The organism is Streptomyces sp. NPDC043996, assembly GCF_056435225.1.
Genome location: NZ_JBWKEY010000010.1, coordinates 106,143 through 162,516, shown reverse-complemented (window position 1 = coordinate 162,516; position 56,374 = coordinate 106,143). Strand labels below are relative to the sequence as shown.

Below are 56,374 nucleotides of genomic sequence, written 5' to 3'. Positions count from 1 at the left end.
TGCGGACGTAATGCGAGCCGATGAAGCCCGCTCCGCCGGTGACCAGGATCTTCGTCATGCCGCGACCTCCACGCGGGTGTGGTCGCCGACCACCAGGCGGTGGTGGCGGTGGGCGAGGTGGACGCCCGTGACGGCGGCGTTGCGGCCGAGCAGCGAGCCGTGCAGGCCGCGCACTCCGGTGACCGTCGCGCCGTCCAGGGCGATGGAGTGGTCGAGGTGGGTGCCGGACAGGACGCAGTCCTTGCCGATCGCGGTGTACGGGCCGACGTGGCAGTCCTCGAGGACCGTGCCCGCGCCGATCACCGCGGGGCCCACCACCATGGAGCGGACGACGCGCGCGCCCGGCTCGACGACGACGTTGCCGAGGATCGCCGACTCGTCGTCGACCGCGCCGTCCACGCGGCGCTCCAGGGCGTCGAGGAGCATCTCGTTGCACTCCAGGACGTCCTCGACCTTGCCGGTGTCCTTCCAGTAGCCGGTGTACTCCTGGGCCCGCACGGTCTGGCCTTCGGTCACCAGCCACTGGATGGCGTCGGTGATCTCCAGTTCGCCGCGCGCGCTCGGCTCGATCCGGTCGACCGCCTCGTGGATGGCCGGGGTGAAGAAGTACACGCCGATCAGGGCCAGGTTGGAGCGCGGCACCGGCGGCTTCTCCACCAGGCGTTCCACCACGCCGCGCGCGTCGACCTCGGCGACGCCGAACGCGCGCGGGTCCTCGACCCGCGCGACCAGGATCTGCGCGGCGGGGCGCAGCGCGTGGAACTCGGCGGCGGCCTCCTGGATGCCCTGCGGCAGCATGTTGTCGCCGAGGTACATCACGAAGTCGTCGTCGCCGAGGAAGTCCTTGGCCAGTTGCACGCACTGGGCGAGCCCGGCCGGGCTCTCCTGGGGGATGTAGGTGATCCGCATGCCCAGGTCCGAGCCGTCGCCGAGGGCGTCGGCGATCTCCGAGACGTGGTTGCCGACGATCACGCCGACCTCCGTGACCCCGATGTCGCGGATGTTGTCCAACACCCGGACGAGGACCGGCTTGTTGGCGATCGGGATGAGCTGCTTGGGCATGGAGTAGCTGAACGGGCGCAGCCGGCTTCCCGTTCCGCCGGCCAGAACCAGAGCCTTCATGAGGTCCTCTTCCGTGGTGTCCGTGTTGTCGGTGGGGTTGGTGGGGCCGCTCTTCAGGCGGCGGGGGCCAGGTCCTGGGCGGGGTGGTGCAGCGCCTCCACGAGGTCGGCGAAGCGTGCGGTGGCCGTGTCCAGGCGGGCGGCGGCCTCGGGTTCGAGGCCGCCCGCGCGGACCCGCTCGGCGTGCACGAAGAAGCTCTCGGCCACCGCCGTGGGCTTCATCGACATCAGGACGGGGCGGAGCCCGTAGTCCAGGGCGAGCAGATGGGCGGGGGAGCCGCCGGTGGCCAGCGGGAGCACCACCTTGCCCGCGAGGCCGGACTGCGGCAGCACGTCCAGGAACGCCTTCAGGAGCCCCGAGCAGCCCGCCTTGTAGACGGGGGTGGCCAGGACGATGGCGTCGGCTTCGGCGAACCGCCGGGTGGCGGCGGCGAGTTCGGGGTCATCGGTGTCGGCGGAGAGCAGCGCGGCCGCGGGCAGCCGCCGCACGGACAGGGTCTCCACCTGGTGGCCGCGCCGACCGAGCCGCTCGGCCGCGAGGGCGAGCACCCGGTGGGTGAGGGACACCGGCGAGGGGCTGCCGGAGACGGCGAGGACGGTCGGCATGGACGGCCTCCTTGAGGTCGGCGAGTCGGCGAGTCGGCGAGTCGGCGGGGGGGGGGCGGGGCGGCGGGTCAGTGGGTCGGCGCGAGCTCGCCGGACCGGGCCGCCTCGTGGCGTACGGAGTCGTGGCCCGAGTCGTGGCGTGCGGACTCGCGGCGTACGGCGTCGAGGAGTTCGAGGGAGCCGAGCACCCGCTCCCGGTCCGGCACGAAGTCGACCAGGCAGGCGATCTCGTCGACCCCGGCCTCGCGCACCCGCCGTGCGGTGGCCGCGCACTCCTCGACCGTGCCGATCAGCGCGTTGCCGGACAGGTACCGGTTGACCGCGAGGCCGGCGAGCCTGCGCTGGGCGCGCTCCTCGGCGAGGACGTCCCGGCCCTCCTTGTTCCCGCTCATCCGGCCGCCCGCCGCCACGGCGCCCGCCTCCAGGTCGATCGCGGAGAGCAGGTAGTCGCGCAGCGCGCCGCCGCCCACCTCGCGCGCGAGCTCGGGGGTCTTCGCGACGTAGGTGTGCATCATGACGGTGACCTTGCCCGGCCCCTCCCAGCCCGCGTCGGCGCGGGCCCGCCGGTACAGGGCGGCCTTCGTGGCGAGCGACGCCACGTCCTGGTTCTCCAGGTGGGTGAGGACGTTGCAGCCGAGCCGCCCCGCCTCGCGGAACGTCTCCTCGCTGCGCGAGGCGGTCACCCACACCGGGAGTTCGTCCCGCACCGGGCGCGGATAGACCGGCAGCGTGGCCTCGGCGCCCAGCGGATTGGTGCCGGTCCAGCGGCCGGTGCGCCAGGCCTCCCGGATGTCGTCAAGGTCCTGGAGCATCTGCGCGCGGCGCGTGTCGTACTTCTCGGGGGCGAGCACGAAATCGTTGACGTTCCAGCCGGAGCCCACCGAGATCGCGACGCGGCCGCCGGAGATGCCGTCCACCATCGCGAAGTCCTCCACGACGCGGGCCGCCGGGTGCAGCGGCGTGACCACGCTGCCCGCGCGGATCTGGATCCGGCGGGTCACGGCGGCGATGGCGGCCGACGTGACGGCGGGGTTGGGGAAGGCGCCGCCGAAGCGGTGGAAGTGGCGCTCGGGCGTCGACACGAAGCCGAAGCCGAGCTCGTCGGCGCGCCGCGCCGAGTCCAGCATCAGCCGGTATGTCTCCTGCGCCTGGTCGCCGACCGCGGCGAAGAAGAAGACGCCGAAGTCCAGCGGCTGCCCACCGGGTTCAGCGCTGCCGGTCTGCCGGGAATCCGCGTTCATCCTGTGCTGCCTCCTTCAGGGACGGGCGGGGCTTGCTGCCCGCGGTCACCCTCCGGCCGCCGCCTCGCAGCCCGCTTGAGTCCGGGCAGGCCGCCGGGGGCCGAGAACCGCTCCACCGGGGTTCGAGCGCGCGGGGGAAACCTGGGCCGGGACCGACTCCGTTCCGATGGACCCGCTGGACCCGAGAGGTTGCTGGATGACGACACAGACACTGCTGGCCGCCGACACCGTCGACGGCCTGCTCGCCGCGGCGGTCGCCGCCCGGCCCGACGCACCCGCGGTCACGGACGGCTCGGGCACCTGGACTTACGCGGACCTCGACGCCTGGTCACAGGCGTACGCCGACTGGCTCACCGCCCGGGGCGCGCGCCGCGGCGACCGGGTCCTGGCCCGGGTCGGCAACGTCCGCGAGTTCACCGCCCTGCTCTTCGGCGCGCTGCGCCGCGGCCTCGTCTTCGTGCCGGTCAACCCGGCGATGAAGCGCTTCCACCTGAACACCGTGGTGCCCGACTGCGAGCCTGCCCTCCTGATCGGGCAGACCGCCGAGGACGTCGCGGTCCTGCGCGAGGTGACGGACCGGCCGGTGTTCGGCCTCGACGAGGTGACGTCCGGCGCCGAGCGGCTTCTTGGCGCCGCCCCCGGCCCGGCCGACGCGGACCCGGTGCGCCCCGACGACCTCGGCCTGCTCATCTACACGTCGGGCTCCACGTCGGCGCCCAAGGCCGTCGTCAGCACCCACGCCCCGGTCGTCTTCGCGGCCCGCGCCATCCAGGCCCGGCTCGGGTACCGCGCGGACGACGTCGTGCTCGCCGCCGTACCGCTCTCCTTCGACTACGGCCTCTACCAGGTCTTCCTGTCCGTGATCGCCGGAGCGCGGCTCGTGCTCAGCGAGCCCGACCGGCACGTGGGCCTGCTCGGCACGCTCCACGACCACGGGGTGACCGTGGTGCCGCTGGTGCCGTCGCTCGGCGAGATGCTCCTCGCCCTGGCCCGCAGGGACCGCCGCGAGCCGCCGCCGGTGCGTCTGTTCACCAACACCGGCGCCGCCCTCACCGCTCCCGTCATCGCCCAGTTGCGCGCCGCCTTCCCGCACGCCCAGGTGTCGCCCATGTACGGCACCACCGAGTGCAAGCGGGTCACCGTGCTCGAACCGGACGGCGACCTGGCCAAGCCAGGCTCGGTCGGCCGCGCCCTCGACGGCACCCAGGTGCTGATCCTCGACGACGACGGGCGGCCCCTGCCGCCGGGCACCGTCGGTGAGATCACCGCGCGCGGACCGCACGTCATGTCGGGCTACTGGCGCGCCCCCGAACAGACCGCGCCGCGCTTCCGCCCCGACCCGGTCACCGGCGAGATCACCCTGCACACCGGCGACTACGGGTACCTGGACGCCGACGGCCACCTCTACTTCGCGGGCCGCCGCGACGACCTGTTCAAGCGCAAGGGCGTCCGCATGGGCACCCTGGAGATCGAGACGGCCGCCCTCGACATCCCGGGCGTCACGGCCGCCGCCGTGCTCGCGCCCGCCGACGGCCACGACCTCACCCTGTACGCCGTCGCCGAGCTGGCCGAGAACGCGGTCCTCGACGAGCTCGCCGAGCGCCTGGAGGCCGCGAAGGTCCCGGCCGTGTGCCACCTCGTCGACGAGCTGCCGCTCACCCCCAATGGCAAGACCGACAAGCTTCGGCTGCGCGACGCGCGCGGCGCGTCTTAAGGAGTACGGACCATGACCACGATGGACGCGCGGCTGGACGCGGAGTTCGAGCGGCTGCTCACCTCGGTGCTGCCCCGGCATGCCGGGGCCCTTGATCCGGGGCTTGATCTCAAGGCCGCGGGCCTTGATTCCATGGCCACGATTGAGCTTCTTGTGCGGGTGGAGGACGCCTATGGCGTCGAGTTCCCTGAGGCGAGCCTCAACTCCGCCACCTTTGCCACGCCTTCGGCGCTGTGGGGGGTTCTCAGCTCTCTACGGGGCGCGTAGTCGCTTCTTGCGGATGGATTTGCCACGCCATGTTGTCTCCGGTCTGCGGGATTGATGTGGCTGGTCGCGCAGTTCCCCGCGCCCCTTTGGGGCGCTTTACCTCCCCCCAAGTAAAGGAGTCCCCCCATGTCCCATCTCTTCATCGGGATCGGCATTACCGTCGTTGTCTGTCTCGTCTTCAAGTTCGGTGGTGACGCGCTGAAGAAGCGGCGTGACTGACGCGTACGAAGCGAAGAGGCCCCCGACCGGGATCCGGTCGGGGGCCTCTTGCTTGGTGGCTCAGGTGGTGGTGAGTCGCTCCAGGTCCGTCACCACGCGGGCCGGGGTCGGCATGGCGGCCATGTCGTCGCGTAGGCCCTTGGCGGCCTTCCAGTAGCGGTCGTCGGTGAGGATGTCGGTGAGGGCCTCGCGGATCTGGGCCGGGTCGTTCTGCGGGGCCGCTTCAGGGAGTACGCGGGCCGCTCCGGCCGCGGCGAGCAGTTCGGCCGATGCGAACTGGTCCACCAGCTGGGGCAGGACGACCTGCGGGAGGCCGAACGAGCTTGCCGTCATCGTGGTGTTGGCGCCGCCGTGGTGCACGACGGCGGCGCAGTCCCGCAGGAACAGGTTGAGCGGTACGGGATCCACCACGCGGACGTTGTCCGGCAGCGCGCCGAAGCCCTCGTGGAACGCCGGGTCCGCGGTCACCACGGCCTCGACGTCCGTGAGCCCCGCGAAGGACTCGATGATCGTGCGGAACAACCCGGTGCCGTTGAGCTCCAGGGTCTGGCGGCCCAGGCAGACCACCACCCGGCGCACCCCTTCGGGGGCCGGTGTCCGCAGCCACGCGGGCACGGTGCCGACGCCGTTGAAGGGCACGTAGCCGATCGGTTCGCCCGGCGCGGCGCTCGGGTGGCGGAGGGCAGGGGGGCAGGGGTCGAGGATCAGGTCGGGGTCGGGGAGGCCGTCGAGGCCGAGCCGGTGGGCCGCTCCGTACAGGAAGTCGCGGGCCGAGGCGCGGGACGGGCCGCTGAGCGGGTCGACGCCCCAGCGGTGCTGCACCGACGGCACCCCGAGGACCTTGGCGACGATCGGTCCGGTGAGCTCCATCTGCTCGGACACGATCAGGTCGGGGCGCAGGTCGCGGGCGAACTCCAGGTAGGCGCCGAGCAGATAGCGGGCGTGGGTCTCCCACAGCTTGGTGGTGCCCGCCATCTTCTCCGGCGGCGTCGGGCCCATCAGCTCCAACGGCCGTACCCCGGGCGGCAGATGGCGCTTCAGTACGTCCAGGCCGTGGAAGCGGTCGCCGACGTCGACGGCGGATATCCCGGCCGCCCGGGCCGCGTCCGTGACGTCAGGCTGCGCGGCGACCGTCACCTCGTGCCCGGCCCCCTTCAGCGCCCAGGCCAGCGGCACCATCGGGGTGAAGTGGGTGGGGAAGGGGGTGCTCAGCATCAGTACGCGCATGGTCCGGTGTCTCCTGTGCGGTGGGGGTGTCGTTGACGTTCACGTCGTTCATCAGCAGTGCGGTGATCAGGGCGAGAAGGAGCAGCCCGGCGGCGGTCAGCAGGACCGTGCCGGTGGCGTCGGCGAACGCCCGCGTGACCAGGTGGCGGCGGGCCGGGTCGAGTCCGGCGAGGCGGGCCGCGGCGGAGTCCGGGTCCTTGATGCCGGACGCCCCGGCCGCCGCGGCGAACCGGGTGCTCAGGACCGCGCCGAGCACGGTGCCGCCGATCGTGGTGCCCAGCATGGTGGCGAACCGCGAGGTGGTGGTGACCACGCCCAACTGGTCGGGCGGCGCGGCCGACTGGGCCATGAACAGGGCGATCTGGGTGACCCCGCCGAGGCCCGCGCCGAGCAGCAGGAGCAGCGCGTCGAGCTGCCACAGGGAGGCGTCGGCGACGGTCAGGCCGAGCCCGGCGACGGCGATGACGGAGGTCGCCGTGGTGACGGTCAGGGCGGCCTTGCAGCGTCCGGTGCGGGCGACCCAGCGGCCCCAGCCGAGGAACACCAGGACGACGCCGGCCGCCAGCGGGAGCAGATGCAGACCGACCACGTCCAGGTCCACGCCCCGCACGATGTTCAGGTAGTTGATCAGGAAGACCGGCAGCGAGAGCAGGGCGAACCCGCCCACGAACTGCAGCACGGCGGCCGGGCGGAACACCCGGTCCTTGAAGAGCGTGAGCGGCATCAGCGGGTCCGCCGCCTTCCGCTGGCGCACCACGAAGGCCACGCCGAGGGCGAGCGCGCCGTAGGCGTACGACACCCAGGGCCCGGAGTGGCCGTGGTCTCCGTACGCCTTGACACCCAGCAGCAGCGAGCAGGTGGCGCCCGCGATGAGCACCGAGCCGACGACGTCGACCTTCTGCCGGGTGCCCGTGCCCGGCAGCTTCAGCGTCCACGCGACGCCGGCCAGGGCGAGGCCCACGACCGGCACGTTGACCAGGAAGATCCAGCGCCAGGACAGCTCCTGGCTGAGCGGGCCGCCGATCAGCGGGCCCGCGATGATGCCCGCCGCGATGAGCGCGCCGCCCGCGTTGGAGCGCTGGGCGCGGGACTTCGGCGGGTACAGGGTGGCGATCACGATGAGGGTCATGCTGATCAGACCGCCGCCGCCCAGGCCCTGGACCGCCCGGAACACGATCAGCTGGGTGAGGGACGTGGCGCTCGCGCAGAGCGCCGAACCGGCCAGGAAGGTGACGAGCGCGGTGAGGTAGACGCGGCGTGGCCCGTAACTGTCGCTGAGCCTGCCGTACAGCGGCTGGGAGGCCGCAGCGGCGAGCAGGTACGCGGTGATCAGCCAGGGGAAGCGGGCGATGCCGTGGGCCGGGTCGAGGTCGCGGACGATCGGCAGGATCGCCGAGGAGACGACCGACCCGTCGAGCAGGGCGACGGCCATGGTCGCCATCGCGCACACCATGAAGACGAGGACCTGGATGTCGCTCATGCCGTGTGGATTGGGCGCCTTCTCCTTGGCTTTCGCCCCCTCCTTGGCATTCGACCCCTCCTCGGCATTCGCCTTTTCGTCCGCCTTCTCCGGCTTCGTCTCCGTGGTGCTCACGCCCGCACCGCCTGACGGGCGGCCAGGTCCTCCAGGACGCCGACCGTCTCCGACGCGGCGGGCAGCTCCTCGACCTGGTGCCGCAACAGGGCCGCGTCCCGCCGGTAGTCCGGGTCGGTGAGCAGCGCGCGGACGGCGTCGGTGAGGTGGCTGTCGCCGTTCTGGAGCTCCGCCGAGTCGAGGCTGATCCCGGCGCCCGCGTCGGCGACCCGGTCGCCCGCCACGAACTGGTCGCCCACCTGCGGCAGGACCAGCTGCGGCACGCCGAGCGCGGCCGCGCCGAGCGTGCTGCCCGGGCCGCCGTGGTGGACCACCAGGTCGGCGCCGGGGAACAGGACGCCGGGAGCGGTCTCCTCGGTGTACGTCATCGTCCCCGGCAGCGCCCCGACCGCCGCGCGGAACCGGGCCGGGGCCGACACGACCGCCTCGACGCCGTCGGTGCGCCCGAGCGCGGCGACGACGCGGCGCAGCAGCGGGGCGCCGCCCAGGTCGAGGGTGTGCCCGCCGAGCGCCACCGCGACCCGGCGGCCCGGTGGCGCGGTGTACGCCCAGGGGGCGCGGCCGCCGGTGTGGGGGACGGGGCGGATCGGGTGGCCCGGCGGGGCGTCGGTGGAGCGGAGCGCGGGCGGCGCCGGGTCGAGGAACAGGTCCGGGCCCGGCACCGCGGCGAGGCCGAGGCGCTCGCACAGCGGCCCGAGCCACATCAGGGTCAGCTTGAGCATGGCGGTGCTGGTGGGGCTGACGCCCCAGCGGTGTTCGACGCTCGGGACGCCGAGCACCGAGGCGACGATGGGCGCCGCGAAGTCCATGTGGTCGCCGACGACCAGGTCGGGCTTCCAGTCGCGGGCGAGCTCCAGGTAGTCGTGGAGGTGGTACGGGGTGTGGTTGCGCCACATCTGGGCGGCGCCGTCGATCTGCCGCGCGGGCGGGCGGCCCACGGCCTCGATGGGGCGCGGGCCGCGCGGGCCCTTGCCGCCGCGCAGGTCCTCGTGGTGGAAGGCGTCCCCGTACGTGGCGGTCGCGAGGCCCGCGGCCGCGGCGGGGCCCGTCACATCGGGCTGGCCGGTGACGAGGACCTCGTGGCCGGCCGTCTGGAGCGCCCTGACCAGCGGCAGCATGGGCAGGAAGTGGGTGGCGGCGGGGGAGCTGACGAACAGGACGCGCATCACAGGTTCTCCAGGTCACGGACGACGGCGGCGGGGCTCGGCATGGCGGCCATGGTGGCGGCGAGCTGTCCCGCGCCCTGGGCGAAGCGCTCCTCGGCGAGCAGGGTGCGCACGGCCGCCGCGATGGCCGCCGGGTCGTTCTGCTCGTCGGCGGTGGCGAGGGTGAGCCCGGCGTCCGCGGCGGCCAGCAGCTCACCGCCCTGGAACTGGTCCACCAGCTGGGGCAGGATCAGCTGCGGCACGCCGAGACCGGCCACGGTGAGCAGGGTGTTGGCGCCGCCGTGCGTGACGACCGCGTCGGTGTGGCCGACGAAGCCGTTCAGCGGCGTCGGCGGGATGAGCCGCACATTGGCCGGGACGGTGCCGAGCCGGTCGAGGAACTCCTCCTGGACCGTCATCACGGCCTCGGCCTCGGGGATGTCCCCGAAGGCCTCGATGATGCCGCGGAACATCGGGACGCCGCCGAGCGCGAGGGTCTGCCGCCCCATCGTCACGCACACCCGGGGCCGCTCGCCGCGCGTCCGCAGCCAGCCGGGCACCTCGCCGGTGCCGTTGAAGGGGATGTGCCGGATCGGGGTGGCCGCCGGGGTCCCGGGGCACAGGAGCTGCGGCGGCGCCGGGTCGAGCACCAGGTCGGGCCGCGGCAGTCCGCCCTCGATGCCGAGCCGCTCGCAGGCGCCCGCGAGCAGGTCCTCGGCGGTGCCGCGCATCAGATGGCTCATCGGGTCGACGCCCCAGCGGTGCGACACCACTGGGATGCCCAGGGCGCCGCCGACGAGCAGCGCCGACCAGTCGAAGATCTCCGAGACGACCAGGTCGGGCCGGTACTGGCGGGCCACCTCCAGATAGCGCGGCGCCAGGTAGCGGGAGTGCAGGACCCAGACCCGGGAGCCGATGAGGGTCATCTTCGGGGTGAGCGGGCCCACGATCTCGATGGGCCGCTTGTCCGGCGGCAGCGGCGGGGACAGCAGGTCCTTGCCGAAGAACTGACGGCCCACGGTGACGGTGGAAAGGCCCGCGGAGCGGGCCATCGGGACGATGTCGGGCTGCCCGGCGACCAGCACCTCGTGCCCGGCGCCGCGCAGTGCCCAGGCCAGCGGCACCGTGCAGGAGAAGTGGGTGGACTCGGGGCTGCTCAGGATCAGTACGCGCATGAAGGGTCCTCTGCGGGCTCGTTGGGTTCCCCGGGCTCGTCGGAAGCGGAGTCGGCGGCCTTGGGCCCGTGCTCTGGGCCGTGCTCCGGCCCGTGCTCCGGGCCGCGGCGCACGGCCTCGGCGAACGCGGTCACGACGGTGTCGGCGAACGCGGCGGGCAGCCGGTCGGCGCGCACGGTCGCGGTGGCCAGGGCGCCGTCCGGGGTGATCCGGACGTCGAACTCCAGCTCGGTGAACATGGTGGGCTCCCCGATCCGCCCCAACTCGACGGCGCATCCTTCGAGTGCGAGCACGGGGTCGGGGTCGTCCTGCATCAGGAAGCTGGGCATGGGCCCCAGGGCCGCGCCGCCGCCGGTCAGGACGATCGTGCGGGCGAGCCGCGCGCCGCCCAGCTCCTGGGCGCCGAGCGCGTCGTCCACGTTCGCGGCCGCCTGCCGCAGCGGGTCGGCGCCGCCCGTCTGGTGGGGCGGCCAGAACCGCAGGTAGAGCAGGTCGACGCGGCAGCTCACGGCGGTCGCGAGGACTCCGCTGCCGCGGCGGGCCACCGGCACCTTGACGGTGATGTCCGGCTCGCCGGTCAGTTCGCGCAGGACGAGCCCGAACCGGGCGGCGAGCACCGCGAACCGGGTGGTGCCGAGCTCGCGCGCGTACCGCTCCCAGGCGCCGAGGTCGGCCCGGCTCAGGCGGCGCGAACGGGAGTGCCCGGGGGCGGCGGTGGCGGAGCCGTCGGTACGGCCGGGGACGCGCAGCTCCGTGAGCTCCTCCAGGTGCTCCTCCCAGTAGTCCCGCTGGGCGTCCAGGTCGACCCGTGACACCACCCCGTGGTGGTCGGCGGCGACCTCGGCGAGGGTGGCGGCGGGCCCGGCGAACTCCGGTTCCCGGCCCGCGGCCCGCGCCGCGTAGGCCAGGCCGAGGTCGGCGGCGAGCACCGCCTCGGACGCCCCGTCGAAGGCCACGTGGTGGACGACCAGGCCGAACAGGGTGCGTCCGGTGTCCCGGCCGCGCACCACGCCGCACCGCCACACCGTGCCGTTCGTGAGGTCGAGCGGGGTGAAGACGGCCGCGAGCCAGTCGGCGACGGCCGCCGTCTCGTCGGGCGCGTCGGGCAGGCGCAGCGCCGTCACCCCGGCGGGCCGGTCCGGCACCACCGCGTAGCCGGTCTCGTTGTCCCGGATCAAGTACCGGGCGTGCAGGGCCTGGTGGCGCAGGTGGACGTCCTGGGCGGCGCGGGTCAGCGCGGCCACGTCGACGGGGCCCTCGATCCACCAGGCGAGGCGGCACAGGCCGCCCATGCGGTCCTTGTCGTGGGCGCCCGCGAACAGGAAGCCGGACTGCTGCGGCGGAAGGGGGATCTCGCCGGGGCCGAGCCGGGACCAGGCGGACCAGGCGGACCCGGCGGCCGTGGCGGCCGTGGCGGTGGCGGTGGCGGTGGCGGTGGCGAGCCAGGCGGCGAGCTCCCGCACGGTCGGGGTGCGGAAGAGCTGCGAGGGCGGCACGGGCACGCCGAAGGCGGCGTCGAGCCGCTGGCAGAGCTGGGCCGCGTCGAGCGAGCTGCCGCCGAGGTGGAAGAAGGAGTCATCGGCCGCCACCGGGCCGCGGCCGAGCACCTCGCGGTAGGCCTCGGCGACCAGCGCCCGCGTGCCGGTCAGCTCTTCGGCGGGCGCGGCGTCGGCGTCCGGCCCCGCGGGGGCGGTGAGCGCGCGCCGGTCCAGCTTGCCGTTGGCGAGCAGCGGGAACCGGTCCAGGAGGTGGACCCGGCGCGGCACCAGGTACTCGGGAAGCGATCCGGTGAGGTGCTCGCGCAGCGCGTCGGGACCGATCCCGTCACCGGCGCGCGTGTAGAACAGGGCCAAACCGTGGTACGAGCCGTCCGGCTTGGGCAGCGGGACGACCGCCGCGCCGGTCACCGTGGGGATGCGCTCCACCGCGCGCTCGACCTCGGCGGGCTCGATCCGGTGCCCCCGGACCTTGATCTGCCGGTCGTCGCGCCCCTGGTAGTACAGCACCCCCTCGGCGGTCCGGTGCCCCAAGTCGCCGGTCCGGTAGAGGCGTTGGCGGCGTCCGTCGACCTCGGTGTCGACGAAGGCGGCGGCCGTCAGGGCCGGGTCGCCGAGGTAGCCGTGGGCGAGCGCGGGCCCGCCGAGGCACAGCTCGCCCCTCTCGCCCGGCGCGCACGGGCGGGCGCCGTCGAGGACCAGGACGTCGGTGTGGGGCAGGGCGGCGCCGAGCGGGATGCCCGCCGGGTCGTCGCAGTCGGTGTCCCGTACCTCGTGGGCCGTGACGATCGCCCCGGCCTCGACGGGCCCGTACACGTTGAGCAGCCGGATGCCGGGGTGGGCGGCGAGGAACTGGCGGACGCGCGGCGGGGCGGCCCGTTCGCCGCCGACCGCCAGCCACTTCATGCCGGTGAAGGCGGCGACGTCGGCGGTGACCAGCATGTTGAAGAGCTGCGTGGTCAGGAACGCGGCGTTGACGCCCTCGTCCGCGATCAGCGCGCGCAGCGCGCGCGGCACCAGGACCTGCTCGTCGAGCAGGACGGTGGTGCCGCCGGTGAGCAGCGTGGACCAGCAGTCCAGGGTGAAGCCGTCCCAGGTCGGCGGGGCGGTCTGCGGCATCACCGTGCCGGGGCCGAGCTCGGCGAAGGTGTCCGTGTCGAAGAGGCGGACGGCGTTCTGGTGGGTGGCGATCACCCCCTTGGACGTGCCGGAGGAGCCGGAGGTGAAGAACACCGCGCACGGGTCGTCGCCGCCCACCGCGACCGGCGCCGGGCGCAGGGCGCGCGCGGCGGCGACGGCCAGGCCGTCGGCGGGCGGCGCCCAGGCCCGCACCGGCCACCCCGCGCCCGCTTCCGTGGTGACCAGGAGCGGCGCGCCGAGGTCGCGGATCTGCCGGTCGAGCCGGTCGGCGGGCCAGCGGGGGTCGAGGACCGAGTAGGCGGCCCCGCACTTGAAGAGCCCGAGGAGGACCGCGACCAGCGCGGTGCCGCGCTCCATGAGGACGGGCACCAGGTGGCCGGGGCCGACGCCCTCGGCCTGGAGCAGCGCCGCGCAGGTGTCGGAGGCGGCGTCGAGCTCGCGGTAGGAGACCCGCGCTCCCCGGTGGACCAGGGCGGTCGCGTCGGGGAAGCGGCGGGCGGCGTCCTGGAACAGGCCGTGCATGGTGGTGCCCCGCAGGAACGGGGCGGTGCCCCGGTCGGTTACGGGTTCGAGCAGCGTCGTCATCTTCCCGCCTCCTCAAGGGCCTTGGGCGGCGCGATGTCCGTGTGGCCCGCCCGTACGCACGCTTCGAGGAAGCCCACGAGGCGGTGCGGGGTGGGCATGCGGTCGATCTCGGCCCGCAGCGCGGTGGCCCGCTGCCGGTAGGCGGGCGTTTCGAGCAGGTCCCGTACGGCGTCGGCCACCTGTCCTGAGCTTCCGGCGGGCAGCGCGTTGCCCGCGCCGGAGGCGCGCACCAGGTGGGACCAGTGCTCCTGGAAGGCGTTTTGGGGCAGCAGCAACTGGGGCAGGCCGTGGGTGACGGCGAGCAGTCCGCTGCCGACGCCGCCGTGGTGCACCAGCGCGTCGCAGTGCGCGAGCAGCACGTCGAGCGGGAAGTCCCGCACCATCCGCACGCCGTCCGGCAGTCGGCCCGCGCCTTCGGCCTGGGCGCCGGTGACGGCGAGTACGACGTCGGCGCCGAGTCCGCGCAGAGCGGCCACCACCTGGTCGCGGACCTCGTCGAGGGCGGCGGTGGTGACCCCGCCGGTGACGCAGACGAGGGGGCGTCCGGACGTCCGGTCCTCGCGCAGCCAGCGGGGCAGCGCGGCGGGGCCGCTGTAGGGCACGTACCGCATGTCGGCGCGGCGCACCCCGTGCGGCGGGCGCAGACCCGGCGGACAGGGGTCGATCCAGACGGACGGGCCGACCACCGGGTCGAGGCCGAAGCGCTCGAAGAGCCGAGCGTACGACGGCCGCAGCTGGTCCTCGCTCTCGCAGTGCACGCCGAGCGAGACGCCCCAGGTGTGGCCCACGGCCGGGACCTTCACGGCGGCGGCGGCCACCAGGCCCGCCGCGGCGGCCGTGTCGTGGACCACGATGTCCGGGCGCCAGAAGCGGGCGAAGGCGACCAGGTCGTCGGTGAGGGTGTCGGCGACCGCGATCATCTTCTCGGTGAGCGCCTCGCTCAGGTCGGCGTCCAGGACGGCGGCGGACTCGCCCGCGGCCTTCAGCCTGCCCGGCCCGAGCCCGAGTCTGCGGGCGGCCACGGCACCGGCGGCGGCCTCATCACCGACGGGCACGGCCACCAGGCCCGCGCGGGTGACCGGTTCGACGCACTGCGGGCGCACCGCCACCCGCACCTCGTGGCCCGCGAGCCGACTGGCCCAGGCGAGCGGGATGATCCAGGGGATGTGGGCCGGGCCGTGACCCACGAACAACACGCGCATTCAGATGCCTCACTCCATCGCGTCCGGTCAGTGGCAGCCCCAGGGTGCGACCGCCCACTCGAACGCGACTCGGGCCCCGTACGAACGCAAAAGTTCCCCGCGCCCAAAGGGGCGCGGGGAACTGCGCGAGCAACCAGAGACAACCCGCACCCGCCCGAGAAGAGAGCCCCCCGAGCTAGTAGGCGAAAGCCGACCGCCAGGTCACGCCCGACGGCCCCCCCTGCGATACGCGTACGCGGCAAAGGCGGCCAGGATCGCCGTCCACACCGCGAGCACCCCCACCCCCGCTGCTGAAGGCGCCCCGTCAGAAGCCGCGTTCCAGGACAGCTCCGCGTACCGGTACACCGGCGTCTCCTTGGACAGCGGCTGCGCCCAGGAGGGCAGTTGGTCGACCGGCATCATCAGGCCGCCGAGCAGGGTCAGCGTCAGGTACGACACCGTGCCCGCGATCTGCGCCAGCTGCGCGCGGAACAGATAGCCGATGCCGATGCCGAGCATCGCGAGCGGCGCGATGCCCACCCACAGGAGCAGGAACACCGCGAGCCAGGTGCCGAAGGAGAGGTGAACTCCCTTGTAGACGCCGCCGATCAGGCCGATCACGACGATCGGCAGGATGCCGAGGCAGGTGGCGACCGCGCCGCGCGCCACCACGACCTGTGCGGGCGAGAGCGGGGTGAGCCGCAGCTGGCGCAGCCAGCCGAGCGCGCGGTCCTCGGCGATGCCGGTGCCGTTGGTGATGACCACGCCGAGCGCGCCGAACGCGGCCGCGCCGACCATGGACCGCACCAGGGACTCCTGGTCGGGGCCGCCGCCCGCGACGGTCAGATACAGGCCGACCGGCATGACGAGGCTCATCATCAGATAGCCGCCGTTGCGGACGAGCCGCAGGATTTCGAGTCGGATGTAGCCGATCATCAGCGGGCCTGTCCTTCCGGTGCGCTGTCGCGGTGGCGTGCCTGGTGGGTGAGGGCGATGAAGGCCTCTTCGAGGCCGACGCCGGAGACCTCGAGGTCGGTGAAGGCGTCCGCGCGGGCGAGGGCGTGCACGGTCTGGTCGGACTCGGTGGTCCGCAGGTGGACCCGGCCGCTGTGGAACTCCACCGAGGTGACGCCGGGCAGGAGGTCGTAGCGGTCGTCCGCGCCGTGCGGCACGAACGACACCGTGCGGCCCTCGATCATGTTCTTGATCTGGTGCGGCGTGCCGTCGGCGACGACCTTGCCGGAGGCGATGACGACGACGCGGTCGGCGCTGTCGTCGGCCTCCTCCAGGTAGTGGGTGGAGAACAGCACGGTGTTGCCGCGTTCGGCGTACCGCCGCATGGCGTCCCACAGCTCGCGCCGGGACTCGACGTCGAGGGCGGCGGTCGGCTCGTCGAGCACCACCAGGTCGGGGTCGCCCGCGAGCGCGAGCGCGAACCGCACCCGCTGGGCCTGGCCGCCGGAGAGGCGGTCCACCTTCCGGTGGGCGAGCTTGGTGAGCTCGGCGAGTTCGAGCACCTCGGCGAGCGGCAGCGGACGGGTGTAGGTCTGCCGTACGAAGTCCACGAGTTCGCGCACCGAGACCCGGGGGATCATCTTCCCCTCTTGCAGCATGGCGCCCAGGTGCCCGGCGCGCATGGCGAGTTCGGGCTTCTTGCCGAACACCTCGATGGTGCCCTCGTCCTGCGGGAACAGGCCGAGCAGCATGCCGATGGCGGTGGACTTGCCGGCGCCGTTCGGGCCGAGCAGGGCGACCGTCTCGCCGCGCGCGATGGTCAGGTCGACGCCGTCGACGGCCCGGACGTCTCCGTACTTCTTGACCACGCCCCGGAAGACCACGGCCGGGGGGCTGCCCGGTGCTGCTGTCATGGGCGGTGACACCTGATTCCTCTCCTCGGATCCCTCCGAGCGTTCATACGGGCGTTCCTGTCCTGCTTGTGCCGAAGGGCGCATCTCAGACCAGGCCTTCCAGGGTGCGGACCAGTTCGGCGGGGCCGGGCAGGGCCGTGATCTCCGCGCTCACCTCGTGCGCCGCCTTGCGGTAGCGCTCCTCGTGGAGCAGCCCGGCGAGGGCCTCGCGCACCAGGTCCGGGTCGTGCTGTTCCGCCTCGGTGCCGAGGTTGAGCCCGGCGCCGGACTCCGCCACGAGCCGCCCCGTGGTCCGCAGGAACGGCTTGTCGCCGGGGAGCGCCAGCTGGGGCACGCCGGAGGCGAAGGCCGTCATGCTGGTGCCGCTGCCGCCGTGGTGCACGGCGAACGCGGTGTGCCGCATCACCGGGCCGATCGGGAACCGGTCCACGACCTGCACCGTGGGCGGCACGTCGCCGAGCAGCGGGTGGTACTGGGCGTCGATCGGGAAGAGCACGTCGACGCCGAGCGCGGTGCAGGCGTCCAGGACGTGCCTGAAGCCGAGGGGGAGGCGGCCGGTCTCGGCGAGCAGCTGCCCGTGCCACATGCCGAGGCACAGCAGCGCCCGCGGCCGGGCGGGCTCCCTGACCGCCCAGTCGGGCAGTTCGGCGGTGCCGCAGTACGGGACGTAACGGGACAGCAGGCCGGGGGTGTTGTCGCCGCCGGGAAGGAGCGAGGCCGGGCTCGGGTCGATGAGCAGGGCCGGGTCGGGGAAGCCGGCCGCCGCCCCGTGCGCGACGCAGAGGTCGTGCAGCTGCGTCTTGGCCTGGCGAAGGAGCGGGCTCGTGAAGTCCTCCGGGCCCCAGCGGTGGATCACCCCGGGCACGCCGAGCGCCCCGGCCACCACGAGCCCGCCGAACTCCACCGGGTCGGTGACCACCAGGTCCGGCCCCCAGTCCCGGCCCAGGTGCACGAAGTCGTCGAGGTAGCCGCCGAGCCGGGCGCGCCAGCGCTCCCCGATGGCGTCCCACTCGGAGTCCGCGCGCCGGTCCATGGAGTCCCGGCCGACCATCGCGACCGCGCCGGGCCGGGTCAGCTCCTTGCGGGCCCCGCCGGAGCCGCCGACGAGTCGGGTGTCCAGGCCCGCCGCCGAGGCGAACCGGACGAGTTCGGCGTCCCCGGCCACCAGGACCTGGTGCCCGGCCGCGCGCAGCGCCCAGGTGAGCGGCACCATCGGCACCAGGTGGCTGGGCACGAGGGCCGTGATCAGTACGCGCATGACTCCTCCTGGCGCTCCTGCGCGGCCACCGGCGGCCCGGGCCGCCCGTGCGCCGCGACCAGCGCTTCGATGTCGGTGACGAGGTGGTCGACGGGCGGGCAGGCGAGGATCTCGCGCCGCACGGCGGCCGCCCGGCGCCGGTACGTCGGATCGGTGAGCAGGGCGGTGACGGCCGCGTGGACCGCCTCGGCGTCCGCGAAGGGCGCGGGCAGGTCGATGGCGGTGCCGAGCTCGGCGCAGCGCCGCGCCGAGTGCGGCTGGTCGTCGTACATCGGCGTGACGAGCATCGGGGTGCCCGAGCGCAGGCCCTCGCGGATGCCGCTGTGGCCGCCGTGCGTGATGAACACGTCGGCGGCCTCCAGGAGTACGTCCTGCGGCACCCACTCGTTGACCAGGCGGACGTGGTCGGGCACCGGTCCGAACGCCTCGGGGTCGCGGCCGACGCCGATGGAGACGACGGCCGTGCAGTCGATGTCGGAGACCGCCTCGATCACCGCCTCGATCACCGCGTCCGACTTCCACGGCAGGGACGGCGCGATGGTCCCGATGGACGTGTAGACCAGCGGCTTGTCCTCGGGCAGCTCCGCGAGCCAGGGCAGCACCGGGTCGTCGCTGCGGAACGGGGTGCTCTGGCGGTAGTGGCGCAGGGTGCGCGGGTCCAGGTCGTCGGCGGTGCAGCTGGGCGAGAGCCAGCTCACCAGGAGGTGCCGGTAGGCGGTGTTGTCGTCCGTGGTGGCGGGCAGCCCCAGCGCGGCGCGCAGCTCGTTGAGCGGGCCGTGGGTGACCTGGGGCGGCAGCAGATGGGTCGAGCCGCCCGCGACGGCCACGTGCGGGATGCCGAGCGCCTCGGCGGCGAGGTAGCCGCCGAGCTCCTCGCCCTCGCGGACGATCACGTCGGGCCGCCACCGCTCGGCGACGGCGATGATGTCGCGGGCCGCCGTCAGGGCGGGCGGGCCCAGGACGCACTCGACCAGGCCCGCTTCGTACGCCTCCTGGTCGCCGTTCCACAGGCCGGGCGCGATCGCGGCGATGCAGTCGGGGTCGAGCGCCCAGTCGAGCCCGGCGGGGAAGAACTCCAGGCCGTAGCGCTCGCTCTCGCCGCGCATCGACTCGTCGTCGGCGACGGCCACGGTGTGCCCGGCTCTCAGCGCCGCCTGGGCCAGGGGGATCAGGAGCCGCAGATGCGACTTGCCCGCATGGGCGGTGAACAGGATGCGCACGGCGGATCTCCGGGGGATCTGTGGGGGGCAGGGGGCCGCCAGTCGGCCGGGACCACAGCGTGGCCGCCGCCCCTCGGGCTCCGCTCGCGCCGCACTTGAGCCGCACTCGAGCCGTGCTGGACCGGGTGCGGTCCGGCCGTTCCCCTCCCGGACTCCAGTGCGGTTCGAGAGCCGCTGGCGACCGTGGGCGCATGCCGAGACCCGTGCGGGCCGAGCCGGAGGAGTAACGGGATGCGCTGGAACGAGATCTATGTCGCTGGTGTGGGCAGTTGGCTGCCCGAGCCGGTGCCGGTGAGCGAGTGCGTCGCGGCCGGGGAGTGCGGCCAGGAGTGGATCGACGACTTCGGGTACGACTCCGTCCGCATCGCCCGCGAGGCCGCGGGCGAGCCCTGGACCGCGCCGCCGGACATGGCCGTCGCCGCGGCCCGCACGGCCCACGAGCGCTCCGGTCTCGCCAAGGGCGACTACTCACTGCTGCTGCACGGCAGCACCTGGTACCAGGGCCTGGACATCTGGCCCACCGCGTCCTACGTCGCGGGCCGCACGGTCGGCAAGACGGTGCCCGCGCTCGACGTGCAGCAGCGCTGCAACGTCGGCGTCAGCGCCCTGGACCTGGCCGCCGCCCACCTCACCGCGGGCTACGGCACGGGCGGCGCCGTCATGGTCACCACCGCCGACCGCTTCGGCGGCCCCGGCGCCGACCGCTGGCGGCTGCGCCACGGCAACGCGTACGCCGACGGCGGCACCGCGACCGTGCTCTCCACCCAGGGCGGCTTCGCCCGGCTCGTCGCCACCGCCACGGTCGCCGACAACGGCCTGGAGCCGATGGCGCGCGGTGACGAGCCGTTCGCGCCGGTCTCACGGGCCGCCGAGCGTCAGGTCGACCTGACCGCGCGCGGCGACGCCCACAAGGCGGTCAGCGACGAGACCCTCACCCACATCCGCTTCGGCAAGGTGATGACCGAGGCCAAGCAGGCCGTCCTCGACGACGCGGGCCTGGAGACCGGCGACCTCGCGTACGTCGTGATCCCCGCCACCGGCCGGATCCCGGGCCCCTTCCAGATCCACCACCTGCTCGGCGTCGACGAGTCCGAGACCACCTGGGACTTCGCTCGCACCACCGGCCACATCGGCGCCGGTGACTGGGCCGCGGGCCTTGAGCACCTGCTGCTCACCGGGGCCCTGGACGTCGGCGACCACGTGCTGCTCTACGGCGGCGGCGCCGGCTACACGATCACCACCGCGGTCCTGGAGATCCTCACCGTCCCCGCCTGGGCGGCCCGCCCCAGCGCATGAACCACCCTTTCACCACGAGGAGTTGGCACACCCCATGGAGATCGTCGGCAGGGGATTCCTGGCCGGACACCTGGCGGGCGTCAGCGAGCGCCACCCCGATGTGGTGGCGCTCGCCGCCGGGGTCTCGGCCGCCGGTGACATCCCGCCCGAGCAGTACACCAGGGAGTCGGTCCGGCTCTACGAGACGCTGCGGCACTGCGAGAGGCACGGCAAGCGCCTCGTCTTCTTCTCCACCGCGTCGGCGGGGATGTACTCGGTGCCCGACGCCTCGCCGGGCCGCGAGGACGGCCCGGTCTACCCGGCCACGCCCTACGGCCGCCACAAGCTCTCCCTGGAGGCGGTGGTCAAGTCCTCCGACGTGGAGTACCTGATCCTGCGCCTGTCCCACGTGGTGGGCTTCAACCAGCCGGCGCACCAGCTCCTTCCCGCCCTCGTACGCCAGTTGACGACCGGGCGCATCCAGGTGCACCGGGGTGCCCGGCGCGATCTCATCGACGTCGCGGACGTCGTCAGGATCGTGGACGCGCTGCTCGTCGACGGCCGCACCCGCGACGTCGTCAACGTGGCGTCAGGCCACGCCCCGCGCATCGAGGACGTCGTCGCGCACATGGAGGGCCTGCTCGGCACCGACGCCGAGAAGACCTATGTGCAGGCGTCCGGCGCCCAGCCCGTCTCCATCGACAAGCTCTGCCGACTCGTGCCGCCCGTGTACGGGCTCGGCTTCGGCCCCGACTACTACCGGGGCGTGCTCGACAAGTACGTCCGCGCGTACGCCGCCGGTCCCGTGGCCGCGTGAACCCCCTCGAAGGCAACGCACACCCAACGCACACCTACCGAAAGGCACCACCGTCATGACCGTCACGCCGGAGAACGCCCCTGTCGTCGCCGTCGCCCACTTCGTCCTGAAGGAGAAGCACAAGGCGAAGGGCGCCGAGTTCGAGAAGGCGTACCGCAAGTACCAGGAGGCCGTCGCCGAGCGCGACGGCATGCTGCGCACCGCCCTGCTGCGCGGCATCGGCTCGCCGGACAACTTCGTCATCCTCACCTGGTGGCGGGACGCCGAGGCGCACCGCACCGTCGTCGGCGACTGGCAGTTCTTCACCTCCGTCAGCAGCCGCTTCGTCTACCTCGCCGCGATCACCAGCGTGCACGGCCCGGTCCTGGCGGGAGAGACCGCCGCCGACGGCATCGGCGACGGCACCGCCCCGGCCGCCGACGCCGCGGTCGCCCTGACCGCCTTCACCCTGCGCGAGGGCGCCGAGCGCGCCGCCTTCGAGGAGGCCTTCCTCAGCCACGTGTCGTTCGTGAAGGGCAACGAGGGCTTCCTCGCCCACCAGCTGGTCCACTCCGACCGTGAGGCCGGTGCCTACGTCAACATCGGCTGGTGGACCGGCCCCCAGGCCTACGCCCCCGTCCTCAAGAGCACCGAAATGATCACCGACGCCCAGCGCATGGCCGAGCAGGCAGAGGTCAACGGCGGCCTGTACACCATCGTCGTCGACTCGGTCCGAGCGGAGACGGTGGCGGCGTAACCAGCACGCGAAAGAGGGGGCCGGGTCGCAAGACCCGGCCCCCTCTTTCGCGCCCCGAAGGGGCGCGGGGAACTGCGCGACCAGCCCCCACCCACCCGCAGACAACCCACCTCAAGCAGTGAACAGTTCTTCCGCCACCCGAATCGACGGATTGCCGAAGGCGATGGTCCGCAGGATCTTCCGGTACAGCGGGGTGTGCTTGACCACGGCCGCAAGGCGAGGCCGCACCCGCGTAGCGACCACGCCAGTGGAAAGCATCGCCTTGCTCTGCAGCCCCTGCAACCGCATCATCGCCGCGATGTCCGCGGCGCGCCGTTCCTCAAACCGCCCCAGAGCCCCGGCATCCGCGCTGCCGCAACGCACCGCCTCCACCAGCAGCGGATGCAAGACCACCGCGTCCTGCACGGCCAGGTTGATGCCCTGCGCGCCGATCGGGCTGTGCGTGTGCGCGGCGTCGCCGATCAGGACCAGGCCGTCGTCGGCCCAGCGCTCGGCCCGCCCGGAGAAGACGTCGAGCAGGCTCAGGTCACGCAGCGAGGTGATCTGCTCGTCGATGAGGCCCGCGTACGCCGGAACGGCCCTGGCCAACTGCTCCTTGACGTGCCCGAGGCCGTGCTTGACGACCTCCTGGTACCCCTTGTGCGGCAGCGTCCAGCCGATCTGCAGCTGGTCCGGCCACGACGCGTACACCAGGACGGGGCTGGTGCCCGCGCTCCGGAACACGCGCACGTCGTGGGACGCGGACGGCTCGCCCTTCAGCTTGAACCAGAGCACGTCCTGGTCGAACGCCTCGGTGCGGCCCGCGTCGATCCCGGCGAGCCGCCGCACCTTGGAGAAGCGCCCGTCGGCGCCGACCACGACCTTCGCGTGCACCGCGTACCCGTCCCCGGCCGCCCCGGTGATCCGCCCCCGCTCGTCCCGGAGCAGCTGGTTCACCCGGCGGCCGTCGAGGTAGCGGAAGCCGGGGAACCTGGCGCAGTCGAGCAGGAGCGCGGTCAGCAGGTGGGACTGGGGGAGGGAGAGCAGATGGTCGTACGGGGCGGGCAGCGACCGGTAGTCGATGTCGAGCAGCACCCGGTCCCGCTCCACGAGCCGGAACCGGGAGTGCTCGTGGCAGCCGCGCTCCCGCGCCTCCCGCAGCACCCCGATCTTGTCGAGCACCGCCTGCGCGCCGGGCTGCAGGATCTCGCCGCGGAACTCCCGCTCGTGCGACCGCGACCGCTCGACGACGGTGACCCGTACGCCCGACCGCAGAAGGAGCAGCGCGAGGGTGAGCCCGGCGGGACCGGCACCGACGACGCAGACGTCGGTGTAGTCGTCCTCGGTCTCGGCGGTGCTCATCGGGCACCCGCCGTCGTGAGCGCGGACCGCGCCCCGGCCTCGGCGAGCTCCCGCACTCGTGCGTGCTCGCGGGCGGCCACGGCGAGCACGTCGGCCGTCACCCGCACCCCGCCCGGCACCTCGGTGAGCCGCCACCGGCGCCGGTACAGCGCGGCGGGCTCCGGCGGCGTCAGGAGCTTCTGGACGATGACGCCCTGGCCGTGTGTGATCTGCACGGTCGGTACCGAACCCTCGGCGCCGAACCAGGCGTCGGCGTCCGGGACGTCCCGCGCGGGCAGCGCGGCGAGGATTCCGGCCCGCACCTCGGCGAGCGAGCCCGGGACGACCGCGCTGGCCTCGCCCCGCACCACGTCGTCGGTCAGCGCGGTGGCGCTCTCCGCCTGCGACTTGAGGGTGCGCATCTGGAGTCCGCCGTGCCGGTCCAGTTCCCCGGCGGTCTCGGCCGGGTCGGCGTCCGTGGTGAACCAGTGCCCGGACACCACCTGGCAGCCGCCGTCGGGGCGCGCCACGAAGTCCCAGGTGCCGCCCAGTTCCTTGATCGGGCCGACCGAGCCCCGCTGCTCGAACACCATCCGCCGCGCCTCCGGGTCCAGGGTGCGCCGCGATGTCCACACGCGAAGGCCCGTCCCGTCGGGGCGCACCGCCCAGAACTTCACCTCGTCGTCCGCGCCCTGCCGGGAGACCACCTCGGTGTGCGCGATCCAGGGGTAGAGCACCGGCCAGCCCGCGACATCGGTGAGTGCGCGGTACACCGCTTCGGCCGGGGCGTCGATGTCGATCCCGGCGCGGGTGTGGTGGATCTCCCGCTCTGCGGGGGCAATGGTCATGGCGGTACCTCTCAACTCTTCGCGGCGGTACGGGGGGTGGTGGCGGCGGGGGCCTTGGCGCGGAGCATCCGGCTCAGGGTCAGGGCGGGGTCGGTGACCACGGCGGGGCCGAGCGCCGCGTCGACCCGGCGCAGCAGCTCCGGGTCGAGCACGGTCTCGACGGCCGCGAGGTTGCGGCCGATCTGCTCGGGCGCGGACGCCCCGATCACGGCCGTGGCGACCGAGGTGTTCCGCAGCACCCAGGCGAGGGCCAGCTGCGGCAGGGTCAGTCCGGCCTCGTCGGCGAGGGAGCCGACCCGGGCGACGGCCGTCAGGACCTCGTCCGAGAGGAACCTCCAGCGCTGGAGGGACACGTCGCCGCCCCGCGCGGCCACCGCGCGGGACCCGGCAGGCGGCCGGTGGCCCGGCTTGTACTTGCCGGTCAGGACGCCTCCGGCCAGCGGCGACCACACCATCTGGCCGATGCCGAGGGCGTCGCAGGCGGGCACCACCTCGGCCTCGATGACCCGCCACAGGAGCGAGTACTGGGGCTGGTTGGAGACGAGCGGCACGCCCATCTCGCGGGCGAGGTGGGCGGCCCGCTCGATCTCGTCGGCGGCCCACTCCGAGACGCCGACGTGGCGGACCTTCCCGGCGCGCACGGCGTCGGCGAAGGCCCGCATGGTGTCTTCGAGCGGGGTCGCGTCGTCGTACAAATGGGCCTGGTACAGATCGATGTGCCCGGTGCCGAGCCGCCGCAGCGACGCGTCCAGGCTCGCCGCGATCCGGTCGGGCGCGAGCGCGCCGGGTCCTGAACTCCCGCCGCCCCTGCCCACTTTGGTGCAGATGACGACGGAGTCCCGGTCCACCGTGCGCAGCGCCCGGCCGAGCAGTTCCTCGGCCCGGCCGTCCGCGTAGGCGTCCGCGGTGTCGAAGGTGGTGACGCCCGCGTCGAGGGCGGCGTGCACACAGGCCACCGCGGCCGGGTCGGCCAGCTGGTTGCCCGCGGTCAGCGAGTTCCCGAACGCGACCCGGCTGACCACCGGCCCGTTCGCGCCGAGTCGGCGGTACTCCATGGTGTCCTCCCCTGCGGTGTCAGGCCCCGGCCAGGGCCGTGCGGTCGCCCGCGACGGCACGGGCGGGCACGGCGCGCTCGACGGGCCCGGCCGTGGCGCGGACGGCCGCGGCCTGCTCGGCGCCGCTCCAGCGGGTCAGGGCGGTGAACCCGCCGGGGCGGGCGAACAGCGACTTGGCGACGTCGGCGCCGACGAACCCGTCGGCCTCGGCGAGGCTCCGGTAGCGGTCGGTGAACGTGCCGTCCTCGGCGGTGAAGTACTCCACGACCAGGTGGTCGTCCGGGCCCGCGGGCGCGCCGTCGAGCCGCAGGACGCCCATCGACGGGTCGGCCTGGACGTCGACGATTCGGTGGAACTCCTCGGCGTGCGCCTTGAAGGTGGCGTCGGCGAGGACGGCCTGGAAGTCCTCGGGCCGCTGCCACCAGCCGAAGTTGACGTACACGCCGGGCTCGTCGGTGGCGCGCACCGCCTGGTGGGCGACGAAGCCGGGGCGCGACCGCATCCACTCCACGTGGGAGAGGAAGCGCTCCTCGAACTCCTCGGCGCGGGCCGGGTCCTTGAGGGTGAAGGTGTTGATGACGGTGAAGCTCATGGGGTCCCCTCCGGGGGTCAGGCGGGCGTGCGGGCCGTGAAGCGCTCGGCGAGCAGCCGCCGCTGGATCTTTCCGTTGCCGGAGCGCGGTACGGCGTCGATGGCCACCGCGTCCCGGATGTGCTGGTAGTACGGCAGCTGGTCGTTGACGTCGGCCGTGACGTCGGCCAGCGCGGGCTCCGTCGGCCCCGTCGGGTCCTTGAGGACGACGAGCGCTCCGGCGACCGCGCCGTGCGCCGGGTCCGGCAGCTCGACGACGACGGCGTCCGCGACCCGTGGGTCGCGCAGCAGGACGCGCTCCACCTCCGAGGGCGCGACCAGGAAGTTGTCGCACTTGAAGACGTCCTTGAGCCGGTCCACCAGGAAGAGGCGGCCGTCCTCGTCGACCCGGCCCACGTCGCCGGTGCTCAGCCAGCCGTCCGGTGCGAGCCCGGTGCCGTCGGGTCCGCCGAGGTAGCCCCGCATGACCTGCGGGCCGCGCAGCTGCACCTCGCCGACCGACCCGGCGGGCAGCACCGCCCGCGTTTCGATGTCGACGACCCGGCACTCGGTGCCCGCGACGGGCGTGCCGACCGAGCCGTGCACCGGCCGGTTGGGGTCGTCGCTGTGCGTCAGCGGGGCGGTCTCGGCGAGCCCGTACCCCTGGAAGACGGGGATCGCGAACCGCTCGGAGAGAGCCCGCGCCGCCGCCACCGGAAGCCCCGAGCCGCCGGACGCGATCCGCCGCAGCGACGGCACCTGGACGTCGGCCAGGTCCGGGTCGGCGGCGAGCCGGGCGAGCCGCACGGGCAGGCTGTAGAGGATGGTGGCGCCCTCACGGGCGGCGGTCGTGAGCGCCGCGCGGGGCTCGGGGGCGGCGCACAGGACCTGCGTTGCCCCGGCCGCGATCGCCGAGTTGAGGTGCATCGGGTGGTACGTCGGCAGGTGGTTGAGGGCGACGGTGTCGCCGTCGATGAGGTGCGCGTGGGCGATCTGCGCGGCGTTGACCACGACGTTGCGGTGGCTGAGCCGGACCGCCTTGGGGCGGCCCGTCGTGCCGCTGGTGAACTGGAGCACGGCGGTGTCCCCGGGCCCGGTGCCGGGCGCGGCCGGGGCGCCGGGCCCCTGGGGCAGCGCGCCGTCGGCGCCGATCAGGACCACCTCGCGGAGCGCGGGAAGCCGGTCCCGTACGGACTCCAGGCGGGCGGCGAGGGCGCTGTCGACGAAGGCGAGGGTGGCCCCGCTCAGGGAGAGGACGTGCAGCAGGTCCTCCTCGCGAAGCAGCGGGTTGACCACGGCGGCGCACCGCCCGGCCCGCGCCGCCGCGTAGTAGGCGACGGCGAAGTCGGGGTGCAGGACGGACGCCACCGCCACCACGTCGCCCGGCCCGGTCAGCCCCTGCACCGCCGAGGCCACCGTGTCGACCCGCGCGTCGAGGGCGGCGTAGTCGAGCTCCCCGGCGTCGGTGACGATCGCCCGGCGCTCCGGGTGGGCGGCCGCGGCGCGGGCAAGCAGCTCGTCGACCCGGTCCGGCACCGCGAACGGCAGCTCAGCCACGGAGCGCCTCCGCGTACGCCTTGGCCAGCTTCAGGGTGTGGGTGCTGTTGGTGCTCAGCGCCTGGTGGACGTAGGCGCGGGCGTCGGCGACGGTCTTGCCCGCGCCGAGGATCGGCTCCACCGCCTCGGGCTTCAGGGTGACCGTGTGCCGCGAGGTGACGGCCACGCCGTCGCCGGACGGCGCGATCGTCCAGCGGCCGGTGTGCGCGGTCATCAGGCCGGGCACGGTGGTCTGCTTGTAGACGATGCGGTCGGGCCCGAACACGACGCGGACCGACTCGGTGGTGTGCGTGGAGCCGTCGCGGGCGCTGGTGTCCATGGCCATCACCTGCACGCCCGGCTCGTCCTCGGTCAGGTCGAGGCGGGCCACGTGCGGAAGGCGATCGGGCCACAGGTCGGCCCGGTTCAGGAAGTCGAAGACGGCGGCGCCGTCGGCGGCCATCTCCACCGTGTCGTCGAAGGTGAAGACGAGCTCGTCCAGCTCTTCGTGGCGCTCGGCGAGGTCCCTGATGTTGTCGAGCTCGGTGGCGCTGTTGCGGTCCACCGCGGCGGTGATCCACTCCACGCCCGCCGGGTCGTCGTCGACGGCGGCGAAGTCGTGGTGCAGTTCGAGCAGCGACGTCTGCGCGTCCACGGCGGACACCACCCAGGTGCCGCCCATCGCGGCCACCGGCGGCGCCGACACCTCCTGGCGGAACTCGATCCGCCGGGCCACCGGGTCCAGGGTGCGGCGCGACACCCAGTTCTTGACCTCGCCGCCCGCCAGCGCCCAGATCCGGATGCGCTCGCTGCTCTCGTCCCGCTCCAGGTGCTCTACGTGCACGTTGGGGGCGAAGTACTGCGGCCACAGGGTGACGTCGGCGACGATCCCGTACACCACGTCGGCGGGCGCGGCGACGGTGACGCTGTGCAGGGTGCGGTGGGGTGCGGTCACGGACACGGTGACCTCCTTTGCTGAAAAGGGGTGGGTGGTCGGGGGGGGCTTTAGAAGTTGCCGAGGCCGCCGCAGACGTTGAGGGCCTGCGCGGTGAGGGAGGCGGCGGTGTCGGTGGCGAGGTAGCCGACGAGACCGGCGACCTCCTCGGGCGTCGAGTAGCGCCCGAGCGGGATCTTCGCGGTGAACTTGGCGAGGATGGCGTCCTCGGAGGTGTCGTACGCCTCCGCGTACCCGGCGCGCACCCGCTGCGCCATCGGCGTCTCGACGTAGCCGGGGCAGACCGCGTTCACGGTGATCCCGGTCGGCGCGAGCTCGTTGCCGAGGGCCTTGGTGAAGCCGACCACGCCGTGCTTGGAGGCGGAGTAGGGGGCGCCGAGCACCACGCCCTGCTTGCCCGCGGTCGACGCGATGTTGATGATCCGGCCCCAGCCGCGCTCGCGCATGCCGCCCTGGTTCAGGACCTCGCGGGTGAGGCGGAAGACCGAGGTGAGGTTGGTGGCGATGACGTCGTCCCACAGCTCGTCGGCGATGTCGGCGGTGACGCCGCCGCCGCTGCGGCCCGCGTTGTTCACCAGGACGTCGATCCGGCCGTACGCGGCCACGGCGGCCGCCACCAGGGCCTTGACCGACTCCGGGTCGCGCACGTCCGCGGTCGTCCCGGCCGCCTCGAAGCCCTCCGCGCGGAGCTGCTTCACGGTCAGCTCCACGGATTCGGCGGACCGGGCGCAGACGAACACGGCGTACCCGGCCCCGGCCAGGGTGCGGGCGGCCGCGAGCCCGATGCCGCTGGTGGCACCGGTGATCAGCGCGACCTTGGACTGCTGCGACGGTTGCGACATGGAGGTCTCCTAGGCGAGTCGAGGTGTACGCGCCCCACCGTGCCGAGCCGCACTCGAACCGGTATCGAGCACCGCTCAACGCCCCCGCTCCACCCCGGCACCAGTGGAGTTCAAGCAGGTCAGAGCAGTGTGAGGGGCATCGAGCCACCACCGGAGAGGATCACCCCATGACCGCCACCGAGCTGTCGCAGGCCGCAACGGCCGGTCTTTACAACGAGATCCAGCAGTTCTACGCCCAGCAGATGCACCTCCTCGACGACGGCCGGGTCGAGGAGTGGGCCGCCACCTTCACCGAGGACGGCGTCTTCGCCGCCAACGCCCAGCCCGTCCCGGCGACCGGCCGGGCCGCCATCACCGAGGCCGCCGCGAAGGCCACCGCGGCCTACGCGGAGGCGGGCGTCCAGCGCCGCCACTGGCTCGGCATGGTCTCCGTGGAGTCCGCCACCGAGGAGGCCGTGACGGCCCGCTGCTACGCCCTGGTCATCGAGACGCCGCGCGGCGGCCGCCCCGAGATCAAGGCCAGCACCCTGTGCGAGGACGCCCTCGTCCGCGCCGCGTCGGGCGCGTTCCAGGTCAAGGACCGCCAGATCACCAGGGACGACCTGATCTGACCCACCCCGGCCCGTAAGGGCCCCACATCCCAGTGCCCGCACGCATTCCCCCGGCGTGCGGGCACTGTTCTGTGCGCGCGCAGTTCTCGCGAAACGCGCAGTTCCCCGCGCCCGAAGGGGCGCGGGGCTGTGCTGATATGCGGCTCCGCCGCGTGGGCGCGACAAGCCACAACGAACCCGCAGGAAAAAGACCGCCCAAGCGAGCGCAGCGCTTACGCCGGGGCGCCCTTGAGGGCCTCATTGATGAACTCCAGCAGCAGCCGGGGCGTAGACGCCTCAGCAACGGTGTCATCTGACAGCTCGATCTCGTGATCGCGCTCGATGACACCGGTCACCTGAAGGACGGCGAGCGAGTCGTAGCCGAGCTCGTCGAACGGCTCGTCGAGGACGTCGCCGTCGAGGTCGACGCCCTCCGCGACACCGGCGCACTCGCGGAGCAGTGTGGTCAGTTCTTTGAGATCCATGGAAGTCAGCTCTCTGATAGGGGTTTCAGCGGTCCTCGGTCACCACGGCCGCGGCGTTGAAGCCACCGCGCCCGCGGGCGAGTACCAGCGCGGTGCGCACGGCCCCGCGCCGGGCCTCGGTCACCAGGTCGAGGGAGTACGAAGCGTCGGGCGCCGTCACATGGACGGTCGGCGGGATCACCGCGTCCCGGACGGAGAGCAGGGCCGCCGCGAGGTCGAGCGAGGCGCCGCCCGCGGAGAGCCGCCCGGTCATGGTCTTGGGCGCGGTCACGGGCACACCGGCGGGTCCGAAGAGCGCGCTGAGGGCGTCGGCCTCCTGCCGGTCGAGCTCGGGCACACCGGCGGCGTCGGCGAAGACGACGTCCACGTCACCGGGGGTCAACCCGGCGTCGGACAGGGCGAGTTCCGCCGCCCGCCGCAGACCGGGCTCGCCGCCCCTGCCCGGCGCCGGGTCGAAGGTCGCCGCGTAACCGGCGAGCCGCCCGTACACCCGGGCGCCGCGCTCGCGCGCCGCGTCGGCGTCCTCGAGGACGAGGATGGCGCCGCCCTCTCCGGCGACGTACCCGGACGCGTCGGCGTCGAACGGCAGGAAGGCGCGCGCGGGGTCGGCCACGGGGCTCATCCGGCCGCCCGCGAGGTGCGCGGTCCAGCCCCACGGGCAGACCGCGCCGTCCACGCCGCCGGTGACGATCAGGCTGCTGCCCTTGCGCAGCTGCCGCCGCGCCTGGGCGACCGCGTCGAGGCCGCCCGCCTGCTCGGTCACCAGGACGCCGCTGGGCCCGCGCAGGCCGTGCTTGATGGAGATCTGGCCGGTGTTGACGGCGTAGAACCAGGCGTACGACTGGTACGCGCTGACGTAGCGGCCGCCCTTGCTCCACAGGGCCTGCAGCTCGCGCTGGCCGAACTCGAAGCCTCCGGCCGAGGCGGCGGTGACCGCTCCGGCGGCGTACGGGGGCAGCCGCGCCGGATCGGCGCCGGAGTCCTCGATGGCCTCCGCGGCCGCCGTCAGGGCGAGCCGGGTCATGTGGTCGGTCTGCGGCAGCAGCCGGCTCGGGATGTGCTCGGCCGCGTCGTAGCCGGGGACCTCACCGGCGAGCGTGGCCGGGTAGCCGGACGCGTCGAAGCGCGACACGGGCCTGATGCCGCTCTCCCCGGCGAGGGTCGCCCGCCACCAGGCCTCGGTGCCCAGGCCGTTGGGGGCGGTGACGCCGATGCCGGTGAAGACGGCGGTCGCGGTCCGTTCCTGAAGCTCGGTCGTCATGCCGTGGTCCTCCGCTCGGGCTTGGTGAGCACGATCGCGCTCTGGAAACCGCCGAATCCGCTGCCGACGCTGAGCACCGTGTCGACCTTCTTGCGGCGCGCCTCGACGGGCGTGTAGTCGAGGTCGCACTTGGGGTCGGGCTCGCGCAGGTTGGCGGTGGGCGGCACGACGCCGTGCTCGATGGCGAGCGCGGACGCGGCGATCTCCAGGGAGCCGATCGCGCCGAGCGAGTGCCCGATCATCGACTTGATCGACGAGACGGGCGTGGCGTACGCGTGGTCACCGAGGCTGCGCTTGAACGCGGCGGTCTCGTGCCGGTCGTTCTGCAGCGTGCCCGAGCCGTGGGCGTTGACGTAGTCGACGGCGGTGGCCGGGACGCCCGCCTCGGCGAGGGCGGCGTCGATGGCCTCGGCCATCTCGGCGCCGTCGGCCCGCAGACCGGTCATGTGGTACGCGTTGGAGCGGGACGCGAAGCCGGAGATCTCGGCGTAGATGTGGGCGCCACGGGCGACGGCCCGCTCGTACTCCTCCAGGACGAAGACGGCGCTGCCCTCGCCGAGCACGAAGCCGTTGCGGGACTTGTCGAAGGGGCGCGAGGCGCTCTCCGGCTCGTCGTTGCGGTTCGTGGTCGCCTTGATGGCGTCGAAGCAGGCGACGGAGATCGGTGAGATCGGCGCCTCCGTGGCCCCGGCGATCATGACGTCGGCGCTGCCCTCGCGGATCAGCTCGACGGCGTGCCCGACCGAGTCGAGGCCCGAGGTGCAGCCGGTGGACACCACGGCCGTGGGCCCCTGCGCGCCCACCTCCCAGGCCACCTCGGCCGCGAACGAGCTGGGCACGAAGTAGTCGTACAGGTGTGGCACCGCCCGCTCGTGGTCCACCAGCCACTCGGAGCCGTCCGCGCTGACCTCCTTGTACGCGTAGTCGAGGCCGGTGGTGGCGCCGACCGCGCTGCCGATGGTCACGCCGGTGCGGAACGGGTCGGCCGCCGCCAGGTCGAGCCCGCTGTCGGCGACCGCCTCACGGGCGCCGACGAGCGCGAACTGCGCGGCCCGGTCGAGCCGTTCGGCCTGTTCCTCGGTGAGCCCCGCGGCGAGCGGGTCGAAGTCGACCTCGGCGGCGACGCGGGAGCGGAACCCCGTCGCGTCGAAGAGGGTGACGGCCCTGGTCGCGGTGCGCCCTTCGGTCAGCAGGGACCAGTACTCCTTGGCGCCGACGCCCCCCGGGGCGACCACACCGATTCCGGTCATGACTACGCGGCGGCTCACCTGGCCGCCTCGGTCTCAAGGTCGCGGGGGTTCGCCCCGGGAGAAAGCAGCACGGCTGCGTCACCTCTCTGGTCGGTCGGCTGTTGCCAGGAGTCTGGCCGGGCCCTCTTGATCCGCACTCGACTCGCCTTGGAACGGCGGCCGGGCGTCGTCGTCCGGCTCCCGCAGCTCCATCGCCACCCGGCGAAGGAGCCGGGGCACGCCCTGCTCCCGTACGAAGAAGTGGCCGCCGGGCAGGGTCTGGAGCCGGAACTCGGCGTCCGAGTAGTCGGCCCACTCGGCCATGTCGGGCAGCGGGGCGATCGGGTCGTTCCGTCCGGCGAGCGCGATCAGGGGGGCGCTCAGGCGCGCCCCCGCCCCGGCCCGGCACAGCGACTCGCCGAGCCTGAGGTCGTCCCGCAGCGCCGGGATCACCCGCCGCTGCCACAGCGAGCTGTCCCGGCCCGCCGCCTCCGCCGGTACGGCGCCCAGGTCGACGAGGAGCCGAAGGAGGTCCCGGTCGGGCAGGGACGCGCTGCGAAGGAGCAGGTTGCGCAGGTGCGGTGGCGGTACGGCGCCGACGACGACGCGGGCCGGCGGGTGCAGGCCGTCCTCGTCGAGGGCGCGGGTCAGGGCGTGCGCCACCAGGCCGCCCAGGCTGTGCCCGTACAGCAGGTAGGGCCGGTCGAGCAGCGGCTTGACCAGCTCGCGGAGCTCGGTCATGAGGGCGGCGGCGTCGGTGATCCGCGGCTCCCGGGAGCGCGGCCCGCGGCCGGGGAGCAGCACCGGCACCACCTCCGCCGCGTCCCCGAGCACCCGCTGCCAGCGGGCGAAGGAGGAGACCCCGGCGCCCGCGTGGTGGAAGCAGAACAGCCAGGGCGCCGCCCGCTCCGTACTGGTACGGAGTCTCATGCGTCGATCAGGGCCACGGCCCGGGTCCAGCCCGCCCCCGCACCGGCGATCTTCACCGGGAAGCAGGACACCTGGAAGCCGTGCGCGGGCAGGGTGTCCAACTGGGCGAGCCGCTCGACCTGGCAGTACTCGCGGCGCCGCCCGGCGAAGTGGGCGGGCCAGAGCACCGAGCGGTCGCCGGTCTCCTGGAAGGCGCGGATCATATGCCCGAAGGGGGCGTCCAGGCTCCAGGCGTCGGTGCCGATGACGCGCACGCCGAGGTCGAGCAGGTGGTCGGTGGCGGGACCGTCGAGCCCGGCGAAGTCGGTGAAGTACCGCTGGGTGCCCGCGTGCCGGGACGCGCCGGTGTGCAGGAGCACGATGTCGAGGGGCTCGGGCACGCGCCCGGCGTCGGCGATGGCCTTCTCGATCCGGTCCACGCCGATGACGCCGACGCCCACGTCGGTGACGTCGAGCACCACCGCGGGGCGCAGGAACCAGTCGAGCGGCATCTCGTCGATGTGCCGCGGCCGCCCGTACGCGCCGGTCGAGCCGTAGTGCGAGGGCGCGTCCACATGGGTGCCGGTGTGGCTGGTCAGGGTGAGCGTGTCCAGGGAGAGCAGCTCGCCGCCGGGCAGGTCGGCCGGGTCGAAGTCCAGGCCGAAGTGCTCCTTCATCTCCGCCGCCATGTGCGCGGCGCCCTCGGCGGGCGTCATGATCTCGTGGACGACCGGGTCCGGCTCCCACCCGGACGCGTCCACGGCGGACGAGAGGTCGATGACTCGCACGGAAACCTCCAGGGTCGGTAAGGGTTGCGGGGCACTGTGCGCCCCCCGCCTTGAGCCCGAATCGAGCCCCAGACGCACCGAACCCCGCCCCCTTCGCAAGGGGGCGGGGTCAGCGCCCCGAAGGGGCGCGGGGAACTGCGCGCTCAGCCACAACGAACCCGCAGACTCAAGACGGCACAACACGGCAGAACCAGCGGAGCGCTTACGCCGCGAAGAGGTCAAGCGCAGCCCGCCGCACGCCCAGCGGCGAGTCAAGCGCCGGGTCCCCGGCAAGCACCGCCCGGTGCAGCTGCTGCAACCGGACGGACGGGTCGAGCCCCAGCTCATCGGCCAGCCCCTTGCGCAGGTTCTGGTAGATCTCAAGGGCCTGCCACTGCCGTCCCGACCGGTAAAGCGCCACCATGCACTGCGCGTGCAGCCCCTCGTGCAACGGGTGACGCGCCGTCAGCGAGGTCAGCTCCGCGAGCAACTGCATGTGGCGGCCGAGCCGCAGGTCGGAGTCGATGCGCTGCTCAAGGACCTCAAGCCGGCTCTCCTCCAGGCGCACCAGCTCGATCTCCAGGCGCGGGCCGAGCCGCACGTCGACCAGGGCGGGGCCGCGCCACATGCCGAGCGCGTCCCGGTAGAGCGCCGCGGCCGTGGCGTCGTCGCCGCTGGCGGCCTCGGCCCGCGCGGTCGCCACGAGCCGGTCGTACTCGTGCACGTCCACCGCACCGGGCTGCACCTCAAGCAGGTAGCCGCCGTGCCGGGTCGCGAGGACGTCGCGCGCCGTGTACGGGCTGTCGGGGCCGAGGGCGGTGCCGATCAGGCGGCGCAGCTGGAGGATGTACGTCTGCAGGGTGGTGAGCGCGCTGCGCGGCAGGTCCGCACCCCAGATCTCCTCCATCAGCGTCGGTACGGGCATGACCTGGTTGGCGTACACGGAGAGCAGCGCCAGGATCTGCCGCGGCTTCGCCGCGCTCGGGACGATCGAGGTGCCGCCCTTCTCGGCCACGAGCGGGCCGAGCACTTTGATCTCCATGGTGGATTCCTCCGGGGTCGGGGACGCCGGACCCCCGTTCGTTGCATGCCCGGCGTCTACACCCTCCGACGCTGTCATCGCGGGCTGTCCGCGGCCAGTGCCTGCCTCCTGAACCGGGCATGCGGCTTCCCCTGCGACAGGTATGCAAGTTTCATACGCATCCCATGACGGTGGCACTGGGGCGCGGGCGGCCGCGGCGGCAGAGTTCTCCACGTCGGCACGACCGGAACTCAAGTGCCGAGCGGAAGACCACCAGTACACGACCATGGGGGATGGACGACCATGTACACGAACAGCTTTCCCGCCGCTCAGGGCCACGACGACCTCGTCATCGAGGAGTTCGACCGCACGCTGGTGCCCCACCAGGCGCCGCTCCTGAGCCACTGCTACGTCACCCAGCTCTCGGCCACCACCGACGTCGCGCCGTGCGACGCCTGATGGAAGCCGTCGAGAGCGCCGCCCCGCTCCTCGGGTTCAAACCGCACCTGCGGGTCGAGCAGGTGCCGGGTGAGGCGGTGTACCTCATCTCCGACCAGCGGGTGACCGCGCTGCACGGTGAGCGGATCGCCCGCCTCGCCCCGCTCCTCGACGGCACCCGGCCGCTGGAGCGGATCGCCCGGGACGCCGGGGACGCGCTGACCGAGGGGGAGGCCGCCCACCTGGTGCGCCGCCTGGACGGCGCCGGTCTGCTCGCCGCCCGTGACCGGGTGGCCGCGCCGGGGGAGGCCGCCGAGCAGGCGTACTGGGAGGCGGCGGGCCTCGACGGCGCCGTGGCGGCGGCCGGACGCGCCGCCGGGGTCCGGGCGGTCTCCGTCGGCAGCGTGGCCGCCCGGCAGCTCGCCGCGGCCCTCGCCGCGGCGGGCCTGACCGTCCTGGACGACGCGCACGACGCGCACGACGCCGACGCCGGAGCCCCGGCAGCGGCGGCCGCGCTGACCGTCGTCGTCTGCGACGACTACCTCGACCCCGCGCTCGCCGCCGTCGACGCCGAGCACCGGGCCGCGGGCCGCCGCTGGCTGCCGGTGAAGACCGAGGGCACCGAACAGTGGATCGGCCCGTTCCTCGGCGACCCCGAGGGCCCCTGCTGGTCCTGCCTCGCCGAACGGCTGTGGCGGGGCCGCCCGGTGGAGGCCCACGTCCAGCGCGTGCTGGGCCGCTCGGGTCCGGTGCCCCGGGCCTCCTGCGCGCTGCCCGCCGCCCGGCTCGCCGCGCTGCAGACGGCCGCCCTGGAAGCCGCCAAGTGGCTCTCCGGCTACCGCCACCCCAGCCAGCGGGACCTGCGCACCCTCGACGGGCTCACCCTCACCGCCGCGCCGCACCCGGCGCGGCGCCGCCCGCAGTGCCCGAGCTGCGGCGAGCCCGGCCTGGCCGCCGCACAGGTGCGGGCGCCCGTCGTGCTGCACTCCCGGGCCAAGAACGACACGTCGGGCGGCGGCCACCGCAGCCTCACCCCGAGCCAGCTGCTCGACCGGTTCGGCCACCTCATCGACCCGGTGACCGGCCTGGTCCGGGAGATCAGACGGGATCCGCGCGGACCGGAGTTCTTCCACTCCTTCTGCGCCGGTACGAACCCGGCGGCGGGCTCCCGCGGTCTCGGCGCCATCCGGGCCGGTCTGCGCGGCGCCTGCGGCGGCAAGGGCACCACCGAACTGCAGGCCAGGGTCGGGGCGTTCGCCGAGGCCCTGGAGCGGCACTGCGGCTACGCCGAGGGCGGCGAGGCCGTGGTGACCGGCAGCTTCCGTGAACTCGCCCCGGCCGCCGTGCACCCGGACACCGTCCAGCTGTACGACCCGCGCCAGTTCGCGGGCCGGGCCGACTGGAACGCCCGGCACGGCTCCTTCCAGCACGTGTGCGACCCGTTCGACGAGGACGCCGAGACCGACTGGACGCCGGTGTGGTCGCTGACCGAGCGGCGCCAGAAGCTGCTGCCCACCGCGCTCCTCTACTACGGCGTCGGCCAGCCGCGGGGCCACGTCTCCTGCCTGGCGAGCTCCAACGGCACCGCCGCGGGCGGCACCCTGGAGGACGCCGTGCTCCAGGGCTTCCTGGAACTCGTCGAACGCGACGCGCTCGCCCTGTGGTGGTACAACCGCACCCGCCACCCCGGTGTCGACCTGGCCGCCTTCGACGACCCGTGGACCACCGAACTGCGCCAGGTGCACGCCTCGCTCGGCCGCGAGGTGTGGCTGCTCGACCTCACCGCCGACCTCGGCATCCCGGTCATGGCCGCGCTCTCCCGGCGCACCGCGCCGGGTCCGGGCGAAGCCGAGGGGATCATGCTCGGCTTCGGTGCCCACTTCGACCCGCGGATCGCCCTGCGCCGCGCCCTGACCGAGCTCAACCAGATGATGCCGCACATCATCGAGGACCCCGAGGGCACCGGCTCCGCCGCCGAGGACCCGGACGTCGGGCACTGGCTGCGCACGGCCACCGTCGTCGCCCACCCGTACCTGCTCCCCGACGGCACTCCCCCCACCGGCCCCGACACCCACGCCTACACCCCGCGCGCGGACCTGCTCGACGACATCGAGGCCGCCGTGGCCCTGCTGCGCGGCAGGGGCATGGAACTGCTCGTCCTCGACCAGACCCGGCCCGACGTGGGCCTTCCCGTGGTCAAGGTCGTGGTGCCCGGCCTGCGCCCGCACTGGGCGCGGTTCGCCCCGGGACGCCTCTTCGACGTACCGGTCGCCCTCGGCCGCCTCGGCGAGCCGACTCGCTACGAGGACCTCAACCCCGTACCGCTGTTCCTGTAGCGGCCACCCGCCCCCTCCCACTGCTCCCCCCACTGCTCTCCCCCCACCCCGGAAGGACCTCATGCGCATCGACCGCCTGGCGGCTCCCGAATTCAGTGAGCTCTGGTCGCTGCGCGAAGACGTCACGGTCCTGTTCGGCGCGGACCACCTGCTGCTGCGCACGCCGTGGGGCGATCCGCTGATCGCCGGGCCCGCGCCGACGCTGCGCGAGGCGCTGCGCCGCATGCTGCTCGGGCCGGTCTCGCTCGGCAACGTGGTGCCCGGCTTCCCCGGGTACGCCGTGCCCGAGGCGGAGTGGAACGACGAGTCACGGCACCTGCTCGCCGCCCTCGACGGGCTGCAGCACGTGGTCGTGCGCCACGTGGCGGCCGGGGCCCCGTGCCTGAGCGTGGTGCCGCTGACGCCGACGGCCCGGTTCCGCCCGGCGGCGGTGCCGCCGGGGGCGGGCGCCCGGCTCAGGGACGACGTCGTGGTGCGCCGTGCCGCGGGCGGACCGGTCCTGGAGTCCGCGGGGCTTGACCACCGGGTGGAACTGCACGGTCCGGAGGCCGGCCGGCTCCTGGCCCAGCTGCGCGGGCAGGAGGGCGGCACCGCGCCGTTCCTGCCGCCCGCCGCCGCCCGCGCCGCGCGCTGCTACGCGGCGGCCGCGGGCCTGCTCACCGAGTGGGCCGGGGCCGCCGCCCTTTCTGTGAGAAACCGGCACACCCTACTGGTTTCGGACGAGGATTCTTTATGATCCGGACCGGGAACGGGAACGTGCACCGCTGACCATGGGGGGAAACTTGAGCACCAGCGCGGATGGCCTCGCGGTCGGGGGATACACGGAGGCCAACGGCAAGGTGCTGCCACCGCGCAAGGCCATCGCCATCACGGCCGTGGTCCTCGTCGGCTTCTTCGTGATCGACGGCGCCTACGTCTGGGCCCAGAACCCGCCCCCCTGGGAACGCGTCGCGGTGCTGCTCGGCTTCGCCGCGATCATGGGCCTGCAGCTCGGATTCTCCTTCCCGCGGCTCTTTCCCTTCCTGACCCGCTTCCGGTACGCGGCCTGGGGCCTCCAGGGCCTGCTCGCCTATCTGCCGGTCGCCGAGTTCGGGGTGGCGTGGGGCGGCATGGCCGCGTTCCTCACCGCCTCCGCGGTCCTGGTGTTCCCCGGGGAGATCGGCTGGTCGCTCTTCGGCCTCAGCGCGGCCGGGGACTCCGCGGTCTTCTACCACTTCGGGTTCGGCTGGGCCGACAACCTGTACACCACCGTCGAGGTCGTCCTGATCCCGCTGGTCGTGATCGGGCTCTCCCGGATGTCCGGAATGATCGTCCAGCTGCACCACTCGCGGGCCGAGCTGGCCCGGCTCGCCGTGGCCGGGGAGCGGCTGCGGTTCGCCCGCGACCTGCACGGCGTGCTCGGCTCGGGGCTCTCCGCGATCTCCCTCAAGTGCGAGCTCGCCTACCGCCTCATCGCCGACGCCCCCGCCAAGGCGCAGGACGAGCTCACCGACGTCCTGCGCACCTCCCGCAAGGCCCTGGCCGACGTGCGCTCGGTCAGCCGGGGCTACCGCGAGATGTCCCTGTCGGGCGAGGCGGACGCGGCCGTGTCGATGCTGGCCGCGGCGGGCATCCACACGCAGCTGCGCATGGACTGCGGGCCGCTGCCCGGCGAGGTGGACACGGTCCTGGCGACCCTGCTGCGCGAGGGCCTGACCAATCTGCTCCGGCACAGCAAGGCCGAGCAGTGCGTGATCAAGGCCGACGCGCGGGCCGGGAGCGTCGTGCTGAGCCTGGCCAACGACGGCAGCGCCCGCCCGGCCCGGGCCGCCGGCGCGGGCGCCGACGGCGGGCTCGCCACCCTCGAACGCCGTGTCGCGGCGCTCGGCGGCTCGCTCACCCACGGCACGGGTGACGACGGCTGGTTCCGCCTGGTGGCCACGGTGCCGGTGCGCGCGGCGGCCGGGCCCGAGCGGGGCCCGCGCCCCGCCCGCCAGGACGCCGAGGAGGCCCCGTCCCCGATGGCGCCCGCGCGCAAGCCCTGCACCCGGGACCTCGTGCCGCGCGCCGCCGCCGCGATCACCCTCGCGGTGCTCGTGGGCTACTTCCTCGCGGCGGCGGTGGCGGTCTCCTTCGGGCCCGCCCTGCCCGAGCTGGCCGGCGTCCTCGCCTGTCTGCTCGCCCTCCTCGGGCTCCAGCTCGCCGAGTCCTTCCACTGGCGGCTGCCCTGGGCGCCGCTGCGGACCCGCGCGCTGCGGTACGGCATGCTCGGCCTGCAGGCGGTCCTCCAGTTCGTGCCGTTCCTGCTGTTCGGCCAGCGGTGGATGGGCATCCCCGGGTTCTTTGCCGGAACGGTTCTGCTGGTGCTGCCCGCGGCCGCCGCCTGGCCCGCCCTGGTCGCCGTGATCGCCTCCGTCGACGCCGCGCTGTACGCGGTGGGCACCCCTCTGCAGGACGTCGTCTACGAGTCCGCGTACATCGCGATCTGCGCCCTCGTCGTCTACGGGCTCTCCCAGATGGCCCAGCTGGCCTCCGAACTGCACCGGTCCCGGGCCGAGATCGCCCGGCTCGCGGTCACCACCGAACGCCTCCGGTTCGCCCGCGACCTGCACGACCTGCTCGGCTTCAGCCTCTCCACGGTGACCCTCAAGTGCGAGCTGGTGCGCAGGCTCGCCCCGGTGAAGCCGGTGCGGGCCCAGGAGGAGCTGTCCGAGGTGCTCCAGATCGCCCGCCAGGCCCTGGCCGACGTACGCACCGTGGCGAGCGGCAGCCACCGGATGAGCCTCACGTCGGAGGCCGAGAACGCCACCGCCATGCTGGCCGGGGTTGGCATCCGCGCCGATGTCCGCCTGGAGTGCGGGGAGCTGCCCGACGAGGTGGACACGGTCCTGGCGACCCTGCTGCGCGAGGGCCTGACCAACATGCTCCGGCACAGCAAGGCCGAGCGGTGCGAGATCACCGCCAGGCGGTCGGCGGGCGCGGTGCGCCTTTCGCTGGTCAACGACGGAGTGACGGGTTCGGGGGAGCCGGTGCTCGGCTCGCGGGCCGCGGGCGGCAGCGGCATCGGCAACCTGTCGACCCGGGTCGAGGCGGTCAACGGACGGCTGATGGCGGGCCCGCGCCCCGACGGCTGGTTCGAGCTGGCGGCCGAGGTGGAGCTGGCCGCCGCGGCCTAGCGGGTCCCGCTCAGGCCGAGTGCAGCAGCCAGCCCGCCTCGCGGGCGATGCGGATCGCGTCGACCCGGTTGCGCGCGTTGAGCTTGCTGACGGCCGCGGTCAGGTAGTTGCGCACGGTGCCGGACGAGAGGTGCAGCCGGTGGGCGATGTGCGCCGCCTCAAGGCCCTCCGAGGCCAGCTGGAGCACTTCCCGCTCCCGGTCGGTGAGCGGCGACGGCTCGGAGTCCAGGGTGGCGAGCGCCAGCTGCGGGTCGATGACCCGCTCGCCCGCGGCGATCTCGCGGATCGCGGCGCACAGCGCGTCCGGGTCGGAGTCCTTCGGCAGGAAGCCCGAGACGTGCGCGGCCAGCGCGCGTCTGAGGTTGCCGGGGCGGCCGAGGCTGGTGAGGATCAGGGTGCGGCACTCGGGGGCCTTGGTGTGCAGCTCCGCGGCGGCGGTGATCCCGTCGGTGCCGGGCAGGTCGATGTCGAGAACGGCGACATCCGGCCGTATCGCGAGCGCCGTCGGCACGATGTCGGTCCCCGACGACAGCTCCGCCACGACCTCCAGGTCGGGTTCGAGATCGATCAGTGAAACCAGCGCCTTGCGCAGCATATGCATGTCTTCGGCGATCAGAACTCGCACCACGTCGTCCCCCGGGTGTGCCTCGATCATGAGTGATTTCTCAGCAATTATGCAGGAGATCATGGTTCCGGCTCATGGCCGGAACGCGACCGGATGCCCACGCGCGGGTCACGGAGATCCCACCGGGGCCCCAGCGGCCCTCCAGCGCCCCCGCTCATCGTTCCTGGCACCCCGAAGCCGACCGGCATCCGGGGCGAAGGGACGAGGTGACCGCACGTGACATGGCGAACGCGCACCGGCCGCTTGCGCCGCTTCACCGGCCGTTGGCTGCGCGCGGTGGGCGAGGCCTTCCGGGTGTACGGCGGCGGCGACATGTACCTGGCCGCGGCCGAGGGCGAGAGGGCCCGGCTCGAAGGGCTCGACAACGGCTTCCGCCTGACGCTCAGCGCCGACGCGGAAGGACCGCCCCCCGGCCACCCGGAGAAGCTGTGCCTCGACGTCCCGCTCAGCCGACAGGAGCTCCTGCTCCTCAACGACCTGCTGAACGAGGCCCCCGGATTCCGGACGTGACCAGCACTGTCGATCTTCGAGTGTCCGTCCAGGGGAGGCCCCGACAGTGGGGTGGACCGGCACCCGTGCCCGGGCCGGGACCGAAGGACGACCCTGCCCGGGCCGGGACGAAAGAGGCAGGGGGAGCGAGAGGCATGACATCGGTGAGCTTCACCCACGCCCTGGCGGCCCGCTGCGCAGACGGCGCCGACGACACCGCCCTGCTCTGCCTGGACGACACCGGCGAAGCCACCGGCCACACCTACCGGGACCTGGACGCCAGGGCCCGCACGGTGGCCGCCGCGCTGTCCGGCCGCGTCGCGCCGGGCACCCCGGTCCTCGTGGTGACCGACAGCGGCCCGCACGCGGTGGCGGCGCTCGTCGGCTGTCTGTACGCGGGCGCGGTCCCCGTCCCGGTGCCGCCGCCGGACGCCTCGCGCGCGGCGGCCGAACGCACCGCGGCGATCGCCGCCGACACGGACGCCCCGCTGCTGCTCACCGACGCGACGCACGCCCCCGAACTCGCCCGGCGGCTCGCCGACGCGGGCCGCCCCGGCGTGGTCTGCCTCGCCGTCGACCGCATCCCGGCCGCCGCGGTGGCTGGCGGGGCGGACGACGCGGTGGCTGACGGGGCGGCTGACGCGGTGGCTGACGGGGCGGACGCCGCGGTGGCTGACGGGGCGGACGCCGCGGTGGCTGGCGGCCCGCTCGACGCCTGGCGCCCACCCGTCGTCTCCGGCGCGGACACCGCCCTGATCCAGTACACCTCGGGCACCACCGCGGCTCCGCGCGGCGTCCAGGTCACCCACGCCAACCTGCTCGCCACCATGGAGAGCCTCCGGCGCGCCCTGCGCACCGACGCCGCCGCGCGGATCGGCGGCTGGCTGCCGCTCCACCACGACCTCGGTCTGATCGGCCAGCTGCTGCACCCGCTCTGGCTCGGTGCCACCGCCGTCCTGATGCCGGGGAGCCGGTTCACCGCGGACCCGCTCTGGTGGCTGCGCGCGGTCGCCCGGCACGGCATCACCCACACCGCCGCCCCCGACTCCGCGTACGCCCGCTGTCTGGCCGCCGTCACCGACGCCGACCTGGCCGCCCTCGACCTCAGCGGCCTGGCCATCGCCGTCAACGCCGCCGAGCCGGTCTCCGCGGCCACCCCGGCCGCCTTCGCCCGCCGGTTCGCCGCCGCGGGTCTGCGGCCCGGCGCGCTCGTCACCGGCTACGGCATCGCCGAGGCGACCTTGCTGGTCAGCGTCGGTACCGAGGGCCCGCCGACGGTGGCCACCGTGGCCGCCGACGCGCTGGAGCGCGGGGTGCTCGGCCCGCCGGTCCCGGGCCGACCGGTGCGCGGCCTCGTCGGCTGCGGACCCGTCAGCGGGGTCACCGTACGCATCGTCGACCCGGCCACCGCGCAGGTGCTGCCGGACGGTTCGGTGGGCGAGATCTGGGTCCGCGGCGACACCGTCACCGCCGGATACCGCCGCCGCCCCCTGGAGACCGCCGCCGCCTTCGGCGCCGCCACCGCCGACGGCGAACACGGCTTCCTGCGCACCGGCGACCTCGGCGCCCTGTACGCGGGCGAGCTGTACGTCACCGGCCGCGCCAAGGACGCCCTCCTGGTCGAGGGCCGCACCCTGCACCCGCAGGAGGCCGAGCTCCAGCTCACCAGGACCGGCGCCCCGTTCGGCTCCGCCATCGTGTTCACCGTGCCCGCCGTGCCTGCTGTGCCCGCCGAACCCGACGAGATCGTGGTGGTCCAGGAGGTCCGCGGCGTCGGCCTGAGCGGCCGTCACCTCGCCGGCCTCGCCGACCGGGTGCGCGGCTGCCTGCGCCAGGAGTTCGGCGCCGAACCCGGGCCCGTGGTCCTGGTCCGCCCCGGCACCGTGCGCCGCACCACCAGCGGCAAGGCGCGCCGCTCGCTCATGCGCGAGCTCTACCTGCGCGGTGAGCTGCGCCCGCTGTACGCGTCGATGGCACCGCCGTACACCGCGGCGGACGGGGCGGGCCGATGACCCCCGCCACCCGCGCGCCGAGGACATCCGCCACCCGCGCCCCTGACGAGGCGCGCCACCGCGCCGACCGCCTCGAGCACCGCTTCGGCGACCCCTGCGACCCGGGCAACCCGGTCGGCTTCCGTGCTCTGCTCGCCGCCGATGACGCCGGTGAGCCCCTCATGGCGGCGGAGCACCTGCTCGACTCCGAGGGGTTCGGCGCCGAGTTGGTGCCCCTTGCCCTCGGCGGCCGTCTGCACGACGCCGAGGGCCTGGTCCGGGTGGCGCGCCCGGTCTTCCGCCGCGACGTGGCGCTCGGCTTCGGCTACGGCATCACCTCGCTGTTCGCCGCCGCCCCTGTCTTCGCCGCCGGATCCGGGCCGCAGCGGGACGTGGTCGCCCGGCTGCTCGCCGCGGGCGGCCGGGCCGCCATCGTGCACCGCTCGCTCGCCCACGGCACCGCGACGCACCAGGGCGAGGTCAGCGCCCTTGGCCACGGCGACGGCTATCTGCTGCAGGGCCGCAAGGACGTCGTCATCAACGCCGAACAGGCGGGCGCGATCGTCGCCCACGTACGCACCGACCCCGCGCCGGGCCAGGGCGCCCACTCGGTCTTCCTGCTCGACCCGGCCGGACTCGTCGGCCACGGGCTTCGGCCGCTGCCCCGACGGCCCACCACCGGCCTGCGCTCCTGCCGCTTCGCCGGGTACGCGTTCGAGGACTGCGCCGTGCCGGGCGACGCCCTCGTCGGCGCCGAAGGGACCGGTGTCCGGCTCGCCCTGCGCACCTTCCAGCTCAACCGCGCCCTCATCACCGGCGCCGTCATCGCCTCCGTCGACACCGTGCTGCGCTCCGCCGTCCGCGCCGCGGTCGGCTCGGGCTCCCTCGGCAGCCGCCAACGCGGCGTCCTCGCGGGCGTGTTCGCGGACCTGCTCGCCGCCGACAGCGTCGCCACCTCGGTGCTGCGCGCCCTGTCCCTGCTGCCCGCCAGCGCCCATCTGGCCGCCGCCGAACTCAAGTACCTGATCCCCGACCTGCTCCGGGACGACCTGGAGGAGCTCGCCACCGTGCTCGGCGCGGGCGGCTACAGCCGCGACACCGACCAGGGCATGCTCTCCAAACTCCGCCGCGACCTCCCGGCCGCCGGACTCGGCCACGCGGGCACCGCCTCCTGCCAGGCGGTCGTCATCCCGCAACTCCCGCTCCTGGCAAGGAACTCCTGGGGCCGCGAGCCGGAGCCCCCGGCCGCCCTGTTCCGCGCCGGCGAGCCGCTGCCCGCCCTCGACCTCGGCGCCCTCCAGGTCGCGGGCGGCGGCGACTTCCTGGCCGCCGCGCTCAGCGCCAGCGCCGCCCGCGTCGCCGACGCCGCCGAGCCGGGGCCGTGCGGCGAGGCGCTCCGCACCCTGGCCGCCGCCTTCCAGAGAGCCCTGCTCGACCTCCGGGAGAGCTGCCGCGCCCTGACGCCCGGCGACCGCGCCGCCCTCACCAGCCCGCGGCTGCCCGCGCTCGCCGACCGGCACGCCGTGCTCTGCGCGGTCGGCGCCACCCTGGCCACCTGGGAGCGGCACCGCCGCGAGGGCGGTTTCCTCGCCAGCCCCGACTGGCTGGTGCTCGCCCTGCACCGGTACGGCCGACGTCTCGGTCTCACCCCGCCCGCCCTCCCCGGGGACTGCGTCGACCGGGTCATGGCGGAGCTGCTCGCCCGGTTCCGCTCCGGCCGGACCTTCGACCTCCACGACGCCCCTCTCGCACCAGCGGGTACGCCATGACCGGACCTGACGTCCTCGCCCCCCTCCTGATGCCGGGGCCCGACAGTCCCTGGAGCCGGGTCCGCCAGGCCATGGCCTGGCACGGCCACGTGGTGGTGTACGCGGACTGGCGCGACTGGCTGCCCGCGGCCGTCGCCGATCCCCAGCTGCGCCCGCTGCTCGGCCCGCGCGACTGGCAGCGCCTGCACGCCCTGAGCGACCCCGAGGCCCGCGACCGCTTCGCCGCGTCCCGGCTGCTGATGAAGTACACGGCGGGCGCGGCCCTGCAGTCCCCGCCGGACGCGGTGGAACTGGCGTCGAAGGCGGGCGGCCGCCCCTATCTGCGCGGCTACGACCAGATCGAGGTGAGCCTCAGCCACACCCGGGACCTGCTCGTGGTCGGCCTCAACCGGCGCGGGCGCATCGGCGTCGACACCGAGCTGGCCGACCGCCGCATCCAGTACTCGGCGGTCCAGCGCCATCTGTGCACCCCCGCCGAACGCCGCTGGCTCGCAGAGCTGGCCCCGGACGAGCGGCAGCGCGCCCTGGTGCGCACCTGGACCCTGAAGGAGGCCTACACCAAGGCGCTCGGGCAGGGCATGCGCCTGGGCTTCACCCAGTTCGGCTTCGACCCCGGGCACACCACCCTGCTCACCCCGCAGGGGGACCGGGCCTCGCACGGCGAGTGGTCCTTCGCCACCTTCGGTCTCGCCGACGGCTATCTGGTGGGCGTCGCCTGCCACGACGCGGGCCTGACCGGCCTGGAGGACGAGGGCGACACGGCCGTGTCGACCATGCTCGACGAGGGCTTCCTCAGCGAGGTCATCGACCTGGTCGGCCGCATGTGAGCGCCGCAGAAAGCGGGAGAAAGCGGGAGAACTCGGGAAACACGAAAGCCCGCCACCGGAAACGGCGCGGGCCTCTGCATGGAAGAACTGGTGCCCCCAACGGGATTCGAACCCGTGCTACCGCCTTGAAAGGGCGGCGTCCTAGGCCGCTAGACGATGAGGGCTATCGGCCCACCTGGGCGCTTCGCAGCGCGTCGGGGACGTGAGAAGCATATGGGATGCGGGGACCGATCGCCAAAACGGTTTACGGGGGCGGGGCGGGCGGGGGCGTGGTGGGCTTCGCGCCGGGCTGGTTCTCCTTGGGGAGATGGCGGCTGACCTCGGCCTTCGTGAGGCCGAGCCCGCCGAGCTTGATCTCGTCCCAGGCCTGGAGCCGTTTGGTGGCGCGGTCCAGGTAGAGCACGGAGGTCTCCACGGGGTCCGGGTGCTCGCCCTCGACGGCGCGCAGCCCGCTGCCGCCGGTGGAGCCCTCGATCCGCAGCCGGGTGCCCTTGTCCATCACTTCCATCTCCTGGTGGTGCAGATGGCCCGCGAGCACCAGCGGCACCGTGCCGTCCGTCTCGCGCGCGGCCACCGGGTTGTGCGCGACCGCCACGTCGACGGGACGGCCCGCGGCGGCCTGGCCGCGCAGGGACGAGGCGAGCGTGATGCCCGCCACCTCCTGTGCCGGGTGGCCCTCCTGCTTCGCCGAGCGGTCGGGGGTGAACTCGGGGTCCCCGATGCCCGCGAAGCGCAGGCCCGCGACGTCCACGGGCTTGCCGTCGTCCAGGACGTGGGTGTTCCTGAGTTTCTCCACGTACCGCTGCGTGGTGCGCGAGTCGTGGTTGCCGCGCACCCACACATAGGGCGCGTCGAGGTCCTCGATGGGGTCGAGGAAGGCGTTCTCGGCGGCGGTGCCGTGGTCCATGGTGTCGCCGGAGTCGACGATGACATCGATCTCGTACTGCTCGACCAGCGAGTTGATGATCTTCCATCCGGCCGGGTTGAGGTGGATGTCGGAGACGTGCAGGAGGCGGATCGTGGAGGGGTCGGGCTCGTACGCGGGGAGCGTGGACGTCACGTCGTACAGCTTGGTGACGTTGGTCACCAGGCGGGCCAGCTCCCGCTGGTAGACGTCGAACTCGCTGACGATGTTGCGGGCGTTGCCGACGACCGAGGGGGCACTGCTGAGCAGGCCCGAGAACTTCGGCTCCAGGACCGACCTGGGGTTCCAGGTGGCGAACGCGACCATGCCCGAGGCGGCGAGGAGGGCCAGGGCCAGGCCGCCCGCGGCGAGCGCGCGGCGGGGGCGGCGGTAGACGGCGAGGCCGAGCGCGGTGGCGCCCGCGACGACGGCGGCGCAGGAGCGGACCGCCAGGTTCAGGGTGCCGTTGGCGACGTCGCTCGCCACCTCCTCCTGGAGCCCCGAGAGCCGCTCGGGGTGGTCGACGAGGGCCTCGGAGCGCACCGGGTCCAGGCGGTCGACGTCGACGTCCAGGCGGATGGGCGCGGTGTGCGAGCGCAGTTCCAGGGCGCCCAGCGGCGAGACGTCGACCTTCGTGCCGCCGGTGAGCGAGGGGCGCAGCGCCATTCGGGTGTCCATGGGCCCCACGGACGTGTGGACGCTGCCGACGACAAGCAGCCCCAGCCACGCCCCGAGCACGACGACGGTGACCAGGCCGAGGGCGCGGCCGAAGGGGTGCGGGGCGGGCGTGAGCCCGGGCAGGGAGCGCGCCGTCCGCACGCTCCGGCCGCGGGCCTTGGACGCGCCGTGGTGTGCGCTGTGACCTGGGCGGATGCGCTGGAGGAGAGTGATGGGGACACCGCGCAGGCTCCGCAGGTGCCGCAGAACGACCGTGACGTCGCGCCCCATTGGGCCCGTATGCCCATGCGGAGAGGTGGCTATGCCTGCCGGTGATCGACGGTCGACAATGGGCCCGTGCTGGAGATGACGCGCGAGGAGTTCGAGGAACTGGTGGCCGAGGCGCTCGACCGGATTCCGCCCGAGCTGACGAGGCTCATGGACAACGTGGCGGTGTTCGTCGAGGACGAGCCGCCCAGCGACGACCCCGAGCTGCTCGGGCTCTACGAAGGGACCCCGCTGACCGACCGCGGCGAGTGGTACGCCGGGGTGCTGCCCGACCGGATCACCATCTACCGGGGGCCGACGCTGCGGATGTGCGAGTCGCGCGAGGACGTCGTCGCCGAGACGGAGATCACCGTGGTGCACGAGGTCGCCCACCACTTCGGGATCGACGACGAGCGGCTGCACGCGCTCGGATACGGCTGAGTCCGCTCCGGTACGGCTTCGGTACGCCCGAGCTCCTCTCCGGGCGGCGGTGCGCGTGTCCTCATGCGGGGCGCGGGAGTTGGGCAGGTCGTCCCTTCCCCCTTGCGCCTCGGAGGTGCTCGGCCGTGCGCCAGTTCTACGTTTCCGTCCGATGGGCCGCGACCGTGGTGGCCGTCGCGGCGACCGCGGGCTGCATGAGCATCGGCGACGACGGGAGCGGCGCGCCCGCCCCGGGGAAGTCCGCGCGGGAACGCGGGGGCGCCGCCGCGCCCGACGGCGGCACGGTGCTGCCCGGCGAGGGCCGGGACGGCGGCCGGGACGGCGGCCGCGGGGACGGCGACGGCAAGCGGAAGGGCAAGGGCAAGGGGAAGGGCCAGAAGGGCGAGGGCGGCGCGTCCGCGGAGCCGGGCGACGAGGGATCGCCCGACTCCAAGCCCTCGCGGGCCGGGTCCGGCACGGCCCCCGCCTCGGTCGAGCCGACGAGGAACGGGCGGCCGACGCCGACCCGCACCAAGCCGGGCCCCCGGCCCACGCGCAGCGTCCCGGCCCCGGACCCGACGCCCGACCCGCCCACGCCGACGCCGCCGGACCCGACGACTCCGGAGCCGTCCTCGTCAGCGCACGGGGAGGCGGAGGGGCCGGTCACCAGCCAGGGGGAGCCGTCACCGGAGGCGGGGCCCGCGTAGGCGGGAGCGGGGTCCGGAGCCCGGGTGAGGCCGGGCGGGAGCGGGGCCGGAGCCGGGCAGGTGCCGGGCCGGGAGCCGGGCCTGGGAGACCCCCGCTGTGGTGGGCATTTGCCAAGGGGGGTGGAAGGTGCGTATGGTGGTAGATCGTTTGATCCCATTTGCCCGGCGCCGACACAGAAGAGCGCCGCGTGGCGCGTACTCTCCCTTGCCGTGGCTGACCGCATAGAGGCGGTCCATTGCGAAATCACGGAGTTGTGGGCGCGTGCCGAGACTCCGGAAGGTTTCGCATTTCGCATGTCCATTTCTAATTTTGACCTCGACGCTGCCCAGATCCAGGACGAGGCCGTCGAGGCCCTCGCGACCGCCGAGGCCGTCGTGGCTGCCGAGGCCGCCGAGGCTCCTGAGGCTGTCGAGGCCGCTGAGACCACTGAGCTCGCTGAGGTTGCTGAGACCGCTGAGCCCGTCGAGGTGACGGAGGCCGCCGAGGCCGCCGCCGACACCGCTGACGTGGCCGCGGAGGCCTCCGCCGACGCCGCGGACGACACCGAGGACACCGAGGAGGGCGGCATCACCTTCGCCGACCTCGGCCTCCCCGACGGCGTCGTCCGCAAGCTCGCCCGCAACGGCGTGCACACCCCCTTCCCGATCCAGGCCGCGACCATCCCGGACGCCCTGGCCGGCAAGGACATCCTCGGCCGCGGCCGCACCGGCTCCGGCAAGACCCTCTCCTTCGGTCTGCCGACCCTGGCGCGCCTCGCCGACGGCTACACCGAGAAGAAGAAGCCCCGCGCGGTCATCCTGACCCCGACCCGCGAGCTGGCGATGCAGGTCGCCGACGCCCTCCAGCCCTACGGCGACGTCCTCGGCCTGAAGATGAAGGTCGTCTGCGGCGGTACGTCCATGGGCAACCAGATCTACGCCCTGGAGCGCGGCGTCGACATCCTCGTCGCAACGCCGGGCCGTCTGCGCGACATCATCAACCGCGGCGCCTGCTCCCTGGAGAACGTCGAGGTCGCCGTCCTCGACGAGGCCGACCAGATGTCCGACCTGGGCTTCCTGCCCGAGGTCACCGAGCTGCTCGACCAGGTCCCGGCCGGCGGCCAGCGCATGCTGTTCTCCGCCACGATGGAGAACGAGATCTCCACGCTGGTCAAGCGCTACCTGAACAACCCGGTGACGCACGAGGTCGACGCCGCCCAGGGCGCCGTCACGACCATGACGCACCACATCCTGATCGTGAAGCCCCGCGACAAGGCGCCGGTCACCGCCGCGATCGCCGCGCGCAAGGGCCGCACCATCATCTTCGTCCGCACCCAGCTCGGCGCCGACCGCATCGCGGAGCAGCTCCGTGACGCCGGTGTGAAGGCCGACGCGCTGCACGGCGGCATGACGCAGGGCGCGCGCACGCGCACCCTCGCCGACTTCAAGGACGGCTACGTCAACGCGCTCGTCGCCACCGACGTCGCCGCCCGCGGCATCCACGTCGACGGCATCGACCTGGTCCTGAACGTGGACCCGGCCGGCGACCACAAGGACTACCTGCACCGCTCCGGCCGTACCGCTCGCGCGGGCCGCTCCGGCACGGTCGTGTCCCTCTCCCTGCCGCACCAGCGCCGCCAGATCTTCCGCCTGATGGAGGACGCGGGCGTCGACGCCTCGCGTCACATCATCAACGGCGGTGGCGCCTTCGAGCCGGAGGTCGCCGAGATCACCGGCGCCCGCTCCATGACCGAGGTGCAGGCCGAGTCCGCGGGCAACGCGGCCACCCAGGCCGAGCGTGAGGTCCGCGACCTCACCAAGGAGCTGGAGCGCGCCCAGCGCCGCGCCACCGAGCTGCGCGAGGAGGCCGACCGCCTGACGGCGCGCGCCGCGCGCGAGCGGGGCGACGACCCCGAGGCCGCCGTGGCCGAGGCCGCCGAGAAGGCGACCGCCGAGGCCGAGGCCGCCGCGTCGGTGCCGGAGCAGTCGGCCGCCGCCGACCGCGCCGAGTACGAGGACCGCGCCGAGCGCCGCCCGCAGCGTGACGAGCGCGGCAACTACGAGCGCGACCGCCGTGGCGACGACCGCGGTGGCCGTTCCTTCGAGCGCCGTGACGACCGCGGTGGCTTCAACCGCGACCGTCGCGACGACCGCGGTGGCGACCGTGGCGGCTTCAACCGCGACAACCGCCGTGACGACCGTGGCGGCTTCAACCGCGACCGCCGCGATGACCGCGGTGGCGACCGTGGCGGCTTCCGCCGTGACGACCGCCGTGACGACCGTGGCGGCCGTTCCTTCGAGCGCCGTGACGACCGTGGCGGCTTCAACCGCGACCGTCGTGACGACCGCGGTGGCGACCGTGGCGGCTTCAACCGCGACAACCGCCGTGACGACCGCGGTGGGTTCGACCGTGGTGGCCGTTCCTTCGAGCGTCGCGATGACCGCGGTGGCGACCGTGGCGGCTTCCGCCGCGACGACCGTCCCTCCGGCCACCGCGGCAGCGACCGCCCGTTCAACCGCGACCGCCGCGACGACCGCCCCGCCGGCGGCCACCGCTCCGGCGGCCACGACCGCCCGTCGTACAACCGCCGTGACGACCACCGCCCCTCCGGCGGCGGCTCCTTCGGCGGCGGCGGCTCCTTCGGCCGCCGCGACGACAAGCCGCGCTGGAAGCGCAACGGCTGACGCCGCCCGGCCGGTGACCCCGGCCGCGCCGCCACCGTCGCAGTAGCGAAGAAGGCCCCCACAGCTCAACTGCTGTGGGGGCCTTCCCCATTGACGGACCGTTTACGGACCGTGTTCCTTTCACGGCCGGCGCACCTTGCTACTGTCTTCGCCCTGTGTTCACAGGCCCGGTGGGGAGCCGGGCCCCAGGGAGGGGAACCCCGTGCATCGTGATGCCTTCGTACGCCGCCGAGCCAGACGCGTCGGCGTGGCCGCCCTCGTGTGCGCCGCCGTCGCGGCGACGCTCGGACCGCTGTCGGGCACCGCATCGGCGGCGCCGGACGCGCCGGAGAACGAGACGGTGGTCCCGGCGGCGGTGCGGAACACCGACGTGACCGTCTCTCTCTTCGACGCGGGCGACGGAAGCGGAGCGGAAGGCATCGGCGCCAAGGGCGTCTTCCACCGGCTGGAGGGCCACCGGGGCCTCGTCTGGACGCGCTACGCGGACGGCGAGACGTTCCCCGTGCCCGAAGGCATGCCCTCGCAAGACGTCCGCGGCACCGGCAGCGACACCCTCGTGCGGCCGACCGACGACGCGGTCGAGCTGTGGGACGCCGTGGACCGCACGTCGCGCACGCTGCGGATTCCTCAGGGGCAGCGGTACGTGGAGGCGTACGGCTCGACGGTCGTCACGACCACGGCACCGGCCAACGCCGCCGCGGCGGCTCCCTATCACCTGCTGACCCTCGGAGAGGACGGCGCCGTCCGCGACGTCACCGTGAGCGGTCTGCCCGAGGGCGGCGCGTTCGGTGAGCTGGTGAGCGGGGACGCGGCGGCGGTGTTCTTCCGGGGCGAGGTGGGCGGCACCGCCCGCCTGATCGGTGTCGACGCGCGCACCGGCCGGGTCCAGGGCGTATCGGCGCCCCTGCCCAGCGGCGCCGACTACCACGCGGCCTCGTCCGGGGACCGCGTCGCGCTGTACCGCCGCGACGACCCCACCGCTCTGGTGCTCGACGCCGCGGACCTGTCCGCGGCGCCCGTACCGACCCGGATGGAGGCCCCGGCCTTCGCCCCCGGCAAGGACCTCGCGGTCGTGGGCGACTGGCTGGTGTACCTGATGCCCAACGACGGCGTCACGACGACGGTCAAGGCGGTCCCGATCGGCGGCGGCGACCCCGTGACCCTGGTGAACCGGGCATACCGCACCGACATCGCCAACGGCCCCGGCGGCACCGCCGTCGTCATCAGCGAGGACGGGCGCGGGCGGGCCCTTGAGCGGATCACGGCGGACACCACCGGACGGCCCGTCACGACGGTGGCCAAGGAGCTGCCCCGCCCGGCGTCCCCGGTCACCGGCCTGAGCCTGGCGCAGGGCAGGCTCATCACCGCCGACGCGTCGAGCGGCCGCCGTCACCCGTACGTCCGTGAGGTGAGCGCCCGTCCTTCGGGCGGCGCCCCTGACGTCGGTAGCCGCTCCCGCTTCCTGCCGGACGGCGATGTCACCCTCAGCGACTTCTGCCGTACGGACGACGCGGGCTGCCGCCAGGTCCACGGCCTGAGCGACGGCCGGATCGCCTGGGTGTCACGGGGAGAAGGCACCCGGGACCGGCTCACCGCGAACGGACCCGGCAGCGCGCGCTTCTACGGGGGGAGCGTCCCGGCGGGCGGCGTCCTCACGGACACCTCCACGAAGTACGTGGTCTATACGACCGACCGTGAGCAGCGCGTCTACCCCCTCAACGGCTACGTGGACCCTGGCGTGAAGCGCGCCCCAGGGGCCGCGGCCCTCGAGGGAAGCGTGCTGTGGACCGCGGGCCGCACCCCGGGCGCGGTCGACGCGTACGACCTGGAGGCGAGGAAGCCCGCGCCGGGCCTCACCACCGACGCCCCGTGCAGGCCCGATGAGCTCCAGGCCCTGGGCCGCCTCCTCTACTGGAGCTGCGGCGCGGACGGCCCGGCCGGGGTGTACGACCGTACGAAGAAGAAGTCGCTGCCCGTCCCCGCGGGCGAGGCCCTCCTGGGCGACGGGTTCGTCGTCACGCACGACAAGAAGGCGGGGGAACTCCGGCTCACGACCGTGACCGGCGACGAGGCCGTCACACGGCGCCTCGGCGAGCTGCCCGACACCGGTTTCTCGCAGCGCCATGTGCGCTGGACCGTCGACAAGACCGGCGGATTCGCCGCGTACGCCGACACGCGGCAGCGGGTGCACGTCGTGTCCACCGGCACGGCCACGCGGCCGCTGAGGCTGCTGGCCCCGGCGGAGAACACCGAGCTGTTGTTCGCGACCAAGGCGGACGCCACCCCCTGGACGCTCACCACGGTGGTGCCGTCCGGGCCCGTGTCCGGCTGGGAGCTGACCGTCCGCGACAAGGCCACGGGCGCCGTCGTGGACAGGGACGAGGGCGGCGCCGTACGGGGCCGCCTGAGCGTCGACTGGCACGGCATCGACCGTAAGGCGCCGGGCACGCGCTACCTCCCCAACGGGGCGTACGCGTGGACGCTTTCGCTGCGTCCCGCCGCGGGACCGCCGGAGCCGCTGAAGGTCACGGGCACCGTCGCGCTGCGCCGCGGCCAGGCCGTGCGCCGCGACTACGCGGGCGCGGAGCTGCCCTACGAGCCCGAAGGGGTGGGCGACCTGCTCACCCTCAACTCCTCGGGCACGATGACCTTCCACAGCGGAAACGGCGCGGGCGGCTTCGCCGGGAAGACCTCGGCGCCCGGCTGGCCCGCCAAGACGCTGGCCGTGCCCGTCGGCGACCTCGGCAAGGACCGCTGCAACGACGTCCTGGTCCGCATGCCCAACGGCTCCCTGCGGGCCTACCAGCCGAAGTGCGGGATGCCGCTCGCCCCGTCGACCCGCCACACCGCGCGCGGCACCGGCTGGAACGCCTACGACGTCCTGACCTCGCCCGGCGACCTCACCGGCGACGGCCGCGCCGACCTGCTCGCGCGCGAGAAGGCCACCGGCGACGTCCTCGTCTTCGCGGTCACCGCCGACGGCGGCCTGGCCCGCGGCAAGAAGATCCGCTCGGCCTGGTCGTCGTACACGAAGCTGGTCGGCGCCGGTGACCTGAACGGCGACGGCGTCGGCGACGTCCTCGCCGTGCACAAGAACGGCACGCTCCACCGCTACGACGGCCGCGGCGACGGCACGCTGAAGGGCCGGGCCGAGGTGGCGTCCGGCTGGAGCGCGTACGACGCGGTCGTCGGCGCGGGCGACCTCACCGGCGACGGCCGCGCCGACCTGCTCGCCCGCCACAAGACCGGCACCCTCTACCGCTTCGACGGCAAGGGCGACGGCACGTTCACGTCCCGCAAGAAGATCACCGGAAGCTGGGGCGCGTACAAGGGCGTCTTCTGACACCCCACCACGACAGCCGCCCCCCGGCGGAGGGTTCACGCCCTCCGCCGGGCGACGCGGCACAGCGGGATCCGATACCCGATCGGATGCCGGAAGGTCTCCGGCTATGCTCATGGGTGCGCCGACATCGTGTCGGCGAGGACCGTTAGCTCAATTGGCAGAGCAGTGGACTTTTAATCCATTGGTTGTGGGTTCGAGTCCCACACGGTCTACGACTAGGCCCCAGGTCAGAGGCATCAGACCTGGGGCTCTTTGCTGGTTTCGAGGGCTTGGAGATCGCTAGCTCGGCCCATGCTCGGCCGAGATGCAGGCGATCATGAAAGCGGCCCCGTCCGGAGGTACCCGGGAGGGGCCGCACTCTCTGCGGGTGGCCGCACGCCGTACCGCACGGCCACCCTCTCTCCCGCCGCACTGCCTCTCCAAGCGGGCGGCGGGGAGCTTGATCGAAAAATGTACGGTCTGAGATGCAGACTCTCCATCATGATCCGACAAATGTGGAGCGGTGCCAG

Annotated in this window: 48 protein-coding genes and 2 tRNA genes (2 of these 50 only partly in view); 20 read left to right on the top strand and 30 right to left on the bottom strand. The window is 73.8% G+C overall.

Going from position 1 to position 56,374, the window contains the following annotated elements; all coding sequences use genetic code 11:
- From rfbB to AC07A4_RS26080, 4 genes are all read right to left on the bottom strand, one after another.
- Nucleotides 1-58 carry the start of a dTDP-glucose 4,6-dehydratase gene (gene rfbB / locus AC07A4_RS26095; RefSeq protein WP_478602798.1) on the bottom strand. Its footprint begins 932 nt before the window's first position, so 58 of the gene's 990 nt are visible here — the first part of the coding sequence; its start codon is at nt 56-58; its stop codon lies off the left edge, out of view.
- Nucleotides 55-1,122, bottom strand: coding sequence for a glucose-1-phosphate thymidylyltransferase (locus AC07A4_RS26090; RefSeq protein ID WP_478602796.1), 1,068 nt, complete (start codon nt 1,120-1,122; stop codon nt 55-57). Before AC07A4_RS26090 ends, rfbB begins: the two co-directional genes overlap by 4 nt.
- Before the next feature lie 53 nt (nt 1,123-1,175).
- Nucleotides 1,176-1,727: an NADPH-dependent FMN reductase gene (gene ssuE, locus AC07A4_RS26085; RefSeq protein ID WP_478602794.1), complete on the bottom strand. Its 552-nt coding sequence runs from the start codon at nt 1,725-1,727 to the stop codon at nt 1,176-1,178.
- Nucleotides 1,728-1,795: 68 nt separating this feature from the next.
- Nucleotides 1,796-2,968: a MupA/Atu3671 family FMN-dependent luciferase-like monooxygenase gene (locus AC07A4_RS26080; protein WP_478602792.1), complete on the bottom strand. Its 1,173-nt coding sequence runs from the start codon at nt 2,966-2,968 to the stop codon at nt 1,796-1,798.
- 196 nt (nt 2,969-3,164) lie between these two features.
- On the opposite strand from AC07A4_RS26080, the gene AC07A4_RS26075 reads away from it, so the two are divergent.
- Nucleotides 3,165-4,682: a class I adenylate-forming enzyme family protein gene (locus AC07A4_RS26075; RefSeq protein WP_478602790.1), complete on the top strand. Its 1,518-nt coding sequence runs from the start codon at nt 3,165-3,167 to the stop codon at nt 4,680-4,682.
- A 12-nt stretch (nt 4,683-4,694) separates the two neighbouring features.
- Complete coding sequence (locus AC07A4_RS26070; RefSeq protein ID WP_478602788.1) at nt 4,695-4,949, top strand: phosphopantetheine-binding protein; 255 nt, start codon at nt 4,695-4,697, stop codon at nt 4,947-4,949.
- Between the two features lie 279 nt (nt 4,950-5,228).
- On the opposite strand, the gene AC07A4_RS26065 is transcribed toward AC07A4_RS26070, so the two are convergent.
- The 10 genes from AC07A4_RS26065 to AC07A4_RS26020 all read right to left on the bottom strand — a co-directional run bounded on the left by AC07A4_RS26065 (nt 5,229) and on the right by AC07A4_RS26020 (nt 19,057).
- On the bottom strand, nt 5,229-6,395 hold the full coding sequence (locus AC07A4_RS26065) for a nucleotide disphospho-sugar-binding domain-containing protein (protein ID WP_478602786.1): 1,167 nt from the start codon (nt 6,393-6,395) through the stop codon (nt 5,229-5,231).
- Complete coding sequence (locus AC07A4_RS26060; RefSeq protein ID WP_478602784.1) at nt 6,283-7,989, bottom strand: MFS transporter; 1,707 nt, start codon at nt 7,987-7,989, stop codon at nt 6,283-6,285. Before AC07A4_RS26060 ends, AC07A4_RS26065 begins: the two co-directional genes overlap by 113 nt.
- Nucleotides 7,986-9,155 carry a nucleotide disphospho-sugar-binding domain-containing protein gene (locus AC07A4_RS26055; protein ID WP_478602782.1) on the bottom strand — a complete coding sequence of 390 codons (1,170 nt, stop codon included), beginning with the start codon at nt 9,153-9,155 and terminating at the stop codon, nt 7,986-7,988. The genes AC07A4_RS26060 and AC07A4_RS26055 overlap by 4 nt, the downstream gene beginning before the upstream one ends.
- Nucleotides 9,155-10,309: a nucleotide disphospho-sugar-binding domain-containing protein gene (locus AC07A4_RS26050; RefSeq protein ID WP_478602780.1), complete on the bottom strand. Its 1,155-nt coding sequence runs from the start codon at nt 10,307-10,309 to the stop codon at nt 9,155-9,157. Before AC07A4_RS26050 ends, AC07A4_RS26055 begins: the two co-directional genes overlap by 1 nt.
- On the bottom strand, nt 10,297-13,530 hold the full coding sequence (locus tag AC07A4_RS26045; protein ID WP_478602778.1) for an amino acid adenylation domain-containing protein: 3,234 nt from the start codon (nt 13,528-13,530) through the stop codon (nt 10,297-10,299). Before AC07A4_RS26045 ends, AC07A4_RS26050 begins: the two co-directional genes overlap by 13 nt.
- The gene (locus tag AC07A4_RS26040) at nt 13,527-14,732 is read right to left on the bottom strand and encodes a nucleotide disphospho-sugar-binding domain-containing protein (protein ID WP_478602776.1); all 1,206 of its coding nucleotides are present in this window, start codon (nt 14,730-14,732) and stop codon (nt 13,527-13,529) included. The genes AC07A4_RS26045 and AC07A4_RS26040 overlap by 4 nt, the downstream gene beginning before the upstream one ends.
- 201 nt (nt 14,733-14,933) lie before the next feature.
- Entirely contained in the window at nt 14,934-15,647 is a 714-nt protein-coding gene (locus tag AC07A4_RS26035) for an ABC transporter permease (RefSeq protein ID WP_478602774.1), read from the bottom strand.
- A complete protein-coding gene (locus tag AC07A4_RS26030; protein WP_478602772.1) occupies nt 15,647-16,579 on the bottom strand; it encodes an ABC transporter ATP-binding protein in 933 nt (310 codons plus the stop codon). The genes AC07A4_RS26035 and AC07A4_RS26030 overlap by 1 nt, the downstream gene beginning before the upstream one ends.
- Before the next feature lie 85 nt (nt 16,580-16,664).
- Nucleotides 16,665-17,837 carry a nucleotide disphospho-sugar-binding domain-containing protein gene (locus AC07A4_RS26025; protein WP_478602770.1) on the bottom strand — a complete coding sequence of 391 codons (1,173 nt, stop codon included), beginning with the start codon at nt 17,835-17,837 and terminating at the stop codon, nt 16,665-16,667.
- Nucleotides 17,825-19,057: a glycosyltransferase gene (locus AC07A4_RS26020; protein WP_478602768.1), complete on the bottom strand. Its 1,233-nt coding sequence runs from the start codon at nt 19,055-19,057 to the stop codon at nt 17,825-17,827. The genes AC07A4_RS26025 and AC07A4_RS26020 overlap by 13 nt, the downstream gene beginning before the upstream one ends.
- Nucleotides 19,058-19,288: 231 nt before the next feature.
- Between AC07A4_RS26020 and AC07A4_RS26015 the strand changes: the two genes are divergently transcribed.
- From AC07A4_RS26015 to AC07A4_RS26005, 3 genes are read left to right on the top strand one after another with little or no spacing between them, the layout of a single operon-like run.
- Nucleotides 19,289-20,353, top strand: a complete 1,065-nt coding sequence (locus AC07A4_RS26015; RefSeq protein WP_478602766.1) for a ketoacyl-ACP synthase III family protein — start codon at nt 19,289-19,291, stop codon at nt 20,351-20,353.
- A gap of 34 nt (nt 20,354-20,387) precedes the next feature.
- Nucleotides 20,388-21,149 carry an NAD-dependent epimerase/dehydratase family protein gene (locus tag AC07A4_RS26010; RefSeq protein WP_478602764.1) on the top strand — a complete coding sequence of 254 codons (762 nt, stop codon included), beginning with the start codon at nt 20,388-20,390 and terminating at the stop codon, nt 21,147-21,149.
- Nucleotides 21,150-21,204: 55 nt separating this feature from the next.
- Entirely contained in the window at nt 21,205-21,885 is a 681-nt protein-coding gene (locus AC07A4_RS26005) for an antibiotic biosynthesis monooxygenase (protein WP_478602762.1), read from the top strand.
- A 111-nt stretch (nt 21,886-21,996) separates the two neighbouring features.
- Here AC07A4_RS26005 and AC07A4_RS26000 read toward each other — a convergent pair whose 3' ends face one another.
- From AC07A4_RS26000 to AC07A4_RS25970, 7 genes are read right to left on the bottom strand one after another with little or no spacing between them, the layout of a single operon-like run.
- Entirely contained in the window at nt 21,997-23,226 is a 1,230-nt protein-coding gene (locus tag AC07A4_RS26000) for an FAD-dependent monooxygenase (protein ID WP_478602760.1), read from the bottom strand.
- Nucleotides 23,223-24,053: an SRPBCC family protein gene (locus AC07A4_RS25995; protein ID WP_478602758.1), complete on the bottom strand. Its 831-nt coding sequence runs from the start codon at nt 24,051-24,053 to the stop codon at nt 23,223-23,225. The genes AC07A4_RS26000 and AC07A4_RS25995 overlap by 4 nt, the downstream gene beginning before the upstream one ends.
- An 11-nt stretch (nt 24,054-24,064) precedes the next feature.
- Nucleotides 24,065-25,108 (bottom strand): aldo/keto reductase, encoded by a 1,044-nt coding sequence (locus tag AC07A4_RS25990; RefSeq protein WP_478602756.1) that lies wholly within the window; start codon nt 25,106-25,108, stop codon nt 24,065-24,067.
- A gap of 19 nt (nt 25,109-25,127) precedes the next feature.
- On the bottom strand, nt 25,128-25,700 hold the full coding sequence (locus AC07A4_RS25985; RefSeq protein ID WP_478602754.1) for an antibiotic biosynthesis monooxygenase family protein: 573 nt from the start codon (nt 25,698-25,700) through the stop codon (nt 25,128-25,130).
- 17 nt (nt 25,701-25,717) lie between these two features.
- Nucleotides 25,718-27,235, bottom strand: coding sequence for a class I adenylate-forming enzyme family protein (locus AC07A4_RS25980; RefSeq protein WP_478602752.1), 1,518 nt, complete (start codon nt 27,233-27,235; stop codon nt 25,718-25,720).
- Nucleotides 27,228-28,175 (bottom strand): aromatase/cyclase, encoded by a 948-nt coding sequence (locus AC07A4_RS25975; RefSeq protein WP_478602750.1) that lies wholly within the window; start codon nt 28,173-28,175, stop codon nt 27,228-27,230. Before AC07A4_RS25975 ends, AC07A4_RS25980 begins: the two co-directional genes overlap by 8 nt.
- A 44-nt stretch (nt 28,176-28,219) precedes the next feature.
- Nucleotides 28,220-29,011 carry an SDR family NAD(P)-dependent oxidoreductase gene (locus AC07A4_RS25970; RefSeq protein ID WP_478602748.1) on the bottom strand — a complete coding sequence of 264 codons (792 nt, stop codon included), beginning with the start codon at nt 29,009-29,011 and terminating at the stop codon, nt 28,220-28,222.
- 167 nt (nt 29,012-29,178) lie between these two features.
- On the opposite strand from AC07A4_RS25970, the gene AC07A4_RS25965 reads away from it, so the two are divergent.
- Nucleotides 29,179-29,622, top strand: a complete 444-nt coding sequence (locus tag AC07A4_RS25965; protein WP_478602746.1) for a nuclear transport factor 2 family protein — start codon at nt 29,179-29,181, stop codon at nt 29,620-29,622.
- A 212-nt stretch (nt 29,623-29,834) separates the two neighbouring features.
- Here AC07A4_RS25965 and AC07A4_RS25960 read toward each other — a convergent pair whose 3' ends face one another.
- The 6 genes from AC07A4_RS25960 to AC07A4_RS25935 form a co-directional block, all read right to left on the bottom strand.
- Complete coding sequence (locus AC07A4_RS25960; protein ID WP_478602744.1) at nt 29,835-30,086, bottom strand: acyl carrier protein; 252 nt, start codon at nt 30,084-30,086, stop codon at nt 29,835-29,837.
- Between the two features lie 25 nt (nt 30,087-30,111).
- Nucleotides 30,112-31,347 (bottom strand): ketosynthase chain-length factor, encoded by a 1,236-nt coding sequence (locus AC07A4_RS25955; protein ID WP_478602742.1) that lies wholly within the window; start codon nt 31,345-31,347, stop codon nt 30,112-30,114.
- Nucleotides 31,344-32,615, bottom strand: coding sequence for a beta-ketoacyl-[acyl-carrier-protein] synthase family protein (locus AC07A4_RS25950; RefSeq protein ID WP_478602740.1), 1,272 nt, complete (start codon nt 32,613-32,615; stop codon nt 31,344-31,346). The genes AC07A4_RS25955 and AC07A4_RS25950 overlap by 4 nt, the downstream gene beginning before the upstream one ends.
- Nucleotides 32,616-32,675: 60 nt before the next feature.
- The gene (locus tag AC07A4_RS25945; protein ID WP_478602739.1) at nt 32,676-33,506 is read right to left on the bottom strand and encodes a thioesterase II family protein; all 831 of its coding nucleotides are present in this window, start codon (nt 33,504-33,506) and stop codon (nt 32,676-32,678) included.
- Nucleotides 33,503-34,273, bottom strand: coding sequence for a cyclase family protein (locus tag AC07A4_RS25940; RefSeq protein WP_478602737.1), 771 nt, complete (start codon nt 34,271-34,273; stop codon nt 33,503-33,505). Before AC07A4_RS25940 ends, AC07A4_RS25945 begins: the two co-directional genes overlap by 4 nt.
- Nucleotides 34,274-34,475: 202 nt before the next feature.
- On the bottom strand, nt 34,476-35,294 hold the full coding sequence (locus AC07A4_RS25935; RefSeq protein WP_478602736.1) for an AfsR/SARP family transcriptional regulator: 819 nt from the start codon (nt 35,292-35,294) through the stop codon (nt 34,476-34,478).
- A 282-nt stretch (nt 35,295-35,576) separates the two neighbouring features.
- Here AC07A4_RS25935 and AC07A4_RS25930 point away from each other — a divergent pair, with 282 nt between their 5' ends.
- The 4 genes from AC07A4_RS25930 to AC07A4_RS25915 all read left to right on the top strand — a co-directional run bounded on the left by AC07A4_RS25930 (nt 35,577) and on the right by AC07A4_RS25915 (nt 41,202).
- Entirely contained in the window at nt 35,577-35,732 is a 156-nt protein-coding gene (locus AC07A4_RS25930; RefSeq protein WP_478602734.1) for a hypothetical protein, read from the top strand.
- The gene (locus tag AC07A4_RS25925) at nt 35,732-38,047 is read left to right on the top strand and encodes a TOMM precursor leader peptide-binding protein (RefSeq protein WP_478603150.1); all 2,316 of its coding nucleotides are present in this window, start codon (nt 35,732-35,734) and stop codon (nt 38,045-38,047) included. The genes AC07A4_RS25930 and AC07A4_RS25925 overlap by 1 nt, the downstream gene beginning before the upstream one ends.
- Nucleotides 38,048-38,108: 61 nt before the next feature.
- Entirely contained in the window at nt 38,109-38,783 is a 675-nt protein-coding gene (locus AC07A4_RS25920) for a hypothetical protein (RefSeq protein ID WP_478602732.1), read from the top strand.
- 46 nt (nt 38,784-38,829) lie between these two features.
- Complete coding sequence (locus AC07A4_RS25915; protein ID WP_478602730.1) at nt 38,830-41,202, top strand: sensor histidine kinase; 2,373 nt, start codon at nt 38,830-38,832, stop codon at nt 41,200-41,202.
- A 10-nt stretch (nt 41,203-41,212) separates the two neighbouring features.
- On the opposite strand, the gene AC07A4_RS25910 is transcribed toward AC07A4_RS25915, so the two are convergent.
- Nucleotides 41,213-41,857: a response regulator transcription factor gene (locus AC07A4_RS25910; RefSeq protein ID WP_478602728.1), complete on the bottom strand. Its 645-nt coding sequence runs from the start codon at nt 41,855-41,857 to the stop codon at nt 41,213-41,215.
- A gap of 186 nt (nt 41,858-42,043) precedes the next feature.
- On the opposite strand from AC07A4_RS25910, the gene AC07A4_RS25905 reads away from it, so the two are divergent.
- The 4 genes from AC07A4_RS25905 (at nt 42,044) to AC07A4_RS25890 (ending at nt 46,903) form a co-directional block, all read left to right on the top strand.
- Entirely contained in the window at nt 42,044-42,337 is a 294-nt protein-coding gene (locus AC07A4_RS25905; RefSeq protein ID WP_478602726.1) for a DUF6059 family protein, read from the top strand.
- A 134-nt stretch (nt 42,338-42,471) separates the two neighbouring features.
- Entirely contained in the window at nt 42,472-44,328 is a 1,857-nt protein-coding gene (locus AC07A4_RS25900) for an AMP-binding protein (RefSeq protein WP_478602724.1), read from the top strand.
- On the top strand, nt 44,325-46,076 hold the full coding sequence (locus tag AC07A4_RS25895; protein ID WP_478602722.1) for an acyl-CoA dehydrogenase family protein: 1,752 nt from the start codon (nt 44,325-44,327) through the stop codon (nt 46,074-46,076). Before AC07A4_RS25900 ends, AC07A4_RS25895 begins: the two co-directional genes overlap by 4 nt.
- Complete coding sequence (locus tag AC07A4_RS25890) at nt 46,073-46,903, top strand: 4'-phosphopantetheinyl transferase family protein (RefSeq protein WP_478602720.1); 831 nt, start codon at nt 46,073-46,075, stop codon at nt 46,901-46,903. The genes AC07A4_RS25895 and AC07A4_RS25890 overlap by 4 nt, the downstream gene beginning before the upstream one ends.
- A gap of 88 nt (nt 46,904-46,991) precedes the next feature.
- Here AC07A4_RS25890 and AC07A4_RS25885 read toward each other — a convergent pair.
- Both AC07A4_RS25885 and AC07A4_RS25880 read right to left on the bottom strand, forming a co-directional pair.
- Nucleotides 46,992-47,067 (bottom strand) — tRNA-Glu (locus AC07A4_RS25885).
- An 80-nt stretch (nt 47,068-47,147) separates the two neighbouring features.
- Nucleotides 47,148-48,755, bottom strand: a complete 1,608-nt coding sequence (locus tag AC07A4_RS25880; protein ID WP_478602718.1) for a metallophosphoesterase family protein — start codon at nt 48,753-48,755, stop codon at nt 47,148-47,150.
- A gap of 66 nt (nt 48,756-48,821) precedes the next feature.
- Here AC07A4_RS25880 and AC07A4_RS25875 point away from each other — a divergent pair, with 66 nt between their 5' ends.
- From AC07A4_RS25875 to AC07A4_RS25850, 6 genes are all read left to right on the top strand, one after another.
- Nucleotides 48,822-49,172 carry a metallopeptidase family protein gene (locus tag AC07A4_RS25875; protein WP_030685713.1) on the top strand — a complete coding sequence of 117 codons (351 nt, stop codon included), beginning with the start codon at nt 48,822-48,824 and terminating at the stop codon, nt 49,170-49,172.
- Between the two features lie 125 nt (nt 49,173-49,297).
- On the top strand, nt 49,298-49,858 hold the full coding sequence (locus tag AC07A4_RS25870; protein ID WP_478602716.1) for a hypothetical protein: 561 nt from the start codon (nt 49,298-49,300) through the stop codon (nt 49,856-49,858).
- Between the two features lie 294 nt (nt 49,859-50,152).
- Entirely contained in the window at nt 50,153-52,522 is a 2,370-nt protein-coding gene (locus AC07A4_RS25865) for a DEAD/DEAH box helicase (RefSeq protein ID WP_478602714.1), read from the top strand.
- Nucleotides 52,523-52,724: 202 nt separating this feature from the next.
- A complete protein-coding gene (locus AC07A4_RS25860; RefSeq protein ID WP_478602712.1) occupies nt 52,725-55,865 on the top strand; it encodes an FG-GAP repeat domain-containing protein in 3,141 nt (1,046 codons plus the stop codon).
- 139 nt (nt 55,866-56,004) lie between these two features.
- A tRNA-Lys gene (locus AC07A4_RS25855) sits at nt 56,005-56,077 on the top strand.
- A gap of 290 nt (nt 56,078-56,367) precedes the next feature.
- On the top strand, nt 56,368-56,374 hold the beginning of the coding sequence (locus tag AC07A4_RS25850) for a helix-turn-helix domain-containing protein (RefSeq protein ID WP_478602710.1). The gene runs 224 nt beyond the window's last position; 7 of the gene's 231 nt are visible here — the first part of the coding sequence; the start codon lies at nt 56,368-56,370; the stop codon falls past the right edge of the window.

Excerpts from the sequence above, each read along its gene's own strand:
- AC07A4_RS26090 (WP_478602796.1), bottom strand. The coding sequence starts at position 1,122 with ATGAAGGCTCTGGTTCTGGCCGGCGGAACGGGAAGCCGGCTGCGCCCG.
- ssuE (WP_478602794.1), bottom strand. The coding sequence starts at position 1,727 with ATGCCGACCGTCCTCGCCGTCTCCGGCAGCCCCTCGCCGGTGTCCCTC.
- AC07A4_RS26080 (WP_478602792.1), bottom strand. The coding sequence starts at position 2,968 with ATGAACGCGGATTCCCGGCAGACCGGCAGCGCTGAACCCGGTGGGCAG.
- AC07A4_RS26075 (WP_478602790.1), top strand. The coding sequence starts at position 3,165 with ATGACGACACAGACACTGCTGGCCGCCGACACCGTCGACGGCCTGCTC.
- AC07A4_RS26070 (WP_478602788.1), top strand. The coding sequence starts at position 4,695 with ATGACCACGATGGACGCGCGGCTGGACGCGGAGTTCGAGCGGCTGCTC.
- AC07A4_RS26065 (WP_478602786.1), bottom strand. The coding sequence starts at position 6,395 with ATGCGCGTACTGATGCTGAGCACCCCCTTCCCCACCCACTTCACCCCG.
- AC07A4_RS26055 (WP_478602782.1), bottom strand. The coding sequence starts at position 9,155 with ATGCGCGTCCTGTTCGTCAGCTCCCCCGCCGCCACCCACTTCCTGCCC.
- AC07A4_RS26050 (WP_478602780.1), bottom strand. The coding sequence starts at position 10,309 with ATGCGCGTACTGATCCTGAGCAGCCCCGAGTCCACCCACTTCTCCTGC.
- AC07A4_RS26045 (WP_478602778.1), bottom strand. The coding sequence starts at position 13,530 with ATGACGACGCTGCTCGAACCCGTAACCGACCGGGGCACCGCCCCGTTC.
- AC07A4_RS26040 (WP_478602776.1), bottom strand. The coding sequence starts at position 14,732 with ATGCGCGTGTTGTTCGTGGGTCACGGCCCGGCCCACATCCCCTGGATC.
- AC07A4_RS26035 (WP_478602774.1), bottom strand. The coding sequence starts at position 15,647 with ATGATCGGCTACATCCGACTCGAAATCCTGCGGCTCGTCCGCAACGGC.
- AC07A4_RS26030 (WP_478602772.1), bottom strand. The coding sequence starts at position 16,579 with ATGACAGCAGCACCGGGCAGCCCCCCGGCCGTGGTCTTCCGGGGCGTG.
- AC07A4_RS26025 (WP_478602770.1), bottom strand. The coding sequence starts at position 17,837 with ATGCGCGTACTGATCACGGCCCTCGTGCCCAGCCACCTGGTGCCGATG.
- AC07A4_RS26015 (WP_478602766.1), top strand. The coding sequence starts at position 19,289 with ATGCGCTGGAACGAGATCTATGTCGCTGGTGTGGGCAGTTGGCTGCCC.
- AC07A4_RS26010 (WP_478602764.1), top strand. The coding sequence starts at position 20,388 with ATGGAGATCGTCGGCAGGGGATTCCTGGCCGGACACCTGGCGGGCGTC.
- AC07A4_RS26005 (WP_478602762.1), top strand. The coding sequence starts at position 21,205 with ATGACCGTCACGCCGGAGAACGCCCCTGTCGTCGCCGTCGCCCACTTC.
- AC07A4_RS26000 (WP_478602760.1), bottom strand. The coding sequence starts at position 23,226 with ATGAGCACCGCCGAGACCGAGGACGACTACACCGACGTCTGCGTCGTC.
- AC07A4_RS25995 (WP_478602758.1), bottom strand. The coding sequence starts at position 24,053 with ATGACCATTGCCCCCGCAGAGCGGGAGATCCACCACACCCGCGCCGGG.
- AC07A4_RS25990 (WP_478602756.1), bottom strand. The coding sequence starts at position 25,108 with ATGGAGTACCGCCGACTCGGCGCGAACGGGCCGGTGGTCAGCCGGGTC.
- AC07A4_RS25985 (WP_478602754.1), bottom strand. The coding sequence starts at position 25,700 with ATGAGCTTCACCGTCATCAACACCTTCACCCTCAAGGACCCGGCCCGC.
- AC07A4_RS25970 (WP_478602748.1), bottom strand. The coding sequence starts at position 29,011 with ATGTCGCAACCGTCGCAGCAGTCCAAGGTCGCGCTGATCACCGGTGCC.
- AC07A4_RS25965 (WP_478602746.1), top strand. The coding sequence starts at position 29,179 with ATGACCGCCACCGAGCTGTCGCAGGCCGCAACGGCCGGTCTTTACAAC.
- AC07A4_RS25960 (WP_478602744.1), bottom strand. The coding sequence starts at position 30,086 with ATGGATCTCAAAGAACTGACCACACTGCTCCGCGAGTGCGCCGGTGTC.
- AC07A4_RS25955 (WP_478602742.1), bottom strand. The coding sequence starts at position 31,347 with ATGACGACCGAGCTTCAGGAACGGACCGCGACCGCCGTCTTCACCGGC.
- AC07A4_RS25945 (WP_478602739.1), bottom strand. The coding sequence starts at position 33,506 with ATGAGACTCCGTACCAGTACGGAGCGGGCGGCGCCCTGGCTGTTCTGC.
- AC07A4_RS25935 (WP_478602736.1), bottom strand. The coding sequence starts at position 35,294 with ATGGAGATCAAAGTGCTCGGCCCGCTCGTGGCCGAGAAGGGCGGCACC.
- AC07A4_RS25930 (WP_478602734.1), top strand. The coding sequence starts at position 35,577 with ATGTACACGAACAGCTTTCCCGCCGCTCAGGGCCACGACGACCTCGTC.
- AC07A4_RS25925 (WP_478603150.1), top strand. The coding sequence starts at position 35,732 with ATGGAAGCCGTCGAGAGCGCCGCCCCGCTCCTCGGGTTCAAACCGCAC.
- AC07A4_RS25920 (WP_478602732.1), top strand. The coding sequence starts at position 38,109 with ATGCGCATCGACCGCCTGGCGGCTCCCGAATTCAGTGAGCTCTGGTCG.
- AC07A4_RS25910 (WP_478602728.1), bottom strand. The coding sequence starts at position 41,857 with ATGATCGAGGCACACCCGGGGGACGACGTGGTGCGAGTTCTGATCGCC.
- AC07A4_RS25900 (WP_478602724.1), top strand. The coding sequence starts at position 42,472 with ATGACATCGGTGAGCTTCACCCACGCCCTGGCGGCCCGCTGCGCAGAC.
- AC07A4_RS25895 (WP_478602722.1), top strand. The coding sequence starts at position 44,325 with ATGACCCCCGCCACCCGCGCGCCGAGGACATCCGCCACCCGCGCCCCT.
- AC07A4_RS25890 (WP_478602720.1), top strand. The coding sequence starts at position 46,073 with ATGACCGGACCTGACGTCCTCGCCCCCCTCCTGATGCCGGGGCCCGAC.
- AC07A4_RS25880 (WP_478602718.1), bottom strand. The coding sequence starts at position 48,755 with ATGGGGCGCGACGTCACGGTCGTTCTGCGGCACCTGCGGAGCCTGCGC.
- AC07A4_RS25865 (WP_478602714.1), top strand. The coding sequence starts at position 50,153 with ATGTCCATTTCTAATTTTGACCTCGACGCTGCCCAGATCCAGGACGAG.